The organism is Paenibacillus sp. UNC451MF (genome assembly GCF_000686845.1).
In the GTDB taxonomy this organism is placed as follows: Bacteria; Bacillota; Bacilli; order Paenibacillales; family NBRC-103111; genus Paenibacillus_S.
In genome coordinates this window covers 115,344-173,014 of record NZ_JMLS01000003.1, presented here as the reverse complement: position 1 = coordinate 173,014, position 57,671 = coordinate 115,344, and the positions used below count along the sequence as shown (strand labels likewise).

Below are 57,671 nucleotides of genomic sequence, written 5' to 3'. Positions count from 1 at the left end.
TCGGCGCTCGGCTTAGAATATCCGATAGTATCCGGTTCATAATAAATTTGCACATCTCCCTTTAAACCAGCCGCAAGAGGGTGATCGGAATTTGTAATCGTAATTTTCAATTGTTTATCGATATTTGTTTTTTCTGAAACGGAGGAGAAGTCAGCATCCCCAAAAGAAATCAGTTTGTTGTAAATAATCGGTATAGGAAGATCTTTCAGCTTTTTCTTGACATACTTGGAGTTTGTTGACGAACCGATAACGATAAGGTCGTAGCCTTCAAAAGCTTCAGGCGCTATTTTTGAGCTTGCCAAACGGCTTACTTCAAAGCCTAGCGATTGTAAACGGCTAATAAGAGGCTTCTCATCATCCGCCAACGTAGTTTGGCCGGATCTAATGTCACTTGTAACGATCGCTTTCTTACCCTTAGCAGACACTTTCGAAGTCGTTGATGATGAAGTATCCGGATTCGTTGCCGGTGTTGCCGGATTCTCCTTCTTTGGCTCAGGCGTTGTCGTTGGTGCAGGTGTTGGTGTAGAACTACCCTTTCCTTCAAACAGCTTTTTCGACTCATAGCTCGCAAGTACAAGCATCTTACGTGTAGCAGATGCTTTGCCCCCGAACGTCCCATCATCCTGCTTCGTCAGGATGTTCTTCTCCAGGGCAAGAGCGACATAGCCTTTCGCCCAATCATCCACTGTGCTATCTGTCACTGGGTTGGCTTTCTTAGCAGCATCATCTAACCCGAGTCCACGAATTAGAAACGTAGCAAGCTCCTGCCGGGATACTTCACCGGACGGATTATAGGTTGTACCTGTCGAATCATAACCGTTCGTAAGACCTGCTTTTTTCAGTGCCTCCACATAGGAGAACGACCAATGATCCATACTCACATCGGTAAAGGATGGAGTTGTAAGCGTTTTATCCATGGGCAATGAAAAAATAATTGCAGCTACCTTAGCGAATTGTGCGCGATCCATCTTCGATTCCAAGCCGAATGTATCATCAGTTACTCCGCTAAACACACCTCCACGGATCAACTCATCGAACTTGGTTTTCAAATCTTGCGGAAGGTCCTTCAAGTCTTTGAAATCATCTACACTTTTGACAGCTGAAGGAGTGTCAGCAGTTGCTGCAAAAGCAAACGGTAGTACAGTTAACGACAAAAGGAGGAGACATAATAAAGAAGAGAATAATTTTTTCATTCAACGCACCTTCCCAATTTTAATGATGGCAATTGACAACATTCTTAACTTGATCCTGATGTTTGTCCGGACGACACCTCCACAACAGCGTATTGTTCAATAATGAATTGTGTACTCTTTAAAAATAATACGAAACGACGAATACATTATAGGCGCTTAATCGCATGATTATAGGTTTATTGTTCCTTGATAGATACAAATGCTTACTTGTTGGCTGCTTTATTAAGCTCATCCTTAGCTGCTTTCTCAGCTAATATCGCTTTGGTCTCCCTCTCCTCCGTCATTCTCAGCGCTGTAACCGTGTCCTTGGATTCCAGGAAGATCAATGGTGCGAACACACCTTGTGTATTAACAAGATGATAAGTTAACCCCGGTGCACGAGCGGGTGTGGCGTCAGCATACTTACCGTAAAAAATGGACTCGGTATGCTTCCCCTTCATTTGTGGTAAATTTTTACCGAATGCTTCTTTTACTGCCTGAGTTTGCAGAGACCCAACAATCCCTTCTTTAGACAGCTCGATTTGGGCTTCTTCACTAAGCAAATAAGAAATTACCTGGAAAGCTTGATCTTTCTTAGTAGATTGTTTCGTAATATAAATCGAATTTACATTTGGCTGGTAACGCGTGTCTGGTAACTCGTTGAAAAAAGGAACCGAAGCTATATCGAAATTCAAATTCTTGTTGTCTTCATAGAACTTCACAATTCGATCTGAAGAAGCTATAGCCATGGCGATGTTGCCCTTAGAGAAATTTTCTACCGTATCAAATTGGTTGGCTGGAATTTCATAAAAGCGCCTCATATTGTCAACTAGCTTCTTCCACCCGTCCGTACTCAAGTTCGCCTTGTTCTCCGTCGAGTGCAAAGGATTCAAAGATAGCTGGTTATAGTTCATATAGTGGCCTGGATTTTGAGAATATCCTTTATACGTTATTTCTCCATCCACGCGAGTCAGCTTCTTGGCTAATTCATAAGCCTCGTCGTAAGTCATCCCATCTTTCGGATAGTCCACGCCGAATTTATCGAATATATCTTTATTATAAAAGAGGATATAATCCCCAATCTGAAATGGAAGACCATAAATAGCCCCTTCCTTGGTAATATTCTTCATTCTATCCATCGATGGCTTATTCAGCTTATCGGTATCGAAATTATACTTTTTGATCAGCTCTCTCATGTCGTATTGAAGGTCGTTGTCGATGATGTACCGATTTAAATTCAAGTGGGAATCATCCATAATGATATCGGGAATGGTACCTGCCGCAATCAAATCCTTATACTGCCGGCCCGGATTATCCCAGTGTATATGCTTAATTTTCAGATCTGGAAACTTCTTTTGAAGCGGTTGGCCAATCTGCCTTTGGAATATTTCTTCCTTGACATAAGAAGCAGGCCATACCGTGTAAATCAACAGTTCATTATCCGAAGAAGAAGGGGTCACCGTTTCAATGGTTCCAACAGCAGTTGACTTGCAGCCTGCAATCAAAAAGAATGCAGACACAACTAGCACCGATTTCGTTAAAGCTTTCTTCATAGTTAAAAAGCCTCCTTTTTAAAAAGAAAAGGCAGTCCTCAATGTAATGTTCTACTAAATGAGGATGCCTTTTAGGGTAGTGATGGATTATTTTTTCGCTGCCTTCTCGAGCTCTGTCTTGGCAGCCTTATTGGTTTCGATCGCTTTAGTAGATTGCTCTTCAATCATCCGCAATGCCGTTACAGAGTCTTTGGATTCTTTGAAAATTAGAGGAGCGAAAACATTTTGCATTGGGACATCATACCAGAGAAGACCTGCACCACGTGCTGCCGGAGGCATGGCTGTTTTGCCATTAAAGATCGCTTTCGTGTTCTTCCCACGCATTTGCGGCAGGTTTTGTCCAAATGCCTCTTGCACCGCTTTGGACTCCATAGGAACGATAACACCTTCCTTAGCCAAATCAACTTGATGCTCCTCAGAAAGAATGGCGGCCATTGCCTGGAAGGCAAGATCCTTCTTCGTGGATTGTTTAGTGAGATACATCGAATACAAGTTAGGTTGATATCTCGTATTCGGTGATTCGCTGAAAGACGGAACGGAAACGACATCGAAGTTCAAGTTTTTATTTTGCTCATGGAATGAAACAAGATGATCTACGGTTGCGACAGCCATGGCGATATTTCCTTTCGATGCGAACACTTCGACCGTATCGAATTGATTAGCAGGAATATCGTAGAAGCGTCTCATATTGTCTACGATTTTTTTCCATTCCGGAGTATTCAAGCTTGCTTTATCTTCCTTCAAGCTAAGCGGCGACAGAGAAAGCTGATTGTAGTTCATATAGTGTCCAGGGTTTTGTGAGAAACCTTTATAGGTCGTCTCTCCTTCAACACGGGTCAATTTCTTTGCGAGCTCATAAATCTCATCATACGTCATGCCATCCTTCGGATAATCCACACCAAATTTATCGAAGATATCCTTGTTGTAGAACAGAAGGAAATCATTATTATTGAACGGCAGCCCATATAAAGTACCTTCTGGCGAAAGATTCTTCATCTGAGCCACATGGGCCGGGTTCAATTTGCTCGTATCGAAGTTATATTTTTTAATTAAATCTCCGATGTCATATTGCAGATCGTTGTCAAAAATATATCTCTGCACATTCATACGAGTGTTATCGATAATGATGTCTGGAACCGTACCTGCGGCAATCAAATCTTTATACTCACGGCCTTTATCCCAGTGTACGTGCTTGATGGTCACATCCGGAAACTTCTTTTTCAAAAATTGTCCAATTTGCTTATCGAAGTTTTCTTCCTTTGCATAAAATGCAGGATATACCGTGTAAATGAATAACTCGTTGGGTGAAGATTTAGGTGTAGTCGGTTGTTCTTCACCTACAGGTAATGACGTACATCCTGCCAACATGGCTATCGAAGTAGTAAATAATGCAGTTCTCAATCCTATTTTGTTCATGATCTTTTAAAATCCTCCCTATTGCCGTTTCCAGTTTATTCGTTGTGCAGTGTCCATAAAGTAATATTATCCAAAAGCTTCCAACCGTTATCTGTTGTGTTTTCTTGCATACCGTTATTTAAATAAAAGAACGATACACGAGCTTTAACTTCATAACCGTTATCCGCTTTAGTACCTTTATCATAGTAATAAATCGCTGCTTTTGTTTTATCTCCCGGCGCTGTAGCAATTACTTTGGCTTCCTTGCCCGGTTGGCCAAAGCTTATTCCAATCTTAGAGCCTGTTTCTTTATATATATCCACTGTACCCGATAGGCCGCCCGCTACTTTATGCTTACTGTCCACTATATCGATAGATTTGACATTGAACACATTGGCGTTTTCTTCTATTGATGATAACCCTAGATAAAACATGGCTTGACTTTTTACATACACGGTTGGTATAGCAACTTCTTTCATAACACCTTCCTTAAGTATCTTGGAGTTCGTTGTTTGGCTGAAATAGATTAAATCAAAACCTTTCGTTTCATCAACGGTGAAGTCCCTGTCCGCCAGAACAGTAACCTTAAATCCAAGTGCTTTCAATCTATTGGCGACAAATGTATCCTCCTGGGCGTTTTCCCTTCCTACCATCAATAGTTTTTTTCCATTAGCAGATACTTCAGCCTTTTCCGGAGCCGAAGTTGGTGCAGGAGCTGCTGGTTCGGCTGCCTTAGCCGTTTCTTCTGGCGCTTTGGTTGCTGCCGGCTTTGGCGTCTCTGCTGCCGGTGCCTTCGTTTCCGCTGGCTTTGCTGTTTCTACAGGCCCTTTCGACTCCTCCGGCTTCGGTGTTTCCTCAGGTGCTTTCACATCATCTGGCTTAGGAGATGCTTCCGGAGCCTTGGTTTCCACTGGCTTCGGCGATGCCGTAGGTGATGGTGTCGGTGAATTCTGAGGTGAAGGTGTCGACAGCGTCCCGGAGTCCGCACTATTTTGCGAAGACCCACACGCCATCATGGAAATAGCCATCAAGGCGACGATGAATAAAATGAGAAAACGCTTCATAGCTTCCTATTCCCCCTATGTTTTTTGTTCATTCTGAACAAACAAAAGCCTCCAGCCTCACTTTCATAGTTCTTCTGGAGGTTTGATTATTCGGGTTTTACACTATTTAATACATTCCTCTATTTGTTCGCTGCTTTCTCCGTCTGAATCCCCTTCGTTGTAGATTCTTCGACCATCCGAAGCGCCGTAACGGAATCTTTAGATTCACCGAAAATTAAAGGCTGGAAGACGATGTGAGCTGGTACGTCCACATAAGTCAGACCGTTAGCACGCGCCGCAGGGGGCATAGCGTTTTTGCTCGCGAAAATGGCTTGCGTATGTTTGCCCTGCATCTGCGGTAAGTTTTTCCCAAACGCTTCTTGTACCGTTTTACTTTCCAGTGGACCGATAATGCCTTCTTTAGATAACTCGGTTTGCATTTCTTCGGACAATAGATACGAAATCGCTTGGAATGCCATATCTTTCTTGGTGGATTGCTTCGTGATATACGCAGAATACATGTTAGGCTGTGCTTTTGTATTCGGTAAATCGCTAAAAGAAGGCATAGAAGCGATATCGAAATTCAAGTTTTTGTTTTGCTCATACCATTGGATTATTTTCTCTGATACATGGACGCTCATCGCCATTTTCCCTTTAGGGAAATCGTCAACGGAAGTAAATTGGTTGGCTGGAATTTCGTAGAACCTTCTCAAGTTGTCAACCAGCTTCTTCCACTCCGGTGTATTCAACTCAGCCTTATCTTCCGTCAAGCTAAGAGGAGAGGCAGACCGCTGATTATACGTCATGTACAATCCTGGATGCTGCTGGTAGCCCTTGTATGTATTTTCTCCTTCAACACGAGTCAGCTTCTTGGCAATTTCATAGATTTCATCGTAGGTCATCCCATCCTTAGGATAATCGACGCCGAATTTATCAAAAATATCTTTGTTGTAGAAGAGAACCAAATCGCTTAACTGGAACGGTAGACCGTAAATCTTCCCTTCGGGAGTCACATTCTTCATCTGTGCCATCGCAGCCGGATTCAGCTTGCTCGTATCGAAATTGTACTTTTTGATAAGGTCAGTCATATCGTACTGAAGGTCATTTTTGAGAATATATCTTTGGAGATTCATACGTGCGTTATCGATAATGATATCAGGAATGGTCCCAGCAGCGATTAAATCCTTATACTCTCTTCCCTTATCCCAATGAACGTGTTTAATGGTCATATCCGGAAACTTTTTCTTCAAATATTGACCAATTTGCTTGTCAAACACTTCTTCTTTTGCATAAAAAGCAGGATAAACAGTGTAGATGAACAATTCATTGGGTGAGGATTGAGGCGTTTTATTCGCCTGTGGTTCATCCACAGGATTGGCAGGCGAACTCGTACAGCCTGCTAACAAAGATACGGTTGAAAGTATCGCTAATGAAGATTTCATTATCTTTTTCATACTTTGGTTGAGCCTCCTTTTCATTTAGGCATTATATGAACTTAGGAATAACCCTTTTGGATTTCTTAATATTAAAATAATAGGATCGACCTCCCCTTGTTGAAGTCTTTGGCCGTTATAAAGAACTCTCCTCCTCACAAAGATTGATTCACCTTGAAAACGCTTTGAAAATGAATCATAGTTGGCCAACGTCAATCGACTGATAGGATGTACTCTTACTTTATTACGAAATGTAAATGCATTCATTGGGGGAGATTTCATTTTTATAGGTTATTTGTTTCATCTTTTTCACCCTAATGTTAACTCAAGTGTTGATGCTTCCTAAAATAATAAAGGCCTCTTCTGAGCGAAGAAGCCTTAGCGTAGCACGTCATTTATATACCTTACTTATTCCCTGTTGCCCATTGGACGGCTGCATCGAACAGCTTCCACCCGTCATCGGTTTGATTAATTTCTTCCCCGCCAACCAAATAAAAGTACACTTGCCTTGCTGGAACAAGTTCGTTGCTTAACGTCTTTGACCCTTTATCGAAAGCGCAAATGACCGCCCTTCTCTCATCGTCGGGCGCAGAGGCAATAACAATACCATCTTTCGCTGGAACAATGAAACCGATCTTGCCCTCCGACTGATAGACATTTACATTACCGTTTAATCCTGCAGCCATCGGATGGTCGGCCTTTTTGATCACGATGGTCTTGCCGGTAAAATCCCCTTGATCCACATCCGACTCCTTACCTGACAGATCCACATCGCCCATATTCTGAGCTTCAGCATAAATGACAGGCACTGGAGAATTTTTGAGTTTGTTACCTACCTTGCCTGAGTTAACCGTGGAACTGACGAATACCAAAGAATACTGCAATGCTTGATCTGAGGTAAGGTCTTTGTCTGCCGTTACGTAAACCTCGTATCCAAGTCCCTTCAAATGCTTAACGGCCAGCGCATCCCCTCCGCCTTCTCTACCGACGAACAACGCTTTCTTATTAACGGGTTCTTGTGAAACCACAGAAGAAGAACAAGCCGTTATCATCATTACGACCACGATAATCGATAATATGCTTATAATTCGTTTCATCCGGCCATTTCCTCCTTCTTAGGAGTTACTGTTTCCCTAATGCCCATTTTACTGATGCATCGAACAACTTCCATCCAGCCTCGGTCTGATTTATCTCTTCCCCGTTAAACATGTAAAAGTAGACCTCGCGTGCTGCTACGGTATTCCCCTTCACATTTTTGGCGCCTTTGTCATAAGCAAAAATGGTCGATTTCTGCTCCTCATTAGGCACCGTAGCTATAACGATAGCTTCTTTACCCGGAATCGCGTAACCCATCTTCCCATTGTCCTTGTATACATCCACCATATCCTGTAACCCAGCCGCCAACTGATGCTTACTGTCCTTTATTTGAATCGTTTTGGCTGCATTCGCTCCCACCAGTGCCCCATATGCCTCGGTATCCGTCATCCCCGTATCGCTTGTCGACTGGGGCTCGGCATAAATGACGGGCACAGGAACATTCACGAATTTATCCTGTATTTTACCGGAATTAACGGATTCACTAACATATATTAACAATTGCCCTTTAGCATGATCTGTCGTAAGCTCTTTGTCGATTACAACCGTAACATCCATGCCATGCACTTCTTTCAACCGTTTAATTGTAATAGCGTCTCCACCGCTGTCTTTTCCAACGAATAGAACTTTGTTACCGGCATTCTTCCCCGCATCAGGTGATCCGGATGGAGAAGCATTGCAAGCCATTAGAGTGATGACCATGGTCATCGCCGCAATCATTCCAAATAATCGTTTCACACATTTACCTCCTATAATTGTGTTGGATGGCAACTTTTACTTCCCACCGTTGGCAGCAGCCCATTCCATTGCCGCGTCAAAGAGCTTCCAACCGTTGTCAGTCAACTTATTTTCTTCTCCTGTAGGCATCGAGAAATAAACTTGCCTCGCAGGAACAACCTCATTATTAATGTTTTTGGATCCTTTTTCGTAACCAAAAATCGTTACCTTTTTATTATCGCCACTGACAGGATATTCTGCGATCGTTACTGCTTCCTTACCAGGATGGAGACCGTATGAGATTTTACCGTCCTCCTTGTATATCGCAACAGTATCCTTCAACCCAGCTGCAAGCGGGTGCTTACTGTCGAGAATGTTGATCGTTTTAACTCCTTCTACTTGACCGAATTGCTGCATCCCGACCAAACCAGCCTCACTTGCAATTTGATTTTTGGCTACAACAAAAGGAACAGAAGAGCTTTTGAGCTTCGTATCGATTTTAGAGGAGTTAACGGATTCGCTGACGTAAATCACTCCATAGCCCTTAGCCTTCTCTACAGTGAAATCAACGTCCACTATGTCCATAACCTGATAACCCTGTTTTTTCAAGTGGCTGATAATGAAGGGATCTCCCCCACCTTCTTTTTTCCGGATCAAAAGCACCTTCTTAGCATTCGCCCCTGCATTAGCACTAACTTGTGCACTCCCCGTACCGCTCTGTGTGGAGCAGGCTATTAAAGAGCCCGCCATAACCACCGCAATAAGCAAAGCAAACAAACGCTTCATCTGCTTAATCCCCATTTCATTTTAAATTAATGCCTATTCTACCAAGCCGGTTCTTTCCACGCCTTCAATAAACCATCGCTGAGTGAACGTATACAGGATCATCGGAGGGATGATCATCAGGAATGTTGTCGCCATGCGAATGGACTCATCAGTTACCGAAGGTCCATATACCTCCGCCTGCTGCTTAAGCGCTGATGCGATTCGAGAAATACCCATGGATAAAGGCGCGGTTTCGATGTCTGCCAAGTACATGCTCGGCAAGTAAAAGTCGTTCCATGTCCAGATGAAGGAAAACAGAAATACGACCAATATCGCCGGTTTTGCGAGTGGCATCATCACTTTATAAAAAATTTTGTACACACTAGCCCCATCAATTCGCGCTGCTTCCTCCAGCTCCTTCGGTTGGGTGGAGAAAAACTGGCGATAGATGATGACGAACAGCGCCCCCTTCAAACCAAGACCAAAAAAAGCTGGAACGATGATCGGATAAATCGTATTTAGCAGTCCTAGCTCTCTGGCATAAATAATATTCGGCAAGATCGTGACCTGCATCGGCACAATAAAGGTCAGCAGCAGGAAGAAAAACATCAAGTTTTTGAATGGCACTCTCAATCTGGCAAAAGCATAGCCAGTAACAGCACATGACAGCGTCTGAAATATGGCAACGGAAAGCGCAAGCATCAAGCTGATACTGAGGGCCTTCGGATATTTGAGCCACTCCCAGGCATCCTGTAGGTTTCCAAGGTACACGATCCTTGGAAACCAGTTCACTGCAGGATCTAGCAGATCATCGGCATTTTTGACCATGGTGGTCACCATATGGAGTACAGGCTTCAAATAAATATAAGCCGTATCCAGCAAAATCAAATAAATGAACAGTCGGAACAGCAATCCCTTATCCGCTTCTCTGCCGATGATCCTATATCTGACATCGGATAACCAAGACAGCAGTGCGGGCTCTTGGCCTTTCTTCGTTCTTAAGCCGATCACAAGCTTCACCCCTTAAACAGTTGTTTTATCTAGGCACTAAGCAGAATCCCTTTGCGACTTGGTCGCTTTACTAAAAATATAGAAAATGATGGCCAAGAAAAAGCTGATGATGATGAAGTAGATCCAAATTAGAGCACTGTACTCACCGTACTCACTGTCTCTAACCTTCTGCAAAATCGGATTGGTTGGAAATGTGAAAAGATCGACAACCGTATAGATCATATTCAGGAATATAAACGGAGTCATGGCCGGAAGCGTAATTTTCCAGAATGTTTCCCATGGTCCCGCTCCGTCAATTCTCGCCGCCTCGTAAGCCGAGTTAGAAATCGTTTGTCTTCCTCCGAGGAAGATCAATATTTGTACCCCGGAGTACCACAAAATCAGCACGAACGAGTCAAGAACACCAATGAGCGGTGCGGACCATGTCTCTGATAAATTAGCTTTAATAAGACCAGAGACATTGTACTTTGACATGAACCCAACATCGCCTTCGCCCTGTGTCAGAAACTCCTTAACCACCTCGCCTGTCGACAGGATGACGGGAAGAAAGAAAATGGCGCGAAAAAACGTTCTTCCAGTAAACTTTTGATTCAAGATGATAGCGATTAGCAAAGCGAAGATGACGATAATCGGAATCATAAACAGCGCCTGTCTTAGAAACGGTAAAAGTTGGTTATAAAGTTTGTCTCCGTTTTCGAACAATATATACCGGTAATGAGTTAGACCAACGAACTGTGTTGTGGTATTCGAAGCGGTTATCGTTACCTTCTGAAAGCTCATAAACAGGGAATAACCTATTGGAAAAGCCATAAATACCAGAAAACCTATAAACCATGGAGCTATGAAAATCGTACCCTCCACATATTCGATAAGGGATGCGCGCATTCGCATTTTGGTTTTCATCGGTTTGCCCCTCCTCGAATCACTGCAAAATTTTGTGCTGGAACTACAGTATTTCCATCTTGATATGGGTTCAGGCTATAATTGACGATAATCCGTTTCCCGTTGGCATATGAGGTTTCCTTAACATTAGGAGCCAATGTTTTATGGTCCATAATGAACTGATTTTGCACGTCCCCTAGTGCTTCGTTGTACCGCTTATACTGCTCGACAGCAAAGGACTCCCAATTCGTAAAATGGGTATTGTAATATCTGATGCCATAAGCATTCACGAACTCTTTGGTCTCGGCCCGGCTAAATATGAAGGAAGGTATTGCACCGTATTCGATGTCTCGCAAGAAATCGTTGATATCCTCCTGCCTGTTGTTCGCATATTCCGACGAATAGGTTATTAGGCCATGAGCGGCAATCTGTGCAAACGGAACCGCTTCATCTGTAAATAAATCATAGGAATGGTCATATACCAAATTTTGGATATGATTGACATTAGGCAATGCGAAAAAGCTGGATTTATTCCCCTGCACCCCGCCCAATACTTCCTTGATGTTCTTTAATACACGTTCCTGAACATCTCTGGCTTCGTCCCGATGGGAGCCATAAGACGTATTATAGTCACTGAACAGCCTTTGCCCGATCCGGTTAACGGCAAGTCCATCAACGCCCAGCTCCTTATATTTGTTCAAATCCTTCTTGACCGCTTCTTCAACAAATTTATCGCTAACCACTGGTACACGTGAGTTGTTATACAATGAATTCAGCGTAAGCTTGCGGCCGGCAAGATTAACTACGGCATTGAACTTTTCATCGAATCCTCCCGCACCCGTGTTGTTAAGACCATATTCGGTGTCCAAATAAATCGGAAACCCTTTACTATGCGCATTATCTATAAGTGATTTCATTCCTTTATCACCGCCAATACGCTTATCCACCGGCAACGATTGACCAAAAGCACTATAACCGTTCTGCTGCCAACCCATATATGTAATCGACATGTTGCCTACTCCCTTATCAGACAACGAATTCATCATTTGGGTTACGTCATTTGTGTTAGTCAAGTTAATATAACGATCCGTGACGAGACCTTTTTCGCTGTCGCCTCCAATGACATCAACGTGCATAGGTATATTCGTATTTTTTGCCTCGACAGGTTTTACTCCTTTATCTTTCATCAAATATTCACGATATTTTTGGGCCATACCTACATAATCCGTCTGTTGACGGTCCAGAATGTAATAGCGCACGACTCGGTCGCTGCCGAACAATTCATTCTTGTTATAATCGATAAAGCCCCATTCGTCAGGTGAGTTTCTGCTTGTAAACTGGAGGAAGCTGGAACGGAAGTTCATGGTCGTCGTGACCCAATTGTAATTACTTAATACTCCTGATGGAGCGGCCACGATATTGGCATATTCTTCACCATCCTGAAGTACGGCAAGGAATCCTTTGGAGCCCGTTTTCATCCCGAATACAGGCATGATGATTTTGTTCCGATTATTGCTTAATCCGGCGAATGTATTATCAGGACCGTATACGCTTTCATCATACAGCTTATTGACATTCAGCTGGTTATCCTTAAAGTGGATTAAAGCTCCTGCGCCATCCGGTATGAACATGTATCCGTCTTGTCCCGCGGAATATTCGGCACCGAAGAATGGAAACAACCTTACCCAGACAAGACCCATTTTCGTTTCCTTGATGCCTTCTCTCACAATTTTAGTCTCAATATAGTCTTGTTCAATTTTGACTTCAATAGGGATGGTGAAGCCGGATTCAGGCAACTCATAGGTCAAAGAAAAGCCTCCAGGAATCGCTTGGACTTCCTTCACCTTTCCTCCTTCAGCCCCAATATTCGTTTCCTTAGGCTGCAATATGCTTTTCGAAAAATCGACGTATTGAACCATAAGCGGCGAAGCCAGATGCTTTTTCCAGTTCTCTGAAATCTTCTCCTGCGCCCAAAACTCCGGATTCGGATATGAACGGTATACATTATTATTCCGTTTGTCTTCCACCATGAAGTGACCTGTCTTATCATCCACCTTTAAACGCAAAATACCGGTTTCCGCCATGCTTTTGAAATCACTGTCTTTGGGAAGCTGGGCAACTGCCCCTTTTTGAGAAGGCGCCGATTCTTCCTGCTGTGGCAAAGCAGAAAGTCCCTTCTTCTCTGCGCGCAATTCAAATTTCACATTTGTAGCAAAAATCAGGACGGCGGCCAAGATCAGAACGGTCACGATGACAGTAGATTTATTTATTTTGCTGAGCCCAATCATCTCAATAGCACCTCCTGAACCATTTCATAAATTAATGAAGCCAAATCATTCGTCAAACCAGTTGTAATAAAAATTAATACTCCTATAACGATCATTGTACAGAAGGTTAGAAAAATATTGAGAACACACTCGCCGACACTATAGTTGTGTACCCACTGAATTTTCCAAAACATCAACAGGCCGATCCATACTACGATTCCATCAGCTATAAAATTATAAATGGACGATTCGGATAACGTCATCACATTCGAGAGGATAGCTAACGGAATTCCCACAATAATGTATGGGAACAGCGCGTAAGCACTGCCGATAAAGATATCCCTGAAGCGTCCCTCACCCCTGTAGATGGAACTGACGAGATAATTCGCAATAATCCATGTAATCCATACAATAAAAAACTGAGTGAATATCGAGTAGACATCAACCCGTGTTGCCATATTAAATGAGAAACTCGTAAAGTATTCCTTGAATACCAAGGCTAAATATACGCCCAGCATGATGAGAATGGCAGTTACATAGCTGCCTTTGCCCTCATAGCGAACAGCCGTAAATCCATCGACAGGATGCTTCAGAATATATATCGCATGCTTCAGATTCTGAATGAAGTGGTTTTGCGATCTGCGTCTGCCGCGCAGCTTATTGCGAAGCTTGCTTTTGGCCGTCCATTTATCGATAATGACAAACAAAATAGCTCCGAAGAAAACGATACTGGCTATCCAGGAAAAATACTTTTGGAAAAATTTCATTCGGATTTGCCAAAATGCTTCCGAGTAACCTTCGTGATCTCCTGCTTCCTTGAACAAGTTTTTTGCCTCTTCGAACCGTTCCTTTTTATAAGCGGCTTTAGCCAGTCCTAATATGGCCGGAGTAAACTGGGCATTCATGCGAAGCACATCCTGCCAAGGTTTTTCACTGGCTTCATAATAGCCTGCAAGCGTTTGCTGATTGGCTTGGTTGACCTTTTGTCCAAATTCGGATAAACGAAACACTTGAACGATATTTTCTTGATCATCGAGAACGAACAGTTCATTTCTTGAATTCACGTCTAATGCCACTGGACTTTTCAAAAGACCTACTTGAGAGGAACCGACCGCTGAAGGGCCTCCCCAGAAGTAGAGCAGATTACCGGAAGCATCATAGTGGCTTATATATTTAAACTGCTGATCGACTACGATCATGTTGCCAACCTGGTCTACGGCCACATCGTTCAGCTGCGGCGTATTGACAAAGCCTTTGGCAGAAGGGGACGCTGCTGCATCGATGGACCGGTATTCTCCAAATGCTTTCTGGGAGCTGCGCAGCAAATTCTCCCCTTTAATGTTTAATTTCTTTAATTGGTCGCTCTTTGCCGTCCCGCCGGTCACCGTATAAATATAGCCGTTTTTATCTGTTGCGACGCTGTTGATCGTCTCCGGCTTTTTGGCTACTTCGTTGGCATACATTTCCTTTGTGTACAACCAACGCTTCATAGCGTCCAATGCCGAGAGGGCTGTTTTATTCGCACCGAAAAATCCCTGAAACTTACCCATAGGATCGAGCAGCACCAATCCTTCATAACCACCATGTACCGCTATGTAGAGAAACCCCCGTTCGTCAACCATCACTTTAGAGGGATCAAATACGAATGTATCCGGAATGAAGCGCGAATCCGGTCGTTTAAATTCTTTTTTCAGTTTTCCATTAGAGTCCAGCTCAACCACTCTTTTATTTCCCGTATCCGCAATGTAGATATCTCCGTCCATAGTTACAAATACGCCTTCAGGCTTCACAAGTGGGCTTTCCGGTACTGTAAGATAACGAATCAGTTGTCCCTTCTCATTCATATGAACGATCCGGTTGTTGCCTGTATCCGCGATGTAAATCTCATTCTTGTTATCGATAAAAATATCCTTAGGTGTTTGCATTGACGATTTGGTCTTCACTTCTGCATTATTAGGATCGGTTACATACAGATCCTGTCCGATCACCCCGATAGGATAGTATGCCGGTTGAAGCCATATGAGATTTTGATTATTATCCTTGGTAAAGGTGGAATATTTCACTGCCGCTTCCGCTGTCGCAGGCAGCAGCGCAGTACATAAGATGATCAAGGACAGAAGCAGCCTCCACCTATTGCATCCCACTTTCATGCTCAAACCTCCAATTCCGTCTCTTCATTCTTAGGATAAACGTTTTCAATTTGCATTCACCTTTCGATGCAGTTTGATTTGTCCGAACAAACCATACGGCCGAACTTTATAATCTGAAGTATAATCGCTGCCTTCCCTGCGGAATGAGGCCCAACTGGTAGTGGAAGGTTCCCCTGAAGCTAGATGGAATGGACCTAGCATATTGCGTGGGCTGCTCATCACCTCAATATCTAGCTGGTTCATCCCCGCGTGAAGCAGCTGCGTCAGGTCAACAAGATTAGCGGCTTTCCATGGCACATGACCTGCAGTTTGACCATTGACCCGTACTTCCACTGTAATTGCGGAATACTCACCTAGCTCCAGGAACGTCTGCCAAGTCAGCTTATCCTTCTCTATGGACACATCAAAATGATAGATCATGCTGCCGCAGTAATGATAGTAGCCTTGACTGCACCAGTCTCCAAATCCCAGCATTTCCGGCTCGGTTGTAATTTTGCGCTCCATGTCGACGGCGAAATCGCCGATCAAATAGATATCCTCGACCTCCATTCGCTGATGATACTTACAGGTCAAAATGATCTCATTACTCCCTTTCCTTATGCCTTGAAGAAGAACCTTGTCAAAAGAGCGGTCGAGAAACCATCCATTAGGAGGCTCATGCACCGGTATTCCGTTAAGCTGAATTTCGTAATACTCGGCAGATTCCACAACTAGAAAAACTTCTTTCACAGGCAGCTCGGAGACATAGAACGAGAATTTGAAATCAGTCAGCACTCCGTTCCCAGGATGGGAATTGTGGATCCATTTGTATCTTTGTTCAATGCCATTCCCGTATACCTGCTTCATCCCCAACGCTTCCCGAATGGCTCTTTGAGCTTTCCATACATCCTTTACTTCCGACCATCCACTATCTCCATATCGATAAGAACACATATCCAGAGTCAATACGTTTGGCATGGAGCGTGTAAACCTGCTTGAAGGTCCAAGCTCCACTATCGTCTCCACACTTTGCTCCACTTGATCTTGGATAGCTTCGTTAATCTCTTCATCAGAAGAGGTCTCGTTCCAGGTGCATACATACAGCTTTGAATCTGCCGGTCCGAACTCCGCTTCGAACCTCACATTGCCTTCGATAAAACTAGTTATTTCAATAGCCTTCTTTTGACCTGTAAGTGCACACCACTCTTCTATAGAGACATTCCCCTCTAATGTGATGTTCACTCGCTGCGGTTCCTCACGATCATTATTCACGATAAACAAGATGCGGCAGTCCCCGGAGAACGTTTCACGTAGCATATAGAGCATCTGGTGCGCTTCTTCCGATCGGTCGTTGGTTATGCTTACCCGTCTAGGAATCATGCTTTCCAGCGTTTTCACCGTTTCTTGGATATCCTGAACGACGCTCATGTTTTCGTGACAGTAGAGCTGAGACAGCTTGCTTTCCGCCTTACGGCCTTCGATCATTGTAGGACAAGCTCCTGCAGCAACGATCTTTCCTCCATTATTTAGGAAATCCAGTAACAATTTTAGCGTACTCTCCAGCATAGTCAGGATAGGCGGAATAACCACAATACGGTATTTTGCTAAATAAACCGCAAGTTGGTTCCCCCGAACCTCTCCGGTTTCCGCCATAATCGTTTCATCGCCGAGATCGAAATCGTAGTGCGCCTTTAGCAGTCCACCCAGGAAATCGTTGAACTCGTGTCCGAAATGGTTTGTCGCGGAAACGTCCTTGTCCTTGCCCCTTGCAGGAAACCCGTAAGGCCCCGTTCCAACCATACTCCATGCGGTCGATGAAGGATGAAGCACCAAAACGTCTCTTAAAGGTCTGCCTTCTGTCAAAACCGCTGACAATCGGGCAAAATAATCTTCCACCACATGATTATATTTCCACCAGCTTGTATTGTAATTAAATACCGGTGGGTAATCACGTTTCCTGCACCCCTTAATCGAATAGAGTGCCAAATGCTGTGACCGAACGTTAACCCCAAGCACGTATTGAAAATCACCAATCCATTTTTGTCCTTCAAAAGTGAAGCCCCAGCCCGTACAACCGTAAGTTTCCGTGAGGACGTGCTTGCGTCCGTATTGATTGGCTACACTAGTACATTGTTTAACGGTGATATACTCGTTTATTTGCTCGTTGAGCATATCAATTCCCGGTACCTGCTGAAAACGGTAATTCGGCATGACCGCTCCGCAAACCCTAGTGGCGGTACCCATATTATTTTCCCATAAATAATGACCCGTAAAGGCAATGCCGTTGTTCTCACACCACTCCCCAAGCTGCTTGGAGTACGATTCGCTGAACCTCTCGGTAAGCGTTCTCCAATAATCATGACGTGCTTGAGAGGAATATTCCCCATTGAAGTACATGTACGGAATGAGAGGCATCAGGTCATATCCACGTCTTTCTTGAAAAAACTCCGGGAACGACCAGCTCCACGGCAGCCAACCCCGTCCTTCCGTAAATCTGCAATGGCGGTCATGCACGCTCGGCTCGTCAGTGAATACTCCACGGATCGTTCTTCCAAACTGATCCCCAACCTCCCGCTTGTAAGCTTCGTAGGTTATATCGAGGAAAGTACGAACCGTTTCTGGGTTCAGGTTATCTGGCGGAGCTTCGTTGTTGAACCACTCACTACGCTCAGAAATTTCTACTCGAAACACAAGCAGCACTTCATCTTCTTTCAGCTCATACCGCTCATCCAACTGCAGTTTCTTGCAACGGAGCAAATTTCTTTCGTCGATGACCGCCGTGAAAAGAGCTACTGCATCGGCATACTTTTCAGCCGGGATGACGCCCCGCACTACTTCCATCGTAAGGCCTTTTGCTCGAGAGGCGTCACCGCCGCTCGCCTGGACCAACCCTCCGGCGAAACCGGATGGCCAACGGTCTTCATCATAAAGCCAAACCTGCATGCCCAGTTCGGCAGCCGTATCTACGGTTCGGCGTACGCAATCCAACCATTCACGACCCATGTACTCCGTTTCCAAACCGTCGCGAGAATGGATGAAAAAACCACCCATTCCTTGTTCCTTCATTTGGTTCACTTGACGAGCAAGTTCTTCCGAATCCAACTCATCGTTCCATGCCCAGAAAGGAATCGATCTATGCTCGACGGACGGTTGATCGAATTGTTTGAGCAGCTGTTCTCGTGCGTTCATCGGATTTATCCTCCTTTTGCAAGAACTGCACATCAGACGGCAGCAGCCATCTTACTTAACGTGCGTCTGAAGAATCATGATTTGCTTCGGTTCGAGCTGAACGTCCCCTTTTACATTTGTGCCGCTCAGAAGCTCCTTCTGTTCATGTTCTCCTGTGTTTACTTTTACCTGATGTTCACTATGATTCATGATAAAAGTGAACTGTTTGTCGTCTTTTTCACGACGCGTGACCTCAACTTCCGGCGATGCGTCGGATATTGGTATAATTCCCTTGCTCTCGCACAGCTGCTTCAGCCATTGCTGCATGAATTCACTGCTAGGATCAGTCGCAGCATACCATGCCTCACCTTTGCCATAACGGTGACGTGTCAAAGCTGCCGATCCTTGGTAAAAATCATTTTCGAAGACGGCTATCGTATCCGCCCCTTCCGGATGAACGACTTCACAAACTAGACCGCACTCATACGTGCCTTCCAGTTGTCCGTCCTTCTGCTGCATGACGATAGCATTTCGTTGGTCAGGAAATAGAGCGTCGATCTCTTCCACCCAAATGCCCAGCAGCTTACGAAGTTCGCCTGGATACCCGCCCGGAGTAACCAGGTCGCTTTCGTTAACAATGCCACTGTAAAACGTCGTTACCCAGGTTCCACCATTTTCCACGAACGACTCCAGTTTTTGAGCTAGTCCTGGCTTTACCATATAAAGTAAGGGAGAAAGCACTAGATCGTAGGCATTAAAATCAGAATTCACATGAATTAAATCGATTTGGTAGTGATTCAAGTACAATGCATCATAATATTTTTGAATCTGATCCAAATATTTAATATAAGCAGAAGGCCCTCCACCTAGCTCGACAGCCCACCAATTATCCCAGTCGAATAATATACCGATCCGGCTCTTGGTCCGTAAGTCCGTCAACACATCTCCCAGCTGCTTCAGCTCGTTCCCCAGCTGTGCACATTCCTTAAACACCCTTGTATTCTCATGGCCAGCATGATCGATAACTGCACCATGAAATTTCTCATAGGCGCCTAGGGATCGGCGAAGCTGGAAGAACATAATCGATTCTGCCCCGCGGGCGATGGCCTGATAGCTTCTGATCCGCATAACGCCAGGTCGTTTCATTGGATTGACTGACTTCCAATTGATCACCCCAGGGCTTTGTTCCATCAGCATGAACGGAGCACCGTCCTTTATGCCCCGCATTAGATCGTATCGTAAAGCCATGTAGCTTTCTGGCGTATGATTCTCCGGATAAATATCCAGTGCAGCCACATCCAAATACGGTGCCCATTTAAAATAATCCAGTGGTTTATAGGTTCCGTTTCCTTGAAAGTTGGTCGTTACGATCGCATCAGGAATGATTTCTTTTATGGCGTTGTATTCAATGAGATAACATTCAAGCCAGCTATCCGAATTAAATCGGAAGAAATCGAGTGTGATACCTTGAAACGCCGTTTGATCCGAATTCCCCCCAGATAAACCCTCGCTAAGTCCACTAGGGATTACAATTTCTTCCCAATCATAGAAGGTATGACCCCAGAATCGGGTATACCATGCGCGGTTTAACTGCTCTAACGTGCCATAGCGCTGCTTCAGCCATTCCCTGAACGCCTTCTCACAATTATCACAATAACAGCGAATTCCAATCTCATTGTTCACATGCCATAGGAGCAGCGCCGGGTGATTCTTATACCTTTCAGCGAGCTTACGTGCCATAACTCCGGCATAATGACGGAAAGTCGGACTATTCGGACAGGAATTATGCCTTCGTCCGTATTTTCTTTTCTTCCCATCCGCCGTTACAGTCAAGATGTCCGGGTATTTCCTCGCCATCCAAGCCGGATGCGCTGCCGTACTGGTACCCATGCAGACCTGCACACCATTGGAGTGCAGCTTGTTCATCATCTCATCTAGCCATTCGAAGCGGAATGTATCCTCGTCCGGTTGGTTCAATGACCAAGAAAAAACATTCAATGTCGCTATATCAATACCGGCTAGTTGAAACAGCCGCATATCCTCATCCCAAATATCTTTTGGAAATTGCTCCGGGTTATAATCCCCGCCATATACAATTTTGGGAAATCTGGACTTGCTCATGGGTTCACCTCCTGTTTTGTTACCGGTACATTCAAATCCCCGCTCTTGCTGTGAAAAGGCTCAGGCTGCTGTTTACTTAGCTTCATTGGGGTTCGGTCTCTGGTGGAAAACGGCTTCAATCTTACTGTAAACGTCGTGTCCTCCGGCTTGAGTAAATACTTTTCTAAAGGAGGCGCTTCTCCGCAGCTGTGATTGCCAATCGGCGCTTGCCGGTAATCCATATGGACAATCGTTTCATTTAACCGGACCAAATCGTATGTATGCTTGGCTTGGCTTAAATTTTCTGTAGCATAATGGGTTGCGCTTACATCCAGCATTGGCATTCCACCTATGAATAACCCCATACCCCGAAGATTCGTGAGTGCGGCCCACCTAGCATCTGCCTTATTGCCGTTTTCTTGTGGCTTAATATAAGGCACGAATTGATCCTCGACCTTGCCGCTGTATACTCCAAGCCGACCACTTTCCTTGCGATCTATGTAGCATTCGTGGGGACCAAGCCCAAACCACGAAAATTGGTTGAACCCTGAAGACATAACCATCTCCAAACCAAGTCTCGGCAGAGGCGGAAGCCCATCCCGAGGTACAATATGAGTAGAAATGATAGCATCCCCAGAACCATAAACTGTGTAGGTCATATTCACTGTAAAACAGATCGGCAAGCCTGCCGCTCCAAGAGTGCTTTTCACCTCAAATTGCATCACTTGAGCATTAAGGGGACGGATCGTAACATCCTGTATCCGATGCTGCAAAGCGTCGAGCCCTGCTTTCTTCCATTCCTTCGATTGTCGGGAGTCGTTGTCAATTGTTGCCCGCCATATTTGAACCTTCGGACCCACAGTCAACAGTGAGACATCATTGTATGAGAACGCGGATATCAGCCCGCGGGATTTATCGAAATCCAATGAAAAATCTGTACCTTTTATATGAAGAAACGTGTCTGTTTCAGTTGTTCTCAATGATGGCATTGATGCCGTAGGCTGGTAGGAAATCGACTGCACTGTAGAGGGAATCGACAGGTCCTCCCACGCAATTTCATGTCCCTTAGGAGCCCAAGCTGCTTCTTCCCGCAAAGTAAACCGGATGTGTAGCCAATGCTCGCCCCTTTGATGATCCAAGGTTGTTTTCCAGGGTATGAATACGATGGCCTCTTCTCCAGGAGGAATATCCAGTTCAGGAAGCTCTCCTTGCTCAACTATTTCTCCATCACAGAGTAGTGTCCAAGAACCCGCAAGATGTTCTAATGACATAAAGTCATAACGATTTTGTACCTTAATCATCCCTGATAGCACATCAACCGGCTCAACCTTAACCGGCTCAATGACTTTTTTTACTTCGAGAATCGATGACTTTGTCTTCCTGTCTGGAAATAAAAGTCCGTCTATGCAAAAATGTCCGCTGTGCGGGTGATCGTTAAAATCACCTCCGTAAGCGTACCAAGCTTCTTCGGAGTCAGGCTTTTGCAGAAGCCCGTGATCTGCCCACTCCCAGATTAGTCCGCCGGCTAAACGCCGGTATTTATAAATCGCTTCCCAGTATTCCTTTAAATTACCGACAGAATTGCCCATCGCGTGAGCGAATTCGCACATAAGGAACGGTCTTGGATCGGATTTCTCCCCCTCTTCGATCAAGGCATCCAGTGAAGGATACATGCAGCTGACAATATCGACGACGGGTGCATCTTTGGCACGTTCGTAATGAATGGGTCTAGACGAATCCGCCTCCCTAACCCACTTGGCCATAGCATCGTGATTTCGCCCGTAACCGGATTCATTACCGAGCGACCAAATGATGACAGAAGGATGATTCTTATCCCTTTCCACCATCCTTCTAGCACGATCTAGGAATGACTTTTCCCATAATGGATCTTCCGCTAAATAGCTTTCATTGTCGATAAAATGGCAGCCATGCGTTTCCAAATCGGCTTCGTCGATAACATACAGCCCATAACGGTCGCACAAGTCAAGCCACCGCGAATCGTTCGGATAATGGGACAATCGAACCGTGTTCATATTATGCTGCTTCATCAAACGGATATCTTCGATCATCGACTCCATAGGAGTAGTAAACCCGAGCTCTGGATGAAATTCGTTGCGGTTAACCCCTTTCAAAATGACCGGCTTCCCATTAACAAGGATCTGGCCGTCCTGTATAGCTACATCACGAAAGCCGACGGACACGCTTCCTGCCTCTATAACCTGTCCTCGCTCATCTTCGAGCTCTAAGGTGAGTGCATATAAATAAGGAGTTTCTGCCGACCATTTTTGCGGTGCCGAAACCGGTACTGTCAAATCTAACCTTTGTTCCTCGTTACCTCTCAGTGCTTGCAGCGGACCAACTATATGATCATAGACAGAGTTCCTGCCACCGTCCGTTAAGGATATTTTTACTCGATGCAATCCGGATGATAAGGATTCTGCGAAATTTTTAACTTTGAGGCAAACATCCAGCTCTGCGTCTTCATTATTAGGTTTAATAAACCTTGTTTGTACCGCAATATCCCGGATATGGATCGACGGCGTAGCTTTTAAATAAACATCGCGAAAAATACCACTTAAACGCCATTTATCCTGATCTTCCAAATAACTGCCGTCACACCATTGATATACCTGAACAGCTACTGTATTTTCTCCAGGCTGAAGCAATGAGGTAATACGGAATTCCGACTGCAGGTGAGAACCTTGCCCGTAACCTGCCAAATGGCCATTTACCCAGACATGAAAAGCGGAATCAACGCCTTCGAAGACCAGAAACAATTGACGCTGTTCCCATGAATCAGGAATAAAAAAGCTCCTCCGATAGCAGCCGACCGGATTGTCGTGCGGCACATAGGGGGGGTCGATCGGAAACGGGTAATAACTGCTGGAATAATGTGGACGGCCGTATCCTTGGAGCTGCCAGTTACTCGGAACAGGTATCGTGTCCCATTCGTCCGTTATGAAGCTAGGATCGAAAAATCCTTCAGGAGCTTGAGAATACGATTCCGTATAATGAAAGTCCCAGTTGCCGTTCAGCGACTGATAATAGGGAGAAGCCGCCCGTTCGTTATCAAGCGCTGTCTCTGCATCAGCATACGGAATGAAGCCTGCATGAGGAGGTTCTATGTTTCTTGCGAGAACCTCGATATTTTGCCAATCAGGGATTGCTTTTGTATTCACGTTCACGTCGTCTTCCCCCGTTCTTTCTCTATCATTCGCCGGCATCCCGGAAACGCAGCGCATTTTGCAAAACCAAAGCGATAACCCAAGATGGGTTCCATTTGTTGCTGTGTCCTCGATGGTTCCAGTGCGTCTGAAAAAAGCCTTCTCCCTGCTCACCAACGACCGTAAAGTTCCAATCGCCAGGCTTCGTGCAAATACCCTGCCCCATGGCACCGAATGTCATTCGACCCATACGTTCGTACATCGATTTGCCAGATAATTGTCCGAACCGATAAAACTCATAAGTTGGAAAAAATACGTCAAGATGATGATTTTGCACACTGACTCCCGGCCATCCAATAGCGTTAAAGCCTGCTTCCCTAAACTTCGATCCCTTATCATACGCCGGGTTCCACAAGTACACATAAGTTAGAAGCCAATCTGCCGATACTTCAGCCCAATCTTCATAGTGCTGCTTTCTCGTTACAACCCATAATTCATAAACGGCCAGAAAAAAATACATTCCGGCTTCTTTATCCTCGCACTTAGCATCTAAGGTCGAACGGGCAAACGGTCGCTCGAATGTTTCAACATGCATCTCGTAGTACCGCTGCATCATCATCTCAGCAGCAGCCAATAACCGATAATCTCCGGTGAGACGATACATTTTTGTAATGGAGATCAAGCAAGGCAAGCCCGCCGCTGTTACCATTTCATCGACCGGACTTCCGTCCATCTGCCATGCTGCGGGTACAATGCCTGATGGCAAAGTCCCGCTTACGATAAAATCCGCCATTTCTTGCAATGTGTTCAACCAGTCTGCTGGAACCTCTCTGCCTTTCTCCTTGAACAAAAGTACGATTTCTGCTAGATCAGCAGCCGTTTCCCCATAAGCTCTGCTGGAAATGACAGGTTGTTTATTCCAACTGAAGTCATCCCATTCTCCTTCTAAGAGACGATAAGAGCTGTGCCTCACCCCTGGGACATTCGTACGGCTCGCTTGCACATAAAAATCAACGGCCTGCACGCAGCGATTGACTCGCTCTTCCTCCCCAAGATCAAAACCCAGGTGGGCATCGCACCATGCTAGCTTCAAACATTGTCCTGTCCAGCCGTACATATAATGAAGTGGATGCTTGGAGACGTTACCGAATGAGTTGGAGTCAGTGAACTTAATATAGCCAGCGGCTCCTTGTTCGTTCGTTCTCCATCTGTCATCCAGTGCGTGGGTCTTCAGTTCAATAATCTGCTCAGCCGTAAGCGGCATGGTTCCCATCGGTTCAAACAGCTTCAGACCTGTATGAACGATTTCACGAAATGCTTGACCGGGATGGATTACATCCCCCCAGTCCAGCACATACTCTTTTTTTAGTACGAAGCCCGGAGTAAAGTCCAAGTAGCCCCCGTCATACGGCTGCGTTTTGCTTTTGGCAACATACACAATATCCTTGTCTCCATTAAACATCAGCACGCCTGACATGGCTGCTATCACTAGCCGATTGTCCTCTTGAATCACTCCTAGCGAACCGTAATGGACCGTACCGTCGAAGGCTTCCACATAGGCTGGCATGGAGTACAAAGATAAAAATTGCCGATTCCCGGATTCCATGCTCCACTCCACGTTCACACAAGGGATTGGCAGACGATGCTCTTCACAAATAAATCCTTTGCCTGGGCCCACCCCAAGTTTAGGAACCACACGCTCCGGATCGGATGATGGATTGTTATTGTAGATCATGTGTGGGATGGTAATCATTTCCGTGTTTCTTCTTGGCAAGGAGAGCAGCAGTCCTACAGCTGTCTCATGCAGTATCTGTTCCGAAGGATTGGCCCATAGAACCTTGATCTTCAGCGCATCGTGCTTGTCGAAATCAAGCTCCAGAGTAACGTTTAGCGCTTCCAGCCTTCCTTGAATTCGGATCGAAGCGCTATCTGCAGTAATTTGTGGTTCCATTAACTTGGAGCAATTCGTGCGCCATGGTCTTCCAAACGAGCAGCTGAGCATCTCATCCAGACATCCGGTAAAATGCGGAACTGACTCCCCGGTCGTTCTTAATGTGAGTATGATGACGTCTTGGTCCATGTCAATTTCCGCTTGTTTTTGATTATCCGAGCTGAATATGGCATACCGATTCATACGCCCACTCCTTCTCTTTCTGCCCCTGTCAAAATCGAGATTAAGAAACGATCCAGTGTCGGATTGAATCCTACTCTCCCAGATAAAGGGAGGCAGACGAAGTAGATTTGACCTTTGCCTAACGTCTTCACTCCTACAACCGGCAGCTTTCCTTTCCCCGTCGGGTCACCCTGCGGGTGATAAGCGAACACCAGAGGTTCCAACCCTTCACCAATTAGATGACAATTCGCAATAAAGTCAATTCTGTCATTTTTCAAATGATAGAAATACGAGAAATCGTCCGGTTTCGTTAATTGCAAGCAAGGCTCTTCAGCTTGTGTCGCCAGAGTGTACGTCTCCTTTAATTTCGCAGTCTTAACCTCCGTACCATCAAAATCCCATACAGGACTATCGGAACCGGATACCGGCCGTCCAAGAATGAACATCGCTGTGGCCCCGTGTTTCACATTATCCAAAATGGAGGTTCGGTTGCGTACAAACGCTTCCCTGTTTGCAACGACTATGGAATCCGCATTTTCCTCGAATCTATCATAAGACTTCGCATCGATCTCCAAAAGCGAACATAAAAGCTCGGATTCAGCATCCATAAATGCAGTCTTAAAGCTCTTAACCTGCTTAGGGAAACGCTTCCTCTTAGCAAATGCCTCAAAAGCAAATCTTTCCGAGTTAAGGACGCTTCCTTGATCATCCAAGAGGCAGGCATCCAAATACAAGATTTGCCGATCTTCTACTGAAGGTACGGAGAATCGGACAGTACCCGCATACCGGGATGAAGTCTGTTGCACGCGGCCACTCATTTCGTAGCTTCCGTAATCCTTCTTATCATCCCTCAACGTTGCTATGATACGACAGTTTTCGTATGACTTTGCTGTATCATTCAACAGCCACGCCTCAATTTCCATCGTTTCCCCTTCGTATACCTTCCATCTATCGCACCGCAAATGGATTCGTATCGGTTCAAGACACTGCTTATAGGTAAAGTAAGCTGGCTTCGGAATCCGATCGGCACCAACCAGTGCTTTCATCCACCCAGCAGGCCAAGCATCGATCAGCAAATGGATGGCCGTAGATACGACCAGGTCTGTCCTTCTACGCCAAGCATCCGTCATCAGCTTCGTTGCTAAGCTTTGATGCGCCTGACTTGCCTTTATCCAATCCTGCATGGTTTGCTGCTCCGCATACCAATCACCGTGCATATTGAAGGTTTGTGCCCCTTTGATTTTACTGGGCATCCATCGATCATCAGCATTCTGGGGTACCCATTCTTTCGGATAACGGCTCATCATCAGTTGGGCATTGTCCAACCCTTCTGTGCCGTACTCACCACAGCCTGCTTTCCACCCCTCCCGAATCGGAGGCAGGAATCCTTTATGCAGCTTTCCAAGTGCAATGCCATTGTTCGTATACCACATCGTATAGCAATGAAAATCAGGCAAACCTTCACGGGTAGGAGGGTTATAATCCCCATCGGCATTTTTAACTACACGATCCGGATTTTCCACATATATCGCCTGCCTAGCAGCAACGAAAAAGGCTTCCAATTCGTTCCTGTGCAAATGACGATGTCCTTTTCGCCTTTTTTCCGTCCGCGAAGGCTCGTTTATCAAGGAGACCATAACCGATGACGGATGACTGCGAATCAGTCGCTCCATTTCGGCAGCCTGCCGTACTCCCTCAACAAATTGATTGCGGCGGATAAAGCCGAATGTAGGCAAATCACATTGATGCATCATTCCAAGCATATCGAAATAATCGTATATTTCTTCCTGAACCGGCCGCTGCGTAATGCGGTAAAAGTTCATATGAGCGGCTTTGGCAATCAGAATATCATCAACCAGCTGCTCATAATTATTTTGCATTACGCATTGCTGCAAGTGTCCCATTTCATTGGCACCACGCAGTACAATCGGTTGATTATTCAGATACAGCGTTCCTTTGGGCGCTTCCTGCTCATCCATATGAAACTTCCGCATCCCAAATGCGCGGTCCCTGCTATCCACACACTCGGAACCATTTTTCACTTCAACACGCGCTATGTAAATAAAGGGAGTATCCGGTTCCCATAATCGGAATGAAGGAAAATCCACCTTATACCGGAAATAATTCACTCCAGGACCCGCATACGCCACTTGAAAAGAGATTGGTCCGACCCCTTGCCCGGCAAAATTTTTCGGAATCAGTTCAAGCTGGAGTTCGAAATTTTCCATAAGCTGATTCGTCGTGTTAATGGCATCGATCCATACTTCGACGTACGCTTCATCAATGTTCGGCCTCACAAAAATATCTTGAATAAATAACTCATTGCGCTGCTCCAAGTACACCGCATTATAAATGCCTGCGCCTGGAGGGCAATGATTCCAACCGCCGTATGGATCATCCCAGCCTGGGCCTGTTGCTGCATACATTTTGTCACCGTCGAGCTTCGTGCCGCCTACCCCCATCATGGGATAGTCATTATGTACCTCAACCACAAGAATGTTATTTTCCTGCAAAGCATCGGTTACATCAAACTCAAACGGAGCGAAGAATCCCTCATGACTGCCGATGCATTTGCGATTGAGATATACTGTCGCCTTGTAATCTACCCCTTTGAACACGAGATAAACTCTTTTCCCGTTAGGGACCGGAGAATAAGTAAATTCATTACGGTAAAAACCCGTCCATTTGCCATTCTCCCCTGTTGGTCCGCGAAAATCAGGTACAGTAACCGTCTCCCATTCCCCGAGACCTTCCAGCACTTGAGAGAAGTCCGCATCTTCCGCCGTTTGATATCGAAACTGAAATTCACTGCATGGCTTCAGGTTCCGATTCACTCTAGCCGGCGGGGCCAAATTTCGCATATAAGGCCGATATTTCATTCGAAGCAGCTGCAGCTCATGTTGAAATACAGAAACGAGGGTTTCATAAGACAAAACGGATATTTCCTTAGCTGTATCCGAGCCCTGAACAAAATAGGTTTTCTCATATGCAATAGGAGGAATTTCTCGCAATTCGTCTTTATTACCGGGATGTTCGCGAAAAGCGATTTCCGCAAACGGATCCAGATGTTTTGTCTGCTCCAAATGACTTTCCTCCTTAGAGTTTTGCTTTAGCAAAACTAACTTCGTAAGCATTCTCTTAGAGTTTTGCTTTAGCAAAACTAACTTCGTAAGCATTCTCTTAGAGTTTTGCTTTAGCAAAACTAACTTCGTAAGCATTCTCTCAGAGTTTTGCTTTAGCAAAACTGACTTCGTAAGCATCTTTTTATCGAACTCGTATATCGAAATCTAGTGTAGTCCCATCGCTATTCCCAGGATACATTCTTACTTCAGACGATCCGAAACGCTGCATCCAACAGTGAGCTTCTCCCAAGAAAGGTTCTACAATCTCTCGTACCTTGCCTTCCAAAAAATCGTTCGTAACAATCCACTGCCCGAAGCCCATTGCGCCGCTCTTTCTGAATGCTGCCGGACTATTCTCAGGAATAAGCCACTCGGCAATAACGACTACACCACCGTCCTCGGCTCTCTTGGCAACCGCCTTTAGCGTTTCATCGGATAAGCTAGACCCCCCGACCAACGTCAGCTTAGGCCCGCCTAATTGCTCTTGCGTGACTCGGTCGTCATAAACAAGAACATTAGAAGTGGGGTAAAACAAGGGATGCACTGGTTGACGCCCGCTGCCGGTATAGCCTTTTTCCAAAGGAAACTGTTCCAGTGGCACAGCTTTCTTCAATTCATGCCGCGGAAAATCATAGCCCGGTATGTGCATGCAGCTTCCATGTGCAGGCATCGTGCCCCTACTGAGCAAATGCCAAATATGGAACACACTTTCACTACGAGAGACGCTATGCCTGTCGAGTGTTCGATTGCCGAACAACCGATCGTTTTGCCCATAATTGCTGTCATCCGAATGAATTACAGCAATATCCGCATCCACTTGCGAATGATGCCACATCAAAGGATGCTCCGGGATATATTGGTTAACGAATTGCTTCCACACTTCGCCGAATTCCGTTGCTCTAAATCCGTTGGACGTATGCCGCAGCAGTACATCGATATTTTCAACAAACAGATGAGAGGGTCCCATCCAGTAGCTCATTTTTAAAGCAGACTCAAACTCTTCCGGAGAATGACCTGGAAAGCCTGGAAAACGTGTGAACCACGTTCCTGTATCCGGTCCCCACAGATCAGCACAAATCCACATCGACTTACCATATTGTTTGGCTGCTCCTAAAGCAGTTGAAAGCTGAAGCGATTGGAATGACTCTTTCATGACCTTCGGGCAAATATCCATCCCCGCTCTGGCGTATGTATGAAAACTTGTCGGAAATACATGCTCAGAAATAAGCGGCATCGATGTACCGGATAATCCGGAGCACTCCATCAGGTTCATTACATGCTTGACTCTGTCTTTAACCGAATGCTCTACCTTAAGGCGCGACTCTTGTAAGCTTAAACCGTCAGTGCTGCCCCAATGCGGAAACCATCCGTCCTTTCGATATTGTGCGGCATTTATCTGTAAATGCTCCGGTTCATCATAGAGCAATCCGATGCAGCGGCCCGAGCGGCCTGCCTCCAGAATGGCTTCGTCCAGGATGTCATAGCGGTTCGTGCCTTCGACCCAAGGACCATTAATGTTGCCGTATTCATTGCCTATACAAATATCCATTCCCGCTTTGGTCATGTCTTGCAAAAGCTCGGAATAGCCTTCGCCTTGCGGAATCGCATGGTGGACATAAAAATCCGCTTCTAGCTCACGCAGCATGTTTATAAACGCTTCTGGCTCAGGTCTAGGGTCCTGTGACGGACATATACTCCCCGTTCCCGTACGCATGATGCGGTCCGAAGCATCTCCTGCCCATGAATCCTGCCATGCAACGACAGGACCTTGGATCCCTAATTTCGGTTTATGCGCCATGGGACTTACTCGACTTTCCGACAGCACTGGCATTACTGAATGCTTGATGAATCAATCTTAAACAATCCGCGACTTCTTCAGGTTTAGCATGCTCCAGTATTAAGGGAGCTTCCGGCATACGGGTAGCAAGCAGCTCCGCGTATACATTCCAATCGGATTGCCCTGCTCCTACCCTAGGCGTTGTAAACCCTTCCTCATCGTATAAGCTATCCTTTGCATGTGTGATAGGTGAAAATTCAGCCATCTTATCGAAAATATTGGACATCGCATCTTTTTGCCGTTTCAGATCTTCTTGAGTTAAATAATTAAAAGGATCCATTATCATCCCGAGCCCGTCTGTTCCAAGCCGCTCCATCAAGCAGGCAGCTTGCTCAGCTGTTGCCAACACATTGAGTGTAAATCCTTCTAGTAAGAGTACGGCCCCCCTCGTCACTGCCCGGTTCCGCAATCGGTCAACGATGGACACAAGCTGCTCCCAGGCTTCCTCTGACCGGTTTCCTTCATAATCTCGCCATGCATTAGTTGGGTGGAGGCTTCCCGTTTCTGTTGCAATATAGCGTGTACCGTAAGCAGAACAAAGGTCTATCATTTGTTCGAGCTGATTAATTTTGTTTTCTCTCTTTTGAAGATTTGGGTTGAGTAAGTTGGTGTATCCAGACAAACCAACTACGGATATGCCATGATTTTCAAAAATCTTCCGAATTTTTTCTGCCCGAACCAATGAGAATGGCTCATCGTCCATCACCTGCAGTTTCTGCTTCGGATCTAACTGCACATATTCCAAGCCATGATTGCGGGCATCTTCAGCCATCGCTTCTGCCGACCAATCCATATAGATATAACTCATGAAGCCGAGTTTATTCACAAGTGATCGCTCCCCTTCAGCAAGTCGGTTCTTTCTACTACGCAGCCTTCCTGACTGGAAATCACCATTCCCGTCGTCATGGCAATAGTTTGCAAGTTATCTTCCGCTGTAACCGGCGGACGCTCCCCTTGCTCCAGGGCTGTTAAGAAAGCCAGCATGGAGCCGGCGAATGCATCCGGGAACCAGGTTCCTTTCAGCTTAATTTCGTGAACTACGTTTTTATGTTTGTTTATCGCCATATAAAGTGTATCCTGTGTGCACCAGAGACTTCCCTCCGTACCATCCACCCACCATGTATTACTGTGAGAACGGCCCGCTTTGGCTATATTATTAAAATGGAGCGAGGCCATAAACGGGTTTCTTCCACCTTTGCTTCCGAACTCTACATTAGCGGAGTAAATAAGCGGATCAATTGCATTTTGCTGATTCAGCTGCGCTGTTGTACAGTGTACACGTGACCACTCTTGCGGATAGGGGTTGAAATAACGACACAAGTCCACATAATGAACACCGTGGTCGACAATATTGAAATTCTTCATATTCGTCCACCACCAACCGGCTTGGTCTTGGAAGGAACGCATATTATGATGAATGCTGTATATTTCTCCAATGAGATCTTGATCGATGACCATTTTCAACGCTTTATGTGCGGGAGCCCAACGAGCCTGCTGATTGACTCCGAGCGGGATACCGAGGTTATTCGCTTCAATGCAAAGCAACTGGGCATGCTCCAGATCAAGGGCCAATGGCTTCTGGCATAATACAGGACGTGGAGCCTTGCTGATATGCTTCAACACGTCCAGTCTCGGTTTAGGATGTATCGCCAAATCAATGACAGCTACTTCATCCATTTCTAGGAGCTCACTAATATTGGTAGTCCAACGGGGGATGTCGAATTTCTCCGCTGTTGCACGAGCTGCTTCCTCGTTAACATCGCAGCAAGCGGCAATATGTAATCCATATTTGCGGTAGGCAGGCAGATGTGCCGTGTTGGCAATGCTTCCGCATCCGATCAATCCGATTCCGTATTTCTTCAAATCCGATATATGCGATTTTCTTGGCAAGTAATCTTCTGGTCTAATAAATTCCATGGTTTTCACCTCTCGAGTTTTACTTTACACCAGTTCAAAAAAACATATATAGGTTGTTTCTGCCTACTTTTGGGGCGGATTGCAGCAAACAGGCCATCAATAATGATGGCCTCAGGTAGACGGGGAAAACCACAAAATTCAGAAAGGGGTTGGAGTGCTCCGGTGGGGTATCCCCTTCCGGCCGCTGTTGTTATCAGGAAATTTTTAATTTAATCGCTTTACAGCGGTTATTTCCTGATAACAAAGGCGGGCACTAACGTTCCTGCAGGGGATACCCCACCTACCGACTTAAAGTTTTTCTGAATAACTGGTTTCTCATCAACAAGAGACCATCTATAAAGATGGCCTGTTTGCTGCAGCTTATAGATTATAAAGGGCAAGTTAATTAGATGAAACTTGCTTAGCCTCAGTTAACTCCGCCTGCTTTTGAGCTTTAACCACATACGTTGTACCTTCCGTTACATCGAATTCGGTCACATACTCAGAGATACGGGTAGCGACAGTCTTCCCGTTCGACTCCACCATGAAAGGAGCATTCGGGATCTTGCTAACTATTCGACATACGTTATTTTTTGTTGCTTTAATGATACAATAGGTCAATTCGCCATCTTCCCATTCCATACCGACTTCAAATCCGCCCCGGGCACGAAATCCGGATACTTTACCGTTCTTCCAGGCTTCTGGCAAAGCCGGCAGCAATACAATTTCCCCGCGATGCGATTGAAGCAGCATTTCGGCGATTCCTGCAGTTCCGCCAAAGTTACCATCAATTTGAAATGGCGGATGGTTATCAAACAAGTTCGGCAATGTCGATTGCGAAAGCAGCATACGAAGATGCTCGTAGCACTGCTCCGCATCCTCCAATCTGGCATAAAAATTAAGTATCCATGCTCGGCTCCATCCCGTATGGCCCCCGCCGTTCTCCAGCCTGCGCTCCAGCGTCCGTCTTGCTGCCTGCGCCCATTCCGGAGTATGGCGAACATGAATAATTTCTCCTGGATGCAGTGCAAATAAATGCGAGATATGGCGGTGTCCAGGATGAACCTCTTCCCAGTCTTCCACCCACTCCTGTAACTGCCCATATTTGCCAATTTGCGGCTTAGGTAGCTTGCTCAGAGCCGTTTCCCATTGTGAGCGTATCGTTTCATCCATATGGAGAGTTCGTGAAGCCTCTATGCATGCTTGGAACAACGTGTACACAATTTGGGTATCCATGGATGGACCTATACTTAAGCAGCCGACACTGCCATCGGAGCCGATATATTTATTTTCAGGCGAAGTGGAAGGACCTGTAACGAGGCGTCCCTGTTTGTCCTCAAACATGTAGTCAAGGAAAAATTCAGCCGCTTCCCTCATCACTGGATAAGCGCGTTCACGCAGAAATGTTTCATTCATTCCAAATCGGAAATGCTCCCATAAATGCAACGACAGCCAAGCAGCACCCATCGGCCAAATCGATCCCGGCATAAAGTTGCCCTCGATTTGGGTTGCTCCCCACATGTCGGTATTATGGTGCGCTACGATGCCTTTGCATCCGTATACCTTCTGTGCGGTAATACGGCCGTTAGGGCGCATACGGTCAATCAGATCGAACAGTGGCTCGTGGCATTCGGCCAAATTACATATTTCAGCAGGCCAATAATTCATTTCAGTGTTAATATTGATTGTGTATTTACTTTCCCAAGGTGGCGTGAAGCTCTCATTCCATATGCCCTGCAAATTCGCAGGGTTCGAGCCAGGACGGGAGCTTGCCATAAGCAAGTATCGGCCAAACTGAAAATACAAGGAGATGAGTGCCGGATCATTCCCGCCTTCTTTAAATCGCTGGAGCCGAGCATCCGTGGGAAGGGAAGCGGTTTCATGAAAATCTCCCGGACAGCCCAATTCGAGACTAACCCTCTTCATTTTGGCAATATGGTCCGCCAGATGATCCTGCTTCACCCGTTCATAGCCTTTGCCGGCTGCTTTCTCCAGCTGCTGAATGCATTCCCCAAGCGGATCTTCGCAGCGGAATGTCGTAGCGGCAGCTAAGTAAATGGTTACGGCATTGGCCTTACTTACAGAAAGGAAGTCACCTATGATGCTGACCGTCCCGCCTTCGGCAACAGCTTTTACCGCAGTGCACAGCGTTACGCCATCCCGTCCGCATTCTCCCCGCATAACCAACGTATCCTTGCCAAATCGATGTGATCCCTCATCGAAAGGTCTACGGCTCAAATTCATCCGCAAATTCAATGTGGCTGGACGATCGCAAGATACCCGAATCACGATGACTTGATCGATTGCGCTGCTGAACAATTCCCTTACATGTCGGACATCGTTCAAACTATAGCATACATGGGCAATTCCTTCTTCGATATCCAGATCTCTATAGTAGTTGGAGATCATCTTCTTTTCACCGTCATGATACAACTGAAGCTCTCCCAAAGGTTGATAAGGATGCAGAGATTTAGGGATGGACATCATCCCCATTTGTGCTAATTCTTCTGCTTCAACATGCTTACCCTGCATTAAAAGACGACGAACCTCCGCCAAGTATTTTCGTCCATCCGGATTGTTGCCGTTAACCGGTCCGCCATACCAGACAGAATCTTCGTTTAACTGGAGCCTTTCCTGATTAACTTTGCCGAATATCATCGCACCGAGCCTGCCATTGCCGATAGGCAGCGCATCAGTCCATGCTCTTGCCGGCTTCTCGTACCATAATTTTGCGTTCAAATTCGTTTTGCTCATGGGTACCATGTAATCTCTCCTTTTTATTTGAAGCTTATATAGCACAATCAAGCTCTTTCACCCTTAGTTAACCGTTCTTCGTATCCTCAATGCATAGTAAAGCTTTGAGGGCAGATCGATTCTAAACCTGCCTTGGAACGTTCCTTCCAGCGTAGTGATCGTCATGTTCCATGTATCGATAATATCTACCTCATATTCACCTTCAGGCAGTGCGAACTCACGGTAAGAGAATCGATGGGGTCCAAAGTACTGCAAATAATATTCCCCACTCACCTCCAACGTAGCGGCATCCATCCTGTCACTGCTGTATGTCATATGTGCAGGTGCTTCTTCAAGTACTCTACGCAAAAACGCAATTCTCGCGACACTCTCTCCCCGAAGTTGCCCGCCATGAGACCACCAAATTGGTTCTTCTTCATCTAAATAGGTTTCGCCATGAGTCACATAGCCTCCGCGGAAGTTGCCTTCCCAAATCCGCAGCACCATTTCTTCGGCAGTCAAACTGCCCCACCGGGAGTCCAAGTTCCCCTCATAGCCGCATTCATCGATAATGACTGGCTTGCCGTACTGTTTGGTACAGTCCGAAGCAACCCGTACATCGGCATGTTGAATGCTCGCATGAGTAATCCAAGGAACACCAAAATCATACCATGTATCACAATTATGAATGGAGCGTAAATGTCCGCCATAATCATTTTCTTGAATGATTCCGAATAACCGGTTCCAATCCTCCGGCTGTTTGTGCTTCATCAAATCATATTCATTGGCAAGGGACCACCACACGTTGCGGTATGCACCAAGTCGTGCGATAACATAGCGCAAATAACGCTCGTCCTGTTCAGGGCTCATCCGGTCGAAGCCCCATCGTCCTTCATCATATGGATGAAACAAGATAAGATCCGCTTCGATTCCAAGCTCCGCCAAATCCGATATCCTATTCTCCAGATGTGCAAAATAATCAGGACAAAATCTGGTAAAATCGAACCCCTTTTCTTTGGAGCCTTCAAAAGGATACCTTTGCGGTTCAGCATTGTTAAACACATAGCTTTTGGGGAACACACACATACGTACTTTGTTAAAAGGAGATCGCTTAAGCGTACTCAGCGTCTCTTCTTGCAGCTCCACGGACTGTAAATGCCATACATAGCACGTTGTACCCATTGGGATGTATCGCGTTCCATCCGCATACTGAAAATGTACATTATCTTTAACCCGGACCGGTCCGTGATTACTTGACTCCGAGCCGCTGCAAATAAACCGCCCCGTCAATCCATCCATGTCCGGGCAATTGCTGGATACCGTATAGGTCCATTCACCCTCTTCCTGTGGCATAAAGCGGATGCGATACTTTCCTCCTCCGTCGTAAAAGCCTTCCGATACCGCTTCATCCGCCCCTTTCTTGAAACAGGCGCTTATAGCAATGTCAGTAAATGGATTGCCTTCAGAAGGACCGTCCAGTTTCAGCTCGAAGATTCCCCATTGTGCCACCTTATCCATGATCAGTGTCCTCCTCCTCTTCTTTTCAAATTGTTCTCATGCTTTGATTATGCGAAGAGCGGTATAAGGCTTGCCAGGAAGCTTCACCTTGGTTCGCCCGCGATAACTACCTTCTACCGGCGTAATCGTCATATTCCATGTATCAATGATCTCCATGCGGTAATCCGAGTCTTCACCAAGCTCTACAAACTTATAGGCATGCTGATGCCGACCGAAGTATAACAGTTTATAAGTACCGTTCTCAGCGGACTTTATCCAATCCTCGGGCCCATCCTCTATTACTCGACGCAAAAATGCGATTCGTTCTGTACTCTCACCGTACAGCTTGCCGCCGAATGATATCCAGGCACGTGTCTCCCGATCGATAAATGATTCACCATGCGCGACAAAGCCTCCCCGTGAGAAGCCCTCCCAAAATCGGTGAGTCATTTCCTCTCCAGAAATGTTACCCCAGCGTCGAGAGCTGTTCCCTTCATACGATATTTCATCAATGACTATGGGCTTGGGCGCCGCTTCACGCCAAGCTGTAGTCAGCTCTGCATCCCAATGCTGAATGCTTTGATGCGTGATCCATGGTTTCGTATAATCGTACAGCGTTGATGATTTGTACATTTTAGTGCCGTTATGAATGGAACGAAGATGCTGGTACGGATCGTATCGCTGCACATACTGGATAAGGAGGTCCCAGTCGGCAATCGTTTTAAATTTATTGAAATCGTACTCGTTAGACAAAGACCACCATACATTTCTGTAGGCGGCAAGCCGGGCAATAACATAACGCAGATAAAAGCGATCTGTATCCGCGTCCATATTATCAAAGCCCCAAAAGTCCTTATCGTAAGGATGAAACAAAATCAAATCCGCTTCGACGCCAAGTCGCTGCAGGTCCTCGATTCTTCGCTCCAAATGAGTGAAAAAAGCAGGGTTAAATCTCGTTTTGTCCGTATCCTCAGGGCAAGTCCCGGCAAAGGCAATAGCCGGAGGCCTCATATCCCGTGTCGGCAGTAGACACATTCTTAATTTATTGAACGGGGAATGAGCCAACGTTTGCAGCGTAGATTCCTCTAGCGCTTCATTACCCAAATGTGTCCAATGATAGCAGGTAGTGCCAAAAGGCAAATACCGTGTTCCATCTTCGTAAGCAAAATAGTACTTATTTTTGACCCGCACTGGCCCGTGGTTTCCAACGGATGGCTCCACGCAATCGAACTCGCCGGTTAAACCGTCGAGCTCACTTCGATTACTTCGGGTTGTATATCGCCATACTCCCGTTTGATCTGGCATGAAGCGAATCCGATACCTTCCATCACCATCATAAAATCCATCCGGCTCTATGACCTTATTTTTATATTGAAATCTGGCGCTTAATTGTACCTCTTGATAGGGATTCCCAGCAGACGGTCCATTTAATACAAGCTCAAACCGTCCCCAACGCTCCACCTTTTGCTGCTGTTTAACCATGACTGAGTGATCCGCTCCTTCCCAAATGTATCCTCACTATTTAATCCCGGAATGTGCCATTGTCGCAATGACCTTGCTTTGAAACAGAAGAAAAATGATCAAATTCGGCAAAAACATAAGCAGCGCCGCCGCTGCCGCAGCCCCTTGCCGCGCTACATTGTTGGCCATTCCGCTCGTAAGCGTCGAGATATAAAACGGAAATGTTTTCATCTCCTCCTGCTGCATGAACAGCGTCGACGTCTCCGTATTTCCCCAAGCCGCATTAAATGCAATGATTCCGATTGTCGCAACCGCCGGCATAATGACCGGAAGGACGATCTTCATGAATATCGTATACTCTCTTGCACCATCTATCTTAGCCGAATCCAGAAGCTCGTTAGGAAGCTGATCGATGAATTGCTTCATCAAAAACACCCCCGTAGGTACGGCCACCATCGGCATAATATGGGCGAAGTAGGTATTCATGATACCCAGCTTACTGACAACCAGGTATCTGGGTATGGCCACTGTCTCAGGAGCAAAGAGCAACGTCAACAAGATCATGCCAAAAACAACCTTGTGCCCTGGGAATTTATGCTTGGAAATTGGGTACGCACACATTGCGCTTACTACAGTTACAATGATAACGCACAATACAGCTACAATGACACTATTAAAAATGTACCTTGTAATCGGTATCGCGGTGCCTTTCGTAATCCCCAGCAGTTCCACAAAGTTCTGAAAGGAAGGATGCCGAGCAAAAATGTTAGGCGGATAAATGAACAATTCCTGATACGGCTTCAGCGCATGATTCAGTATATAGACTAGTGGCATTAGCATAAAGATACTGAGGACAACCAACAGAAACACAGCAAATTTTTCCGTGGGGCCCAAACGATGCAGCCTTGACTGTTTCCGCCACGGAATGAGCTTTCCGAGCGTTTCTGCACCCATGACTTTCATCTATTCGTCCTCCTTCGTGCCGAACAATCTCCAACAAAGTTTGTTGGCAACGTAAATAAGAATAAGCAGAAACACAGATAGTGCGCTCGCATATCCCAGCTCGAACCGGGTAAACCCGTAATCGTCAATCTGACTAATAATCAAATGGCCTGAATACTGAGGTGTCGGATTCATACCGGCGAGTTGGGTACCAATCCCTCCAGCTTTAAATGCTCCTACGATTGCCATTACCGCACCAAACAGCATTTGCGGTTTCGTTGATGGTATAGTAATGTACCATATTTCTTCCAGCTTGCTCTTAATTCCATCCAGCCTGCCCGCTTCATACAGCTCTGAATTGACGTTCAATATGCCCGCCAGCATCGCCAGAAAACCAATTCCCATACTGGACCATAACGTAACGACAATCATGGATGTCATCAAATGCTCTTTGCTCGTCACCCATAAGATCGGTTGGTTGACAAGCCCCAGCTTAATAAGAAAGCTGTTCAAATAACCGATTCGGTCCCCGGATAAGAGCGGCAGCCATATAATACTCATTGCAACCCCGCCAGCCAAGGACGGGGTATACAATGCAAGAGTAAACCATTTGCGGTAAACTCCCGGCAATATAGAGATAAGCCACGCAAGCAGGAAGGATGCGATATATCCGCCAGGCCCTACGATACTTGCGAACTTAAAGGTGTTGGGTATTGCATATTTAATGAGAATTAAATCCTGGGATAACATGTACCGGAAATTCTCCCACCCGACAAACCTTGGCGGCTCCAAAGAATTATAATACGTGAAGCTAAGCCCAAAGGCGGCGAGAACCGGAATCATGATAAATATAATGAAACAAACCATGAACGGTGCGATAAAAACATAAGAGGCACGGTACTCCCAGACCATTTGAACCGGCGAAACCCATTTTTGCTTCAAACGACTGGTGGAAGTATGCGCTGCCGGTAGCGTCCGGGATTCACTTTTTAACATACTTATCCACTCCTTCCCATGGCTCGGTTATTTTCGGTAAATTTAATGATTTTATAACTTCACCGTTCTCATTAATAAAATGGAACTCCTGCATTTTCCTCTGAATTTCCCTGTCAATATCAACAATGGCGGTTTCAAGAGAGGTTCTATAGTTAATTCCGTCTACGACAGTCCGGTTCCATGCATTCTGCAGCTCACGCTCCATAAAATAGCTGCCTGGAACATTCGGAATTTCTCTAAACCATCTCCATTGCTCCATAATTCCTTTGAGGTCGTCTTCTTTCCATGGAAGCTTGGCAAAAGCATCGATATTGGAGGTATTCCATCGGAAGCTGACACCATTCAAAGTCTCCAGATCAGTTCCATACTTTTCTTGTACTTCTGCGGAAGTCCACCATTTCAAGAATTCCCAACTCTCGTTAGGTTTCTTGGTTTGCTTGAATATTGCAGATGACTGCATGCCTCCGCCCATCCATCGGGCCACCGTTCCGTTGTCCTGCTTTACGCCTGGAATTGGAGCAACGCCCCACCAACCGTTCAGCTCGGGAGCTGCTACGGTTAATTCGATGTACATACTCAGATCTGCTATCCCAAGCGGAATTGTCCCATCGCGAAAATGTTGATAGAAGCTTGATAAGGAACGATCAACGGCATATTTATTGTACAGGTCAGTCCATTTCTTAAATGAATCAAATCCTTTTTCCGAACCGATAGTCGTTTTAGAACCATCTTCAGCGAAGTAATCTGCTCCGTTTTGCAGGAAGAATGGATTGTGACCAACTGGTGTTATGTTCATTCCGTTTTGCTGTATGATGGGGAGCATTTTATACAGTTCATCCCAAGTGTCCGGAACCTTTAAACCCAAATTTTGCAATATATCTTTCCGGTAATACATCATTTGGAACGTTTGTGTCTCCGGTACGCCAAAATATCCTCCGTTATAATAGAAAGGCGTCCATGAGCCCGGAGCAAACCGTTTAAAGACCGTATCGAAATCAGGGAACTGTTTCAAATCGTAGATCCCGTTACGCAGCGCGTATTCGAAAGGAAGGTCTTGGGACAAGCCTAACGCTACATCTGGCGCAATACCTGCAGCATTCATCAATACAAGAAGCCCGGCATCTGGAAGCAAATTAACTTTAACCTTAATGCCCGTCTGGGGGGTAAACGATTCGTTTGCCATATCCTGCAGGAGGTTCACATAATCCCTGCCTCGCAAGACCCAAACATTGAGAACATCATCTTGAACCTTATTCAAATTTTCTTTAGGCATAAAGGAATAAAAAAAGTTGATGAATGCCCCTTGAATTTTTTGAGTAAACGTAGCTTCCATCCTTAGGAAATCTTGTTGCACCGGAGCTACCATGATCCTATCCAATTGAAGCGGCTGCGAGTTAAGCTGTTGAATGAGATCGCCGATCTTCCCCTGCATCGTCACGAGCCTGCTTGCTTCGTATGGAATTTCATTCACATCTTTCAAGAGTGAGCGGATATCCTGAATAACCGTAACAATCCCTTGTGAAACTGCATCCGGGCGGCCATTGATCGTTTCCAATCTAGTACGGGCACTATCGAGATTGTCGCCCAAGCCTTTCAATTCATCAACAAAACCCGGAAGATCCTTTTGAATATCCCAAGTCCGGTTTTTGTCGTCCACTCCGCCCGTCAACGCTTTTAAGTCGGCGGCCAGCTTCTTCAGCTGAGCAATGCTTTTTTCCAATTCTACAATGGTAGACTTGAGCGGTGCTTGTGTGACGCGCATGGACATCGTATTGGTTCCTTTTTTCAAATAAAACTCATACGGCTTGCCCTGCACATCTTCCAGCGTGATGCCTTTCCAGCCGGAAGCGTACAAAAACCGGTACGCTTTCAACTCGATGAAAGGTGTTTTTCCGTTAATGGTGATGGAGCGAAACGATGAACGGTTCGATAAAAAAGACTGCTGCGCGCGCATCCCTATTTTATAATAACCGTCCTCAGGAACGTCAAAGCTCCAGCTGACCTCCTGATTCCCCGTCGACCATCGCTGCCCGTCGATCGTGTTGTATGTAATTTTCCCCCGGACGTAAGGTACCGAAGCAATGTCATTGTCATAAGTTAGCGGTATGGATGAGTCGTTCTTCCACTGCACCTGCTCCGCTTCAATTACGATAGGGTTCGCGTTAACTGCAGGCACTCCCGATGGCTGAGCGCTTCTATAGGTCTTATAATCCTCAGCCTTGGCTGGCGCTTTGAGAGAGATTGTTTCAATCGCTACAGGATCGCTGCCCGAAAACCGAAGCTTATGCTTGCCTGGAGTCAAGTTCCATTGCAAAGGGTCTTCGTAGGCACCACCTGAATCACGGAATGAATCGTTCATCCATCCGGATACATCAACGGCCATCGGACGAATTTCATCACCGTTATCATCTTTGCGGGCTGGCAGCTGATCTTTCCATTGCCTGTAGAGCTGAACCGATTTGGATTCAAGAAATGGGTTCTTGTCGTCTAGCGTAACATTCCAAGCAATCGGCTTGCGATGCGATGCATCGACGAATGGATGATACGACAACGTTATGTTGTATAAACCGCCCTGGTCCACATTGAATTCGTACTCGATCCATTCGTCTCCTTGAGCATTCCATATCATGACGCCGTCTTTCCCATCATAGGGACCTACAACAGCATTGGCTCTTTCGGACTTACCACTAATCTTCGAACCAGGAATGGTGATGCTCCCGTTATGATTCGTTATAGCCCCGTTCTTATTCCAACCGTCAAGCACCTCAAAATAGTATGGGTCCAGAGGCTTGGTTTCGCCCGCTTCACTGCTTACATTCTTTGTCTTTGTACCGTTATCGCTTGTTCCCTTTGTACTTGTTTGATCTGCCATACCGGAAAGCGTAGGACTCAGTACAAGGACGAGCGCCAGCATGGTCGTAATCCACGCTCGAGTTCGTAACAACGCTTTCAACTCCATTCCTCTGCTGTATCTTTAGCTTTAATACGCCAAATTGTCCATAGTATCCTTATCGAAAAATAACGCTTTTCGCATATTGAGAGTCAATGTAATTTTTTCATTTTCAGTAAATAAATGCTCCGGACGAGTTCGTGCGATAAGAAAATTCGAAACTCCGATATCCAGGTACAAGTACATATCTGCGCCCATTAACTCATTAATTTTTTGAATTCCTACAATTTGCGATCCGGGATTCGCGTCACGATAATCTGCCTCAAGATGAATGTTTTCACAGCGGATGCCTAGAATGACATTGCGATTAACTTTGTTCTTGCTTCTGAGCACATTCGATTGCTCTTCCGGAATTTGTAAGCAGTATCGATTCGTATGAAATTCCAGCAAGCCGTCGGCATTCTCGAGAATCTGGCCTTCAACGAGATTGATCGGCGGCGTTCCGATGAATCCTGCGACAAACATGTTACGCGGATGGTTGTATATCCTTTGTGGTGTGTCCACCTGCTGGATGACGCCATTATTCATAACCACTATTCGATGTCCCATCGTCATAGCTTCTACCTGATCGTGCGTCACATATACCATCGTAACTCCAAGCTGTTTATGAAGCCGAATAATTTCAGTTCTCATCTGCACTCTTAATTTAGCGTCCAGGTTAGATAGAGGCTCATCCATCAAAAACACTTGTGGATTACGGACAATAGCCCTTCCCAGTGCAACCCGTTGACGCTGACCGCCGGACAATTGCCTTGGCTTCCTGTTCAAGAAGGGTTCAATTTCCAATATTCTGGATGTTTTTTTGACCGCCAGATCAATTTCATGCTTAGGCATTTTTCTCAAACGCAAGCCGAATGCGATATTCTCGAAAACGCTCATATTCGGGTATAAGGCATAGTTCTGAAATACCATTGCAATGTCCCTATCTTTTGGCGGCAAATGGTTGACCAACTGCTCACCGATATACAGCTCTCCCGATGATATGTCCTCTAAACCTGCAATCATTCGAAGCGTCGTTGATTTCCCACAGCCGGACGGACCGACCATAACCAGAAATTCGCCATCAGCAATTTCCAAATGAAAATCTCTTACCGCGTACCCCTTATCTTTGCCGTATTTCTTTTCAATGTGGTTTAAAAGAATGCGCCCCATTGCAGCACCTCCGATACACTTATTTAATCCATTATTTGAGAACGGTTTCAATTGTTTCCCGCCACTGACTCTTAGGTACATCTTACTACCTGAATCGTAACGATATCCTCATCATCTCAACAGCCTGAAGGCAAAGCTTCTTTGTTTCCCTTCATTTTTTTCCATTATACATCTGCTGATTTACAGGATTATAGGTGATGATAACTTACTCTATAGGGTAATCATGCTCTCAGCCTTTGAGCGAGCCAATCATAAGATTTTCTGCCCGAAACCTCATGTTTACCTGGAAATAGATCGGCTTGCAGCCGCTCCAAAGCATCCTCTTCCTGATATATTCGTTCTAATACGGTCAAAGCTTCCCTAACTGAAGATTCAGGAAATAGCGTGTCCTCCATTCCCGATTCAATAAATAACGACCGGGGCCAGATCAGCCCTATCAGCTCCGGTAGATCTGCATACTCAAGAACAGAAGGCAAATAATTGTCTATGCAATGATTCATCGCAAGAAGGCTTCCTCTGAACGTGCTTGTAAATGCACTTAATACGACAGCCTGGATACGATCATCCAATGCGGCAGATAAAGCAGCGATCATCCCTCCGCCGGAGAATCCCATGCTCCCGATCCGCCCCGGGTCCACTTCATCTCTGCTAAGCAAGTAGTCCAAAGCACGCATAGCTTCGTACACACGCAGCCCGGCTAAGGTTTGCCCGTACAGCAACAGACGTGAGGAAAGCGCAAAACAGGAGCTTGCTTTCTTAGGGTCCTTCACTCGATCCGCTGCCAGCCTACGATCACCAAAGCCTATTATCTCAGGTGCTATGACAATCATTCCTCTACGTACAAGCTGAACGGCAAAATGCTGATGGATGCCAGGCTCACCCTCATCCACCGTTCCATCCGGCTGCAAGCCAACAATTTCTCTGCTGCCATATCCATGACCATGCCAAGCCAGCACAGCCGGAGCTCTTGCTTCAAGCTGCTTTGGAATCAGTACATAGGCTGGAATCCGCAAATGCTCTGCCGTTGCAAAAGCGACTCGTTCTACAATACAATCTTCTCTTTCGGTTCTTTCTAGCAATACCGGGTTCAAGCTCACACTGCCGTTAGGTAAGCTCCCCAACGCTTTCATGAGCTTCGTTCTCACTTCCCCTTTCCTCTCTCTCCAATGCTGCGGACCTAATACGTGCTCCCTCATCTGATCCTTGCTGTCATACAGCTGCTTTAAATATTCGTCTGGTGACCACACTGGTCATTCCTCCAATCGTAGGTAGTAGCATGCAACAAAAAGAGCTGTTCCATAATTATGGCCAGCCCCAGCAGGTTAAAATGATATAGCTTTATCCTCAAATTCTTGAAAGTTTTGCCTATACTGTCGAGGAGTCACTCCGGTTTTTTTACGAAACAAGGCGTGGAAAAACTTCATATCCAAATAACCGACTTGATTAGCGATTTGGTAAATTGGAATATCAGTTGACTTTAATAGCTCGCAGCACTTTTGGATGCGAACATTTTGCAAATACTGAGTGAAAGTAAGCCCTGTCGTCTTTTTAAATAAGCGCTGAAAATGACTTGCACTTAAATAGAAATAATCAGCAACATCTTGAACAGTAATGTTTTGCGTGTAATTATTTTTAATGAAATGGACCACTTCTTCCAGCTTGCTAAACGAGGCAGGTTCCTCTTCATTTTTTAATTCAAAGCGCTTCAGCATCACCAGCATCTGAATCAGCATTGCGGTCAATACGGTCTCGTAACCTGTGCTTCGCTTCAAATATTCCGAGTACATGGTTTGAACGATATTAAAAAACGTATCATGCTTATCCTGAAAGTGCAGCCACCGTTCAGTACATTCGTGAGGATAATAAAAAATATTGTAGGTGTAGGAATCTCTCTGAATAAGATGCTTCCAGCCATCCAGCAGCTCGGTTCGAAAGATGCAATTATAAATGACGAGCGTTTTATCCTGTTTAGGTGAGGAAGGACGAAACACATGCGACGTTCCTATCGGTATTACAAACAGATCCCCCTGCTTTATTGGAATCACTTGATCTTCTATGTAGTGATATCCGCTACCTTCTCCCACATAGCTGATTTCCGTAAAATCGTGTGTATGCTGCACAGTTGAAAACGATTCCAACTCACGATTTATGAAAATATCCATATTCTCATCGAAAAAGAGATCGCCAGTAAAATGATCGATTCTCCCGTTCATGACCATCACCTCAGGTACATGATTTTTATTGCAAGCCCTTACATAGAGTATGTTCAAAAAGCCCCCCTTTGGATCATGCAGCTTTTTGAACACACACTATTGACGTTTGCTATCCATCGCTCGTTATGAATTATGCACCCAATCCTCATCCACACAAACATACTTAATCCCCTTGCGCAAAAAGGAAAAAGCAATATGAATTTTGCCGTCTCTCGTTGTCATAATAGTCGGATAGGAATAACCGATCTCGGATTCTTTATATTCCAAATCCGCCATTTGCACGTTACGGTAATAAGGCCATGTCTTTCCATCGTCCGTCGATATCGCCAAGGTCAGCGGAGTACGAAGCGGTTTTCTTCGAAAGGTTCCCTTGCTGGAAACCCACCTGAACTGATCGCGCTCCATCGTGGAATCATTGAAGATAAGAGCCAAATGGCCGTTCTGCAGCTTGGTCAATTGAATCGATGAATTGTTGTTAGCCAGAGTGCTCTTGACCGGTGATGTCCAAGTCTTTCCATTATCTTGCGATAGACTAGTATAGACTCGGTCTGCCTGGCGGCTGCGGAATACCGCATAAAGACTGCCTCCGCTTAACTCGACAATACTCATTTGAACCCGATGGACACTATCCTGCACCGGATATTCCTTCCACGTTTTCCCTTGGTCCGAGCTTATTTGTACCACACTGTAATGTCCATCCAGCTTGCAGTAATAGGCAGGCAGGAGCCAATCGCCGTTAGCCAGTACAATCAGTTGTTGTCTCAGGAAAATACCCAGGCCATCAAATAAAACTTCGACAGGTCCCCATGTGTAGCCTCTGTCCTCCGAAACCCGGCAGACGACTCTTGACGTTTTTTGGTTATGCGGCTCATTGGAGGTATGGAACAGCCATACTTTGCCGTCTGGCGCTTGAAACACAACCGGATTTTGCTCCGAACGTTCCGGATCATCAGATAGCTGTATCGGTGTACTCCAAACATTAGATCCCGCAGCCAGTCTCGACATAACAATGTTCGTATCGGGGTTGCCCTCCCCGCTGCCCGTAAACCAGACGCACAGCAGATCACCGTTATCCAGCTCCACTAAATTGGCCGCATGGCTGTCATTCGGATGCACTATGGGAAGAAAAGCCTCCATAAGTGCGGGGTCTGTCTCCGAGCGGGAGACCATTCCATTAAATCGAGTCATGATCAAACACTCCTTGTTCCTTTTTACTTTTTTAAGCAAACAAGCTTAATGAAGTTCGTGAACTGCCAATTCAGCTCGACTTAGCCTGGGACTGCTGAACGTGAGCTTACCATTTACGAATAAACGATAGCCTTCATCCATTTCAGTAAGCCCTGTTTGCAAAACACCCGGTTTTCTATACGTGATTCGTATATCCATTCCAGCCGCCTTAATGCGATCCAGACAAAAATAGTCCAAGCCTACATCTAACGGGTCGAGTACAACCCGGTCATGCTCTACAGTCAAACCCGCTACGTGTGAAATAAGTAAATCAATATAATAAGAATGGTTATATTCCTGTTCGTCACTTAATGGCTCACCTGTCTCGCTATTGTAATGCTCGACCAGACCTGGCTGGTTCAAATCTCTTTGCATAAAGTGAAGGAATGAATATTCACGGAAGTAAGAAGCGAACTCGCTGTCAAATTGGTGGTCTCTTCTTTTGCTTTCCTTCGCAAGTGCATCTAGGGCAATCGAGTTCGTATACGGCCATGTGGGACCATCCCAGACGCAGCCGTTGCGGCCTTTAACGAAATGCCCCATCCAACCTCCTTCTTTCGAATAGGCAGGACAGTCGGCGGAAACAGACGGAAACGGGCATCGGGTATGAAACTCCCGTTCATCAAACAGGTGCTCAATCATGCCATTGAAGCTATCATCGATTATTTCTGCCCAGCCGGGATAAATGCCCACAATATTTTTCACCAATGCTTTTTCATCGGTAAGGTAGTGTAGATCATAGAAGTACTGTGAAGCGTCATCCCACATCTTTTCGATAATATCGTGCTTGATTTCATCAGCCAGCTTGTAGTATGTATGCGCTTCCTCATCACTGGTCAGCTCACATAGTTTGGCTACTCCTAGCGTATTCAAATAATGGTAGACCGCACGATCCACTCTTTTCAAATGAGTGTAGGTGGCTTTATCTTTCGGATTTTTCGGATATTGGTGGAAGTACCAATAGCTTGGCTGGTATTCCTTGCCCGTCCGGGTATGCTTATGCTCAATCAGCAGCTGATCTTTATCGCTGCCATGAATTCGTTTCCACGAGTTGATTTGCATTTTCAATGCCGGCAGTAATTGTGTCATTAGCTCTGGGTTCGGATGTACTAGATACAGCTTGTAGGCTGCCCAGCAAGAAAAGTTGGCGAACGAGTGCATAATAGTATCCACTGTCATGCAGCAGAACATACCGTCCTCGTTGGCACCCGCCTTCATATTCTGCAATACACCTTCGCAATAAACGGGATCATGATACCATCTGGCATCCATGATGTGCAGCGGCACTGACAAGTTGATCAGCTTGCTGAACTCCCATCCCCCTTTTCCGAACGGTTTCTTGCTTTTCTTATGCGACCTGCCCTCGTAAAACAAAGGTTGAGACAAATGTCCATACTGGGGATCCGATAAATTGTGCCGCAGCAAAAACCAGCGGTACTTCCAGGTTTTGTCCAGCAGCGGATCACTGCTTTGAAAGGTCGGCGCTTTATCGAACCAAGCCTGGTATTCGTTTCTTTGACTTTCTACTACTTGATCGATCGTTAATCCTAACTCTGCATAACGCGCAGAACGCTCCTTCAGCATTTCCGGCTCATCTTGTCCTTTAATTCCAAATGCTGCGGAGATGATGATCTGTTTTGACTCCCCTGGTTTCAAACGCACTTCTTCCAGCAATGCAGGATCGCTCACTGTGATCGCACCTGTGATATCGAAGCTGTAATGTTCAATTTGAAACTCACCAAATAAATTATTGCCGCTTCGCTCCGAAAACGAATTTTCATAAGTCTGAAGAGCTAAGACGAGATCTTCCCCGCTCAGGTTGGTCCAAGTTTGACAGGAAACTGCGCAATCGTTCCAAGAAATAAATTTCCTTTCGGATAAAGCGATTTTGCTGCCTGTATATTCCATTAGCAAATGACTTGGAAACCATTCGGTGCGGCAGGGCTCAAAGTTGTCTACCAGGTTGTTGGTTAATGTAAATAACAAAGGAATGTTGACCTTATGGATAAAGTCGAACCTGCCTGAAAAACCGGGCTTGGGTTCCAAGTAATCTGCCCACAATCTTGCTCCGGTGGAACCTAGCAATAGTGCACCCGGGAGCGTGCGAAGCGCCTTTTTCCCTGCCCGCAATTCCTCATCCCATAGGCTGCCTGTTGGCATGGACTCTCCTCCGTCCTAACGAGTAATGATAAACAAATGGAGCTCAATTCCATAATTTAGTATATTAAATTTCCTTGATAGATGAGTGGTGCTTATCTGCTCAATCTATAGGGCGATTAAACTTAATACGTCATCGTTAATTGATAGAAAGCTATCCGTTCCCGCCTCCATGTATAAGTAACGAATAGGTCATTCCCGCTCGCAATAATAGCGGGATACGAGTATTGTCCTTCACCCTCGTCAAGCAAAAGCTCATTGTCCCATGTCAGACCGTTATCAACGGAAAAGCGGATCACCAATGGCGTTCTCGGTCCTTTCTTCTTTCCTACTTCCGTACGAACCGGATTATATACAAGGGCAAGAATGCCATTATCCATCTTTACCAAATCAAGACCACTATTGTTGTTAGGCAATTCGGTTGGATAAGCCATGCACCACGTTTTCCCGCCATCCTGCGAGTCACTTCGATAAATTGCCCCTTCCGTGCTGCGTGTGTACATATGGACACTTCCCGGTGAAGATTCCCATAAGGTGGGCTGAATGATGCCTTTCCCCCTTAAGCTGATGTGGTCCAACGGAACCGTTTCGCTTCTTCTCCACGTTTCACCGCCATCAACCGAGAGGTCTACGAAGCAGTCCCAATCAGGCTCTAAGGATGCAGGTGCTGCAATCCCCCCATCATGTAATACTATCGGCTTGTTTTTAACAGGGCCTCTTCCCCCTTTATCCCCTTCTACCAAAGGTACGGAAATGCTCCAAGTGATGCCGTTATCCAGTGAGCGAATTACCCTCGTTTCCCATTCTGCAATACTGGTTCCAACTTTATAGAACAGGAATAGTACACCATCCTCCCTCCGATAAAGCACCGGATTCCAATGAGGAACGTCCTCTTGATCCGCTACCTTCACCGGAGGCATCCATACTCCATCTCTTCGATGTGAGATCCAGATCGCTACATCTCCTGCCTTCTCTTTCGTTCCCCCAAACCAAGCGGCAATGACTTCCCCACCGGGGAGCAGCTCCAATGTGGATGCGTGACAGCTGAGGAATGGCCTATCATCTTCAAATATGAATTGTTTTGTTATATTCACAAAATACATGCTAATTGCCCTCCTGGCATTAAGTTAATCTCGCACTTTCCGTTCCCCACCTGGAAACGGCACAACTTCATAACAGCTTCCTGCCGTAGTTTCAAATGTAATATGCAACGAGTCTTCCGAATCTGGATGGATGATTTTACCTTCATATAGAACTTGAACCGGATGCGACGCCACTAAATGGCATTTCTTGCCCGCCGTAGATCGGATCAAGGCTCTTATAAGCTGACCCTCTACCCATTCCAAATCAATTTCGAAGCCTCCTCGCGCACGTATCCCTTTTACACTGCCCTGTCTCCACTTCGGAGGCAATGCTGGAAGCAGGCGGACCTTGCCGCCATGGCTTTGCAGCAGCATCTCAGTGATGCCGGACATGCCGGCAAAATTGCCGTCGATTTGGAAAATATTCATTTTCACCTTAGGATGCCGGTGAGCATTCATCATATTGGGGTGTAAACCTGATAGCAAATCATTTAGGAAGCGGTAAGCCTTCCCAGCTTCGCCAAGCCTTGCCCAGAAGCTGACCGTCCAAGCGCAGCTCCATCCTGTATGCGCGCCGCCGTGGTCAAGCCGACGTTCAAGCGTAGCCCGGCACGCCTCGGCAAGCTCGGGATGCTCGTCAAGCGTAATAAGATCCAGTGGGTGAAAAGCAACCAGATGGGCAATATGTCGATGCCCTGGCTCTAGCTCTTCGTAATCTTCGTTCCACTCTTGAAGCTGTCCGTATTTTCCAATACGAAATGGCGGCAGCCGCTTCAGAATCTCTTCCAATTGATCGTGAAATGCCCGATCCCGCTGCAATAAGCGGCTCGCTTCCATACAGTGACCGAACAAGTTACGAATAAGAGCCATATCCATCGTTGCTGCATACGTGACGCTGCTCTGCTGTCCATCCTCCGTCACAAACACGTTCTCCGGAGAGGTAGACGGACAAGTGACCAATAAGCCATCCGGAGCTTCAACTAGCCAATCCAGACAAAAAAGCGCCGCTTCTTTCATCGCAGGGTACGCCTGCCGGAGGAATTCTGTGTCTTGACTGTAAGCGTAATGCTCCCACAAATGCTGGCATAACCAAGCTCCTGCCATTGGCCAAAATGCCCAACTGGGAGAGCCGTCGACCGGTGTTGCCGTACGCCACACATCAATGTTATGATGAGCAGTCCACCCCCTGCATCCGTAATGGATGCTAGCCACCTTGCGGCCTGTAATCCTCAGTCCTTCGATCAAATCGAATAGAGGTTGATGGCATTCCGCCAAATTGCTCACTTCTGCGGGCCAATAATTCATCTGCACGTTGATGTTCGCCGTCCAGCTGCTGCACCAAGGCGGCTGCGTCTTATCGTTCCAGATGCCCTGCAAATTCGCAGGCTGAGTGCCGGGTCGTGAGCTGGACATAAGCAAATATTTACCGAACTGGAATAAGAGTGCCGCAAGACCTGGATCATCCTCTCCGTCCTTTACTCTCAGGATACGTTCGTCCGTTGGGATCCGATTCTTATCCTCGCTACCTCCTAGCTCTAGTAACGTTCTCCCGAAGAGTGCCCTGTAATCATGCAAATGCCGCTCCTTTAAGCGGTCATACCCTAGCCTTTCAGCCTGGGCAAGCCATGCTTCGCATAAGCGTGACGGATCGTTCCCCCTTACTGCTGGGTCGTGATCGTAGCCCTTGTAGCTTGTCGCTGCTGACAGCAGCAGCACAATCGTTCCCGAGCCGCTAACGCGAATCCGACCTCCACTCACTTCAACCCTGCCCTTCTCTATGGCAGCTTGAAGCTGCAGCTCAAAGCTGATCCCTCTGCCTTCAACATATGTTACCGGGTCGGTTGACTTGACCGTATTCGGCAGTACATGGTATGGGCAGCGCCCTGACAGCTTGATCCTGTTGGAATCCGTTTTACTAACGGAATATTGCAGCGGACTGTTCAAAACCGCAGTAAAGGAGGTTTTATTATCGCTATGCAGGCGAATCGCCATAACTTGATCGACCGCCGATATGAAAATTTCTCTTGTACAGCGTGCTCCCTTGCTCAGATACTGCACTCGTACAACTCCATTATCCAGATCCAATTCACGCCGATATTCTGATATATCACTCTGATCATCAAATATCAGCTCCAATTCGGCTAGCGGTAAATACGATGCAATCTCCTGCCCCTCCATGTGCTGCTCAATGGTCTCTTCCGCCTCTTCATACCGCTTGGCAAAAATCATTTCCCTCACAGAGCTTAAATAACGCTGAGCATCATAACGATTCGTATCCTTCGGTTCTCCCGACCAGAGTGTATCCTCGTTCAATGCAATTCGTTCACGCCCCGCCCCACCGTACACCATGCCGCCGAACCGGCCGTTCCCGATTGGGAGTGCCTCGAACCAATTGGCCGCTTCCTGCTTATACCAAAGTATGGAACTAGCTTCGTTCATGATTTCCCTCCTAAGAGCTTTGCGGAGCAAAGCTCACTTCGTAAGCATTAGCTGAGCTTTGCGGAGCTAAGCTCTTTTTCGTAAGCATTAACTAAGCTTAGCAGAGCATAGTTCTTAGACTGTCGAGAAACCTGTTTCTACGTGAAATTTGCTATATGGGTAGGTGGGGTATGCCTCGGAGGAGCGAAAGCGTCCGCCTTTGTTCTTGGGAAATCCCCGCAGTAAAGCGAATAAATTAAAAATTTCCCAAGAACAACAGCGGCTGGAGAGGCATACCCCACTGGACTATACTAGCAATATTTCAAGTTTTATGGGTTTCTCGTCAATCTTGAGCTATGCTTTTCAAAGCACTTCTTCCCAATGAAAAAGAGAGCCGGAAAGCCATCCCGGTACGAATACCACCGGACGACTCGCCCGCTCCCTTACATTCCTTATTCGTACAACCAATCCAAAGTATCCACACCATCATTCTTATGTTCAACATCCCGCTGCTGGATTTCTTGATCAGCCGGAACAACAGCTAGAATCAAGTAAGCTCCTTTTCCGAAATCAAGTGTATGCCTGCCCGCTTTGAATTGAAAAGCGTGGACATTTACGGAAGGGTAAGCATACAGTCGTAGCCCTTTTCTTAATAACGGCGCATAGCCTCCCATATCGTCCGCGTGCGTATTCTCTTCAAGACTTGGCGCTTGCAGCCATTGTTGATCCTTCGAGTTGAAATATCCAATCAGCACTTTAGATGGCTGATGCAGCTCGATATCTACCGTCACTCCTCGCAAGCCCGCTTCCATTTGACTGAACCGGACTCCCGTCAAACCGTTCAGCTCCTCCGCGCAGCCAACGATATGAATATCTCCGTCGGTGAACACCTCCGCACCCTTCTCCACCCGAAACATTTCTACATTCTCGGAGTGAAGCGTGAATGGAGCTTCCTTGCAAGGGGCTATAGGCTGTTTCATATTCCTCACTGCTTCCGGTGTCGTGCCCGATTTTAATTCCTCCAAATGAAACTTGAAACGCTCTAGCTCCTGTTCATAAATTGGCAAACAATCTTTCCAATGCTTGAACTCGAGTCCGTTACGGATCGGAACTTTTCTCTGTGGAGTTTGCATGCTGTTTGCGAACAAGTAAGTCTTCTCGGTCAAATTCGTTAGCTTCCGATAACTTTCCAAGCTTTTCTCAAGTAAAGAGGCCGCTTCGTCCAATAAATCCAGCCGTTGAAAATAATCCCCTTTAACGAGATGTTTATAGGTTAAAATTCTCATAGCAGCACGCACTTTATTAGCATAAACGCCCACCATATGATGAATTGCTTCCATATCACACCGCAGTCGTTCAAACTCGCTTTCGTTACGTGTAACCAAATCTCGAGCCCGCTCTATTGCCTGCAGAGCATCTTCCGCATGACGTTCTGCATCTGCAATAATATCTGGCGGTGTCTCTCCAACATGCGGTACACCCTGAAGCTCCTTACCGATGTAATCCTCCAGCCTTTCGCCTTGCGGCGACTGGGACTCCCACAAATCCGGCCATGGCATATGCCTTTCCGGATTCGTAAGCTGGCTCATCGTCATCCCAAGGCTCATCGTTTGGCGGTTGCCCTCGGTGATACCGAACCGCCGCAGCAGCTTCGGCGCACATTCGCCCGATGACTCGTACGCATCCAGGACCGCTTCGCCCGCTTCCCTGCTGCCGTACCGCTCCCCTAGCAGCTCAGCCCAGTAATGCCTTTCAGCTTCAGGATCGCGATCCGGGTTCCATGCATAGCGGAACCACGCTGCGAACCAAATCCAATCGCGGTCGATTTGCCTCAGACGCGGCTGTCCTTTCTCTGGAGCATCCGGCGAATAAGGCCAATCCCAGAAAAATAACGGATACAAATGAAGTCCGTTCGACTTCAACCTATACTTTGCCGCTTGCATACACTTTTGAATGAAGGAAGGCGCTGCATAACGGAAAGGCTCGAGATTCGCTAATATGTGCACGTTCACAATATGAATCGTTTGAAGAGAGCCAAGTCGATTATGAATCTCTTGCCACTTCCCTCTCGGAGTATACGTGGTCAAGGATTCCCCATTGTACTTGGCCTCCGTATATAAATTCGGATACAATGGCAGTGCCGCTTCAATAACCTTTTGCGGTTCGATCGCATGGGATCGTAAAATGATCGGCGGCTTTTCCTTTACGTTGGAGTCTTTTAATCCCTCTAGCAGACCCGCCAGGATCGTCTCTGTAAACCATTCCACACCATATATTTGTCCTTGTAGAGCTTCCCCTAGGCACACCATCATCCCTACATTTGGAAACGACTTAACAAAAGCGGCAATTGATTTCTTATAATAATCACTCGTTATAGGCAGCGGCTTAGGCTGATGAAGCTTTAACCCGTGCTTTTCCGCAAAAGGCAGCGGAATATGGATATTATAAAATTTCAGAACAAGCCAAATGCCTCTGCGATCTGCTTCCTCCGCCAACCAAAGAAAGGTATCTACATTTCGCGCGAACTCTTCCTCTGTTACCTCTAACGCTTCTGGATAATCATCCAGTTTGACCAGCGACGAGAATGGGTGGCCGCTCCACAAATAAACAATATTACATCGCTGCTCCAGTAGCATATTCAGAAAATCGAGCCATAAAGCCCGGTCGTAGAACCAGGGAAATCTATCTGGAGTTATCGGGTATTCATAGGTTTGCCGTGGCGGCTCGACCGTCGTTTTCTGCAATCCGATAGCCGGTCCCCGGAGAGAGAAGCTTGGAGAATCGCCATAAGCGATATCTTGCGGTACTTTACCTGCTTGCCGAATACGTCGTGCAAGCTCCAAGCAGCCATACAGCACCCCAGAATCATTACCACCAGCAACCGTCACAAGACTTCCAGGGCAGGATGACAAGTAGAAGCCTTCTCTTTCAGGAGCTTGCGTGTGATACAGCAGCACATCCCGTTCTTCCAGCTGTTGAAGAAAACCCGACTCAGAGCGGTTCCCTACGTAAATCTTTGTCCCCTCAATCAAACGATACTGGTCCCAATTCCAGTTCATTTCTTCTTGCCGTACTTCATATCCGTTTTGCTGCAATGCTTCTTTCAACAGCCGTATCCCATATTCTACACGCGGTGCGGAATTACGTTCGTATCCTAGAATGACAGTTTTCATCATAGTGTTTACCTCCAATCCCTCCAATACGGCCAATTAGCCTTATTTCAAGAACAATTCAATCACTGGCACAGCTTCGTTAGGCTGTTTAACGGGAAGCGATAAAGTGAGCGTGCTTTCATCTCTTCCTTCTCGGAAAGCCCCTTCTTCAATGCCGCTTTGAACGAAGCCTTCTTTAAATCGGATTTCCGAAGCGTCATTCAGCAGCTGAGCATATTCAACTCGACCCGCGAAGCCGCGTAGATGTATATTTTTAAATGGCCAGCTGTACACATGCAGGTACATCCGGTTCGTTTGCGGGTTGTAGGTCAAACGACAATCCTGGGGACATTCGAATGTATCCGGAGCTTGCGTGCAGCCATAGATCGATTTGCTGTGCCGCTTCATCCATTCCCCGATTCCCTTCAATCGGTCTATGGCGCGTTCATCAAACTCACCTCGTCCGGTTGGGCCTACGTTAAGCAGCAGGTTCCCCCCTTTGCTCACTACATCAATCAACATTTTGACCAAGACATCAACGCTCTTCCACGTTTCCTCTTCACGGTGATATCCCCACGAACCGCTGAACGTATGGCACGTCTCCCAAACAACCCGTTTGCCTCCGACTTGAACCCACTTTGTCGGTATGTATTGCTCCGGTGTCGTAATGTCGCCTCCAATTTGAAGACGATCGTTCAGCATAATCTGCGGCTGCAGTTCTCGAATCATCCGAACCAGCTCTTCACTGCCCCAGTCAGCTTTGCCTTTGCCAGCCAATCCGTTTTCTTCCGGGAAAGAAAAGTCATAGAACATCAAATCCACTTTGCCG

The 57,671-nt window shown here is 46.1% G+C and carries 35 protein-coding genes (2 of these 35 cut by a window edge); all 35 read right to left on the bottom strand.

The window, feature by feature from the left end; translation table 11 throughout:
• On the bottom strand, positions 1–1,193 hold the 5' portion of the coding sequence (locus BP97_RS0106325; protein ID WP_028548338.1) for an S-layer homology domain-containing protein. Its footprint begins 208 nt before the window's first position; only the first 1,193 of its 1,401 coding nucleotides appear in the window; its start codon is at positions 1,191–1,193; its stop codon lies off the left edge, out of view.
• A gap of 203 nt (positions 1,194–1,396) precedes the next feature.
• Complete coding sequence (locus tag BP97_RS0106320; protein ID WP_028548337.1) at positions 1,397–2,725, bottom strand: ABC transporter substrate-binding protein; 1,329 nt, start codon at positions 2,723–2,725, stop codon at positions 1,397–1,399.
• A gap of 87 nt (positions 2,726–2,812) precedes the next feature.
• The gene (locus BP97_RS0106315; RefSeq protein ID WP_028548336.1) at positions 2,813–4,141 is read right to left on the bottom strand and encodes an ABC transporter substrate-binding protein; all 1,329 of its coding nucleotides are present in this window, start codon (positions 4,139–4,141) and stop codon (positions 2,813–2,815) included.
• A 35-nt stretch (positions 4,142–4,176) separates the two neighbouring features.
• On the bottom strand, positions 4,177–5,184 hold the full coding sequence (locus tag BP97_RS0106310; protein ID WP_028548335.1) for a hypothetical protein: 1,008 nt from the start codon (positions 5,182–5,184) through the stop codon (positions 4,177–4,179).
• Positions 5,185–5,303: 119 nt separating this feature from the next.
• Positions 5,304–6,617 (bottom strand): ABC transporter substrate-binding protein, encoded by a 1,314-nt coding sequence (locus BP97_RS0106305; RefSeq protein ID WP_051620409.1) that lies wholly within the window; start codon positions 6,615–6,617, stop codon positions 5,304–5,306.
• Positions 6,618–7,000: 383 nt separating this feature from the next.
• A complete protein-coding gene (locus BP97_RS0106300; protein ID WP_028548333.1) occupies positions 7,001–7,693 on the bottom strand; it encodes a hypothetical protein in 693 nt (230 codons plus the stop codon).
• A 25-nt stretch (positions 7,694–7,718) separates the two neighbouring features.
• Positions 7,719–8,429, bottom strand: coding sequence for a hypothetical protein (locus BP97_RS0106295; protein ID WP_028548332.1), 711 nt, complete (start codon positions 8,427–8,429; stop codon positions 7,719–7,721).
• A 36-nt stretch (positions 8,430–8,465) separates the two neighbouring features.
• Positions 8,466–9,194, bottom strand: a complete 729-nt coding sequence (locus tag BP97_RS0106290) for a hypothetical protein (protein ID WP_028548331.1) — start codon at positions 9,192–9,194, stop codon at positions 8,466–8,468.
• A 33-nt stretch (positions 9,195–9,227) separates the two neighbouring features.
• Entirely contained in the window at positions 9,228–10,193 is a 966-nt protein-coding gene (locus tag BP97_RS0106285; RefSeq protein ID WP_028548330.1) for a carbohydrate ABC transporter permease, read from the bottom strand.
• Positions 10,194–10,220: 27 nt separating this feature from the next.
• Entirely contained in the window at positions 10,221–11,087 is an 867-nt protein-coding gene (locus tag BP97_RS0106280; RefSeq protein WP_028548329.1) for a carbohydrate ABC transporter permease, read from the bottom strand.
• Complete coding sequence (locus BP97_RS0106275) at positions 11,084–13,354, bottom strand: DUF5696 domain-containing protein (protein ID WP_028548328.1); 2,271 nt, start codon at positions 13,352–13,354, stop codon at positions 11,084–11,086. Before BP97_RS0106275 ends, BP97_RS0106280 begins: the two co-directional genes overlap by 4 nt.
• On the bottom strand, positions 13,351–15,483 hold the full coding sequence (locus BP97_RS0106270) for a YIP1 family protein (RefSeq protein WP_028548327.1): 2,133 nt from the start codon (positions 15,481–15,483) through the stop codon (positions 13,351–13,353). The genes BP97_RS0106275 and BP97_RS0106270 overlap by 4 nt, the downstream gene beginning before the upstream one ends.
• A 45-nt stretch (positions 15,484–15,528) precedes the next feature.
• Entirely contained in the window at positions 15,529–18,651 is a 3,123-nt protein-coding gene (locus BP97_RS0106265; protein ID WP_028548326.1) for a glycosyl hydrolase, read from the bottom strand.
• 51 nt (positions 18,652–18,702) lie between these two features.
• Complete coding sequence (locus tag BP97_RS0106260) at positions 18,703–20,751, bottom strand: beta-galactosidase (RefSeq protein ID WP_028548325.1); 2,049 nt, start codon at positions 20,749–20,751, stop codon at positions 18,703–18,705.
• Positions 20,748–23,915: a beta-galactosidase, LacZ type gene (locus BP97_RS0106255; protein ID WP_028548324.1), complete on the bottom strand. Its 3,168-nt coding sequence runs from the start codon at positions 23,913–23,915 to the stop codon at positions 20,748–20,750. The genes BP97_RS0106260 and BP97_RS0106255 overlap by 4 nt, the downstream gene beginning before the upstream one ends.
• A 25-nt stretch (positions 23,916–23,940) precedes the next feature.
• Positions 23,941–26,028 (bottom strand): hypothetical protein, encoded by a 2,088-nt coding sequence (locus tag BP97_RS0106250; protein WP_028548323.1) that lies wholly within the window; start codon positions 26,026–26,028, stop codon positions 23,941–23,943.
• Positions 26,025–29,090: a glycoside hydrolase family 2 protein gene (locus BP97_RS0106245; RefSeq protein ID WP_028548322.1), complete on the bottom strand. Its 3,066-nt coding sequence runs from the start codon at positions 29,088–29,090 to the stop codon at positions 26,025–26,027. The genes BP97_RS0106250 and BP97_RS0106245 overlap by 4 nt, the downstream gene beginning before the upstream one ends.
• 181 nt (positions 29,091–29,271) lie before the next feature.
• Positions 29,272–30,927: a hypothetical protein gene (locus tag BP97_RS0106240; protein WP_028548321.1), complete on the bottom strand. Its 1,656-nt coding sequence runs from the start codon at positions 30,925–30,927 to the stop codon at positions 29,272–29,274.
• On the bottom strand, positions 30,917–31,792 hold the full coding sequence (locus BP97_RS0106235) for a sugar phosphate isomerase/epimerase family protein (RefSeq protein ID WP_028548320.1): 876 nt from the start codon (positions 31,790–31,792) through the stop codon (positions 30,917–30,919). Before BP97_RS0106235 ends, BP97_RS0106240 begins: the two co-directional genes overlap by 11 nt.
• Positions 31,789–32,883, bottom strand: a complete 1,095-nt coding sequence (locus BP97_RS0106230) for a Gfo/Idh/MocA family protein (protein WP_028548319.1) — start codon at positions 32,881–32,883, stop codon at positions 31,789–31,791. The genes BP97_RS0106235 and BP97_RS0106230 overlap by 4 nt, the downstream gene beginning before the upstream one ends.
• Before the next feature lie 381 nt (positions 32,884–33,264).
• Positions 33,265–35,616: a glycoside hydrolase family 95 protein gene (locus tag BP97_RS0106225; protein ID WP_028548318.1), complete on the bottom strand. Its 2,352-nt coding sequence runs from the start codon at positions 35,614–35,616 to the stop codon at positions 33,265–33,267.
• Between the two features lie 63 nt (positions 35,617–35,679).
• Complete coding sequence (locus BP97_RS0106220; protein ID WP_028548317.1) at positions 35,680–37,113, bottom strand: DUF5060 domain-containing protein; 1,434 nt, start codon at positions 37,111–37,113, stop codon at positions 35,680–35,682.
• Positions 37,114–37,149: 36 nt separating this feature from the next.
• Positions 37,150–38,574 carry a DUF5060 domain-containing protein gene (locus tag BP97_RS0106215; RefSeq protein ID WP_028548316.1) on the bottom strand — a complete coding sequence of 475 codons (1,425 nt, stop codon included), beginning with the start codon at positions 38,572–38,574 and terminating at the stop codon, positions 37,150–37,152.
• Between the two features lie 36 nt (positions 38,575–38,610).
• Complete coding sequence (locus BP97_RS0106210) at positions 38,611–39,516, bottom strand: carbohydrate ABC transporter permease (protein ID WP_028548315.1); 906 nt, start codon at positions 39,514–39,516, stop codon at positions 38,611–38,613.
• The gene (locus tag BP97_RS0106205) at positions 39,517–40,491 is read right to left on the bottom strand and encodes a carbohydrate ABC transporter permease (RefSeq protein WP_036745588.1); all 975 of its coding nucleotides are present in this window, start codon (positions 40,489–40,491) and stop codon (positions 39,517–39,519) included. It lies immediately after the preceding gene.
• Entirely contained in the window at positions 40,478–43,435 is a 2,958-nt protein-coding gene (locus BP97_RS0106200; RefSeq protein WP_231506227.1) for an extracellular solute-binding protein, read from the bottom strand. The genes BP97_RS0106205 and BP97_RS0106200 overlap by 14 nt, the downstream gene beginning before the upstream one ends.
• Positions 43,436–43,471: 36 nt before the next feature.
• Complete coding sequence (locus BP97_RS0106195) at positions 43,472–44,593, bottom strand: ABC transporter ATP-binding protein (protein ID WP_028548312.1); 1,122 nt, start codon at positions 44,591–44,593, stop codon at positions 43,472–43,474.
• 221 nt (positions 44,594–44,814) lie between these two features.
• Positions 44,815–45,840, bottom strand: a complete 1,026-nt coding sequence (locus BP97_RS0106190) for an acetylxylan esterase (RefSeq protein WP_028548311.1) — start codon at positions 45,838–45,840, stop codon at positions 44,815–44,817.
• A gap of 75 nt (positions 45,841–45,915) precedes the next feature.
• A complete protein-coding gene (locus BP97_RS0106185) occupies positions 45,916–46,863 on the bottom strand; it encodes an AraC family transcriptional regulator (RefSeq protein WP_231506226.1) in 948 nt (315 codons plus the stop codon).
• 66 nt (positions 46,864–46,929) lie between these two features.
• Complete coding sequence (locus BP97_RS0106180) at positions 46,930–47,994, bottom strand: sialidase family protein (protein WP_028548309.1); 1,065 nt, start codon at positions 47,992–47,994, stop codon at positions 46,930–46,932.
• A 45-nt stretch (positions 47,995–48,039) separates the two neighbouring features.
• On the bottom strand, positions 48,040–50,193 hold the full coding sequence (locus BP97_RS0106175; protein ID WP_028548308.1) for an MGH1-like glycoside hydrolase domain-containing protein: 2,154 nt from the start codon (positions 50,191–50,193) through the stop codon (positions 48,040–48,042).
• Between the two features lie 122 nt (positions 50,194–50,315).
• On the bottom strand, positions 50,316–51,293 hold the full coding sequence (locus BP97_RS0106170; RefSeq protein WP_028548307.1) for a sialidase family protein: 978 nt from the start codon (positions 51,291–51,293) through the stop codon (positions 50,316–50,318).
• Between the two features lie 24 nt (positions 51,294–51,317).
• Entirely contained in the window at positions 51,318–53,711 is a 2,394-nt protein-coding gene (locus BP97_RS35485; protein ID WP_064745671.1) for a glycosyl hydrolase family 95 catalytic domain-containing protein, read from the bottom strand.
• A 431-nt stretch (positions 53,712–54,142) separates the two neighbouring features.
• Positions 54,143–56,866, bottom strand: a complete 2,724-nt coding sequence (locus BP97_RS0106160) for a hypothetical protein (RefSeq protein WP_231506225.1) — start codon at positions 56,864–56,866, stop codon at positions 54,143–54,145.
• A 39-nt stretch (positions 56,867–56,905) separates the two neighbouring features.
• Positions 56,906–57,671 carry the 3' portion of an alpha-L-fucosidase gene (locus BP97_RS0106155; protein WP_028548305.1) on the bottom strand. Its footprint extends 536 nt past the window's final position, so only the last 766 of its 1,302 coding nucleotides appear in the window; its start codon lies off the right edge, out of view — the gene reads right to left on this strand; the stop codon is at positions 56,906–56,908.

Excerpts from the sequence above, each read along its gene's own strand:
- BP97_RS0106220 (WP_028548317.1), bottom strand. The coding sequence starts at position 37,113 with ATGGATAAGGTGGCACAATGGGGAATCTTCGAGCTGAAACTGGACGGT.
- BP97_RS0106310 (WP_028548335.1), bottom strand. The coding sequence starts at position 5,184 with ATGAAGCGTTTTCTCATTTTATTCATCGTCGCCTTGATGGCTATTTCC.
- BP97_RS0106210 (WP_028548315.1), bottom strand. The coding sequence starts at position 39,516 with ATGAAAGTCATGGGTGCAGAAACGCTCGGAAAGCTCATTCCGTGGCGG.
- BP97_RS0106230 (WP_028548319.1), bottom strand. The coding sequence starts at position 32,883 with ATGGAATTTATTAGACCAGAAGATTACTTGCCAAGAAAATCGCATATA.
- BP97_RS0106290 (WP_028548331.1), bottom strand. The coding sequence starts at position 9,194 with ATGAAGCGTTTGTTTGCTTTGCTTATTGCGGTGGTTATGGCGGGCTCT.
- BP97_RS0106300 (WP_028548333.1), bottom strand. The coding sequence starts at position 7,693 with ATGAAACGAATTATAAGCATATTATCGATTATCGTGGTCGTAATGATG.
- BP97_RS0106205 (WP_036745588.1), bottom strand. The coding sequence starts at position 40,491 with ATGTTAAAAAGTGAATCCCGGACGCTACCGGCAGCGCATACTTCCACC.
- BP97_RS0106250 (WP_028548323.1), bottom strand. The coding sequence starts at position 26,028 with ATGAATCGGTATGCCATATTCAGCTCGGATAATCAAAAACAAGCGGAA.
- BP97_RS35485 (WP_064745671.1), bottom strand. The coding sequence starts at position 53,711 with ATGAACGAAGCTAGTTCCATACTTTGGTATAAGCAGGAAGCGGCCAAT.
- BP97_RS0106280 (WP_028548329.1), bottom strand. The coding sequence starts at position 11,087 with ATGAAAACCAAAATGCGAATGCGCGCATCCCTTATCGAATATGTGGAG.
- BP97_RS0106175 (WP_028548308.1), bottom strand. The coding sequence starts at position 50,193 with ATGCCAACAGGCAGCCTATGGGATGAGGAATTGCGGGCAGGGAAAAAG.
- BP97_RS0106270 (WP_028548327.1), bottom strand. The coding sequence starts at position 15,483 with ATGAAAGTGGGATGCAATAGGTGGAGGCTGCTTCTGTCCTTGATCATC.
- BP97_RS0106240 (WP_028548321.1), bottom strand. The coding sequence starts at position 30,927 with ATGGCGCATAAACCGAAATTAGGGATCCAAGGTCCTGTCGTTGCATGG.
- BP97_RS0106305 (WP_051620409.1), bottom strand. The coding sequence starts at position 6,617 with ATGAAAAAGATAATGAAATCTTCATTAGCGATACTTTCAACCGTATCT.
- BP97_RS0106315 (WP_028548336.1), bottom strand. The coding sequence starts at position 4,141 with ATGAACAAAATAGGATTGAGAACTGCATTATTTACTACTTCGATAGCC.
- BP97_RS0106215 (WP_028548316.1), bottom strand. The coding sequence starts at position 38,574 with ATGGTTAAACAGCAGCAAAAGGTGGAGCGTTGGGGACGGTTTGAGCTT.
- BP97_RS0106180 (WP_028548309.1), bottom strand. The coding sequence starts at position 47,994 with ATGACTCGATTTAATGGAATGGTCTCCCGCTCGGAGACAGACCCCGCA.
- BP97_RS0106195 (WP_028548312.1), bottom strand. The coding sequence starts at position 44,593 with ATGGGGCGCATTCTTTTAAACCACATTGAAAAGAAATACGGCAAAGAT.
- BP97_RS0106275 (WP_028548328.1), bottom strand. The coding sequence starts at position 13,354 with ATGATTGGGCTCAGCAAAATAAATAAATCTACTGTCATCGTGACCGTT.
- BP97_RS0106265 (WP_028548326.1), bottom strand. The coding sequence starts at position 18,651 with ATGAACGCACGAGAACAGCTGCTCAAACAATTCGATCAACCGTCCGTC.
- BP97_RS0106260 (WP_028548325.1), bottom strand. The coding sequence starts at position 20,751 with ATGAGCAAGTCCAGATTTCCCAAAATTGTATATGGCGGGGATTATAAC.
- BP97_RS0106160 (WP_231506225.1), bottom strand. The coding sequence starts at position 56,866 with ATGATGAAAACTGTCATTCTAGGATACGAACGTAATTCCGCACCGCGT.
- BP97_RS0106320 (WP_028548337.1), bottom strand. The coding sequence starts at position 2,725 with ATGAAGAAAGCTTTAACGAAATCGGTGCTAGTTGTGTCTGCATTCTTT.
- BP97_RS0106170 (WP_028548307.1), bottom strand. The coding sequence starts at position 51,293 with ATGTATTTTGTGAATATAACAAAACAATTCATATTTGAAGATGATAGG.
- BP97_RS0106225 (WP_028548318.1), bottom strand. The coding sequence starts at position 35,616 with ATGAGCAAAACGAATTTGAACGCAAAATTATGGTACGAGAAGCCGGCA.